Source organism: Xanthomonas arboricola pv. juglandis (assembly GCF_001013475.1).
Lineage (GTDB): Bacteria > Pseudomonadota > Gammaproteobacteria > Xanthomonadales > Xanthomonadaceae > Xanthomonas > Xanthomonas arboricola.
Map to the genome: position 1 here is coordinate 305,643 of NZ_JZEF01000005.1, position 57,671 is coordinate 363,313.

Below are 57,671 nucleotides of genomic sequence, written 5' to 3' on the forward strand. Positions count from 1 at the left end.
CAGCGTGGTGCTGCCCTTGCGCCAATCGCTGCGGCTGGCCGAGCGCATCAACGACGGCGACCTGCGCAGCCAGGACCTGCCCACCAGCAAGGACGAATCCGGCCAGCTGCTGCGCGCCATGCAACAGATGCAGCGCCGCCTGCAGGATGTGATCTCCGCCCAACGCAGCATGGCGGCCCGCCACGATGCCGGCGAGATCAGCTACCGCACCGACGCCCAGCAGTTCCCCGGCGAATACGGGCACATGGTGCAGGACACCAACGCACTGGTGCATGCGCACGTGCAGACCCAGCTGCGCATGACCGAGGTCATGGGCAGCTATGCCATCGGCGACCTGGCCCCCGAAATCGAGCAATACCCCGGCGAAAAGGCCGCCATCACCGCCACCATGCAGCAGGTCAAGCAGAACCTGCGCGCCATCAACGCGCAGATCCAGCAGCTCACCCAGGCTGCCTGCGCCGGCAACTTCGCGCTGCGCGGCCAGCCGGAAAAGTTCGAACACGACTTCCGCCTGATGGTCGAAAACCTCAACACCATGATGGCCACCTCCGACACCAACCTGGCCAGGTTTTCCGACCTGCTGCGGTGCATCGCCGATGGCGACCTGACCGTGCGCATGACCGGCAACTTCCACGGCGTGTTCGCCTCCATGCGCGACGATGCCAACAGCACCGTGCATCGCCTGACCGACATCGTCACGCATATCCAGACCACCTCCAACAGCATCGGCTTTGCCGCCGAAGACATCGCCAGCGGCAACCAGGAACTGTCCCGCCGCAGCGAACAGCAGGCCGCCAGCCTGGAAGAAACCGCCGCCTCGATGGAAGAGCTGACCTCCACCGTCAAGCAGAATGCCGAGCACGCCGGCCGTGCCAATCAGCTCGCGCTGGGCGCCGCCGCCATTGCCTCGGAGGGACGCGACGTGGTTGGCCAGGTCATCGAACAGATGTCCGGCATCGAAGCCTCGTCCAGGCGCATCGCCGACATCATCTCGGTCATCGACGGCATCGCCTTCCAGACCAACATCCTTGCGCTCAATGCCGCCGTCGAGGCCGCACGCGCCGATGAACAAGGCCGCGGTTTCGCCGTGGTGGCCTCGGAAGTGCGCACCCTCTCGCACCGCTCATCGGACGCCGCCAAGGAGATCAAACGCCTGATCGACGACTCCGTGCAACGCGTCGCCGACGGTGCAACGCTGGTGCACAAGGCCGGCACCACCATGGGCGAGGTCGTCACCAGCGTCCAGCATGTCACCGACATCATGGGCCACATCTCCGCCGCCTCGCAGGAACAGGCCGGCGGCATCGAACAGGTCAACCTGACCATCGCCCAGATGGACGAAACCACCCAGCAGAACGTCAGCCTGGTCGAAGCCGCGAGCACGGCGGCGCGTTCGCTGGAAGCGCATTCGACCCAGCTGACGCAGGCGGTCGAGGTGTTCAAGGTCAATGCCTCGGTGATCTGACTGGCCGGGTGGCGCGATCCTTAGTGACTGGCCGTGTTGCTGCCTGCGCTCGCGCAATGCTGAAACTTGCGCGAGCGCACCATGGCGAAATGACGCTGCATCGCAGTGATGTGGTCGCTACATCCGCACAGTGCACCGAGACATCAGTTTGCATCTCCTCAGCACACGGGCATGATTGCCGCCATGGAACGTCTCCGCCCCTTCCGCAGGCTGGTGCTTGCAACGCTTCTGGTCGCCTGGCTTGCCGCGTGCGCGGCAGCTGGGCCCATCACCAGCCAGCCCATCGAAGGCCCGGTACGGCTGGGAGAAATCGCGTCGGTCGATGGCCCCAAGGTTCGTCCCGACCGCGTCATCGAAGACAGCCGTTGCCCGGCCGGGGTGCAGTGCGTCGTGGCGGGCCGGCTGATCGTCAGGGCCACCGTGCTCGGCGGCGGCTGGTCCAAACAGATCGATCTCACCCTTGGCGTTCCGGTGCCTGTGGCCGATGGCCAGTTGACGTTGCTCGCCGCCACTGCCCCGCCAGCAGACTCGGCAACGGCCTCCACGTCGGACATGCGCTTCACCTTTCGCTTTCAGGGAGGCCGTTGATCAAAGTGCTTCAGGCCCGGGGCGATGCAGCACGAACGCGAGGCCCTGCAGGCGCCCACACGTCATCCAGCGCTGCTCGTAGCCGTTGAACCGAGGCATACGCTTGTTCTTGCGTTGCAAAGCCTGAGAATCCCATCAGCAAACCGCCGGACGATGAGGGCCGCATTCGCCACCTGCTCAATGCCTGGAGTGGCAGTCCGCGTGCTTGGGCGGCCTGCGCCAGCAGCGCATCGCTTTGCCCCGTCGCGGGATAGACCAGCACCTGGAGTCCTCCTGCCTGGGGCTGGATCGCCATGCGGGAGCCAAAGATATCGCTGAGCGCATCGACCAAATAGCTGCGCCGCTGACTGTAGAGCGTGCGCATCTTGCGCAAGTGACGGCAGAAGTGCCCTTGCTCCATGAACTCGGCGACCGTGGCCTGTGACACGAAAGATCCCACGCCGCCAAGCTGCCCGGCTGCATCGGTGAAACGTTCGGTCTGGGCCTTGGGGACGACCAGATAGGCCAGGCGTAGACCAGGGAAAAGCACCTTGCTGAAAGACCCCGTATAGAGCACGCGATCATTGTCATCCAGGCTACTGAGCGCCGGGAGGGGCCGGCCGTGGTAACGAAATTCGCTGTCGTAGTCGTCTTCTATCACCCATCCATTGGCCTGTCTGGCCCAGTCCAGCAGTTGCAGGCGGCGAGGCAATGACAGTGCCACGCCCGTCGGGCTTTGATGGGCAGGTGTGACCACGGCGAATCGAGCCCCGGGGCTTTGCTTCAGACCTTCGCCTACGTTCAAGCCCTCCTCGTCTACTGACACCGGCTGCAGCTGCATCCCGGAGCGCTGCAGGAACTGGCGGGCGAACAGATAGCCTGGATCTTCGTACCAGCCGACATCCCCTGTTTTCAGCAGGGTGCGACAGATCAAGTCCAGGGCACCCGGGTAGCCTGCGGTCACGAACACCTGTTCGTATGTGCAGGCAACGCCTCGAGCGCTGACCAGGTAGTTGGCAATCGCACGGCGTAGCGGCTCATAACCTGCCGCTTCGGGGTAGGCCATGGCTGCCGTATCCAGCGAGCGCAGGTGACGCCCCGCCAGGCGTTTCCACACCTTGCTGGGGAATGCATCGAACGCCGGCACGCCGAGTTGGAAGGGCTTGCTGAGCACGCCTGCAGACGACGTGTCCAGCGGAGGCGCCACGCGCGGCGGAGAGTGACGCTGACGCCGGCCAGCACCCACGCTGCCTGCCATGGGCGACACCACGGTTCCGGCTGGCCCCCTGGTCAGAAAGTAGCCCTCACTCACGAGCAACTCGTAAGCCTTCTCTACCGTTCCACGCGCAACCCCTACTTCGCTGGCGAGACTGCGCACCGAAGGCACCCGGTCACCCGGGCGCAGCCCGCCTTGCGCAATTGCGTTTCGGTAGCGCCAATACAACTGCAGAAACATCGGCAAGTCGCGCGCCGGCTCGCACTGCCCCTGTCACTCATGTCCCACTCGAATCTTCAATTCTTGCCCCATCCAGCTGGGACATCAGTCTCCTAAAGTAGGCGTGGTCGCACAAGATGCGGCTGAAGTTCCGCCGGGCACCCGAGCATTGCTCGCCGCTAATCCCTGTTCTGCGGCCTCATTGGCGCAACGGCAGCATCAGCGGGTTTGCCTCCTAAAAACGGCTGCTTGCTGCCACTGACTCAAGACTGGATTCTGCGTGAACACACCTCGTTTGCCTTACCAAACCCTATCTCCAGATGCCTATAAAGGATTTGGCATCACCAAGAAGGCACTGGAGAAAAGCAGCCTCGGCAAGCCCTTGATTGAACTTGTCTACCTGCGCGTTTCGCAACTCAATGGCTGCGCCTTCTGCCTGGAAATGCACGCTGCTGCATTACGGACCGGCGGCATGCCCGACGCCAAGTTGGACAGCCTGGCCGGGTGGCGGGTGAGTCCACATTTCAGCGAACGTGAGCGCGTGGCCCTGGGGTGGACCGAGTCACTGACAGAGATTGCAAACAGCCGAGCCCCTGATAATGACTTTGCTCTTCTGAAAGCCCATTTCAGTGACCCCGAGATCGCTGACCTGAGCTTTGCCATCGCGCTGATGGCCGCATTCAATCGTTTGGCGATTGGCATGCGTCAGTAAAGTCCAGCGCGTCAAGGCAGAGCGCCCGCCCTGTCACGCAACGCTGATAGCCGCCAAGGCTGAGGACAGGCGCTTGACGGCCGGCTTGAGTCCGGCGCCAGCACACTGCACTGCTGGCAACTGCTCATTGTTGCCTTCGCTGATCCAGGCGCGGCGTATGACTACGCTATGCACTGGATGGCCAGGTGCTGTGCGTCGAGCGGAATGGCAAGCGCTGCCTTGCAGTAGTCCGGGCTAGGATTGCCCTCTGACCTGGGGAAAACAGCGCTCCATTCGATCCGTCCACGCTGCCAACTGCTCAAGCGTATACGCCTCGATCGGCTTTGCCATTGTCGAGGAGGCCTTGTGTTGCGAAACGGTCGCAACCAAGGAGGAGGAAAGGCGATCCCAACAACGCATCAGCAGCACCGGGGATGGATGCGAAGCAACCAGGGCCTCAAGCACCGCGCCCTGAGCCACCCTTGCTGCCTGCAGGTCGCTCAAAGCATCCACAACCGCTGTCATCCATTGCTCGTTCAACTGCTCCATACCTTTCAACAACGCTGTGGGAAGCGCATAGCGTATCCGGATCCTCATGCCCTTGGTGGTGCGTTTTGCCGGTCGGCGCAAACACAGCTGAACAAGCAAGGTGATGCCGAGTTCAAGCAGAGCACTGCGTGACAGACGTCAGCGGTGACCACTAGCCAACGCAGTTTCTATAACGAAGAACCATCGCTTGAGATGATCGATACCAGCTGACGTTGAGCGCGGCAATCAATGCTCAAGCTGTGATCAGGCAAGCAGGGCCGCACGGCGAAGGCACCAGGGACGTCGTCACTTCGGAGCGATTTGCAGCCCAACCAGAAACGAATACCCGGCCACCACTCCACCAGAAACTTAAATGAGAACGTGGAGCAGCTGCCAACTGAAACGCTGTGCTGATGCAGACCTTGCTTGAACTCAGTGCAAACCCATCAGTGATGAATGTTGAAATCAGCTGCTACCAGCAGCATCTTCACCGCACACGGCGACATCGGCCGGCCCCACTTCAATGTGCGGATCACGGTCGAGCGCCTGAAACAGCGCATGTCTCTCCCTCTTCGTAGTCAGCAACCCATGCCCTCTGGCACAGGACGCTTGTCGCTCCCGTGGTTACCGTTCGAGGACCTACTCGATCCCTTCGTCCAGCATGTTTCAACAAGGCTCCTCAAGCGCACATCCCCACCCGGGCATTCCTGCACTGGGACATCCTCTGGCACGCATCGCAGCGATCGCAGTCATTCTCGCACTGGCGCACTACCGCTGGGTGCAGTTTCCCTGGCGGATGCCGCTTGTCGGCATTCTAGGGATTGCCCTGGTCTGGCTGGAAACGCGCTCGCTGAGTGCCTGCGGATTAAGGCCTCAGCCGTCTCGCGCCTGGTTAGGCTGGACGCTGCTGCTGCTCGCACTGGTCATCGGCGTCATCAATCCGTTCGTGCAACCGCTGATCGATGCGCTGACCGGGACCAAGGCCGACTACAGCGGCTACGGCGCACTGCTTGGCAACGTCAACGCGGCCGCCCACCTGGCAGGCGGCGCCTGGCTCAGCGCGGCGCTTGGCGAGGAACTGGCCTTCCGTGCGTTCCTGATGCATCACCTCGATCACCTGCTGGGCCACTATCGTGGCGGACGCGTGATGGCGGCAGTGGCAGGGGGAGCCCTGTTTGGCGCGATGCACCTGACCCAAGGCATCTCAGGGGTGCTGCTGACCGGGCTTGTCGGCGCCTTGTTCGGCTATGTCTATCTGGGATCACGACGCAACCTCAGGGCGATGATCCTGGCGCATGGCTTGATCGATACCTGGGGCATTGCGACGCTGTATCTGGGTTGGTACTAGCAAATACCTACCAGGACCCCGCTTGCTTCGGTGTGCCTCACTGCCAGCAAATCCTTGGCATGTCCTCCGTAGATGCTGGACGATAGCGCCTTGTCCTCCGCTGCATGAGCAGATTGTCCAGACATGACCACCGATAGCGTGCTCTCGATCGTTCAAGCGCAGCTTGATGCCTACAACGCCAAGGATATCGACGCCTTGCTGGCTACCTATGCTGACGATGCCGAGCATTACACCTTGCACGGACCACAGCTGGCCAAGGGGCATGCCATGCTTCGCGAGCGGTTTCTGGCCCGCTTTCAAGAGCCGGACCTGCATGCGCAGCTGTTGTCGCGGACCGTCGTCGGCAACATCGTCGCCGACGCGGAGCGCATCACCCGCAACTTTTCAGACGGGATCGGCCTTGTTGAGATGCTATGCCTCTACGAGGTGGTCGATGGAAAAATCCAGAGAGCCTCATTCGCGACCGGCGCACGCATCGACACCGCACCTGCTCGATGAAACATTTCAGGCGATCGGTCTAGACCGGGCGCCTTTTCAGGCCGAGCGTAGAAAAGCCATTGAACGCATTCTGGTTTCCAGTGCACCGCCCTGCTTCCCGGCATTACCAGGTCGCAGGGCGGCACTGGCTGCACGCGTTATGCGGCCAATGCGAGCTTCGCCTTGCCAGCGACGCTGCGTGAGCTGTTGGCAACACTCTCCACCAACGCAGTCGCCTGATCCTCAAGTGCGCGGGCCGACGATGCCATGGTGTCAACCAAAGCGGAATTCTGCTGGGTCGCTGCATCCATCTGCGAGATGGTTTGATTGATCTGCTCGATGCCAGCGCTCTGCTCGTGACTGGCCGCGGCAATGCCGCTCATGATGTCGTTGACCTGCCGCACCGAGGAAAGCAGTTCTTCCATGGCCTTGCCCGCCACGTTGACCTGCTCCGCGCCCTGCCCCACCTTCGCACCCGAATCGGCGATCAGGTCGCGGATCTCCTTGGCCGCCATGGTGCAGCGCTGCGCAAGGCTGCGCACCTCGGACGCGACGACCGCAAAGCCACGCCCCTGCTCGCCGGCCCGCGCCGCTTCCACGGCCGCGTTCAGGGCAAGGATATTCGTCTGGAACGCGATGCCATCGATGACGGTGATGATTTCGCCAATCTTCCGCGACGACGCCTGGATTGCCGCCATGGTGCTGACGACACCATTGACCAGCTCACCGCCATGCAACGCGGTCTCCGCGGCCTTGCTCGCCAGCGAATTGGCCTGACGCGCACCTTCGGCGTTCTTGCGAACGATGCTGGTCATCTCCTCCATGGAGCTTGCAGTCTCCTCGAGCGCCGCCGCCTGCTGCTCCGTGCGCCGCGACAGGTCATCGTTGCTGCGCACGATGTCGCCTGCCGCACTGCTGAGCGTGTTTGCCACCTCGCCCAGCTGACGCCCGGCTTCCACGTCCATCAATGCTCCAACCGCGCGCAACGGCGTGCCATCGGCAGCGCGCTTGGTCAGGCCGCGTGCGCGGAACCAGCGGTACTGGCCGTTCTTGAGCTGCAGGCGATACTCGATATCGAAGTTGGTGCGGCCACTGCGGTCGTTCAAATGCGCCGCGAACGCGTTCAAAGAACGCTCCTTGTCTTCCGGGTGCAGCCGTGACGCCCAGCTATCGAGCACGTTGGGGAAGTCCTGCTCGGACTCGAAGCCGAGCAGATGGCGGAACTGCTGCGACCACCAGAATTCGTTATTCGGATTGATCGGGTCACCTGCGATCACGCTCATGTCCCACAAGCCGTCGCTGAGCATCTGTGAGCCGAGCTCGAAGCGCGTCAGCGTGATGTCGAGGAACTGCTCGCGCTCGCGGCGCTCGGTGATATCGGTGAGCGAACCCGCCACACGGAGCGGCAAGCCTTGCGCATCGCGCTCGGTGGTGCCGAATGCGCGGAACCAGCGATATTCGCCGGATTTCAGACGCAGGCGGTTTTCGACGTCGTAGGGCGTTCGACCGCTGCGATCGGCAAGGTGCGCCGCAAAGGCATCCAGCGTCGGCTGCTTGTCATCCGGGTGCAGGCATGCAACCCAGCTGTCCAGGACATTGGGAAAATCCTGTTCAGAGGCAAAGCCCAGCAGCCGACGCATCTGCGGCGACCACCACACAGGGCTGTCGGGGTGGCTGGGATCGCCGGCAATGACGCCAATATCCCAGAGCCCGTCGGTCGTACCGCTGGCGACCAGCTCGAAACGGCCCTCCAGATGGCGCAATGCGGTGGCCGCGTCTTCCGCCTGGGCCTTGGCCAGGTCGCGCTCCTGCTGGGCCGCATACAAGCGTTCGGCCATCTTCTTGAGCAGCAGAGCCGATCCGTTGTTGGGCCACTGCGCACTGCCGCCTTTCAACGTGGCATCAACCGCCTTGGTCAGTGCGTCCACCTTGTGGCTGTCGGAGAAAAACATAGCGGCCTCTGCTGCTTGCGTTGGGGATGCGTCCCTAGCGGCAGCAATCGGCCGTTCTTGATGGTTCTTTCCCGATCCACCAACCTGGATGAGTCGAGCATTCAGCTAGGCAGAAGCACCAGTCAGTGGATCAAGCCGGCGCTCTGCTCCTCCTTGCCAAACGTGGCGGCGGTCACCCTGGCATGCCAAGCTGGTCGCCGCAGTCGCTCAACGACTTGTCAAAATCCTTGCCTGCCAGCTGCGATCCGGGGCACTCCGGCCCGCGGATGCAGAGAGACTGCATGACACGAGGCAAGCAGCGAGGACGGCTAGACGCCAGTCGGCTCGTGGATCGGGCAGCGATTGAACTCGGAGCGGAATCGGCGCGAGGCTGCCATCACGATACGGCGCGCCCGGTTGATGGCACCCAGCGGCCGGTGCGCGGCCAAGGCATGCCAAGGCGAGAAGGCGATGCGGTCTTCCAGCTGCTGCGAGTTCTCTCCGTCCCAACCGGCCTGGCGTTCGACCACCACGCGCGCGACCGCCACAAAGGGGCTGATGGATTGCGGCCACTCTATCGACGCATCCTCGACCGGCATCTTCTCCATGTCCCGGCACAGCTGCACGCGCAGCTCCCACTCGGCCGGGCTGTCCAGGGTGCTGATGGCGTGATGAACGGCCTCGCGCTGCGCGTCCTGGGAGTCGCCAACTTCCTGCCCATCGAGTTCAACGAGATTGCTGGACACCGGCGCCAGCGAGAACTTGGCGACGTAACGCCCGTAGAGGTACGGCACCTGCGAGAAAAACGTCTCGCCCAGCGGATGAACCTGCGGCTGTCCGCCCATCTGCTTGATGCGGCCGCTTCCCCCGCCGATCTTTTCAAGCGTGTGCTCGACACCCCGAAGCACTTTCGAAAGTGCCGCCTTGGCGCCCGGCGCCTTTTCCGTGGTCGTCGCCAGCACGCGGAAGTTACGCAAGAACCCGTCGGGACCCGGGGTGGTGAAAGAAGGGCCGTTGACCATCAAGAAATCCTGGCTGTGCTTCTCGTCTCCGCCCTCGACGCGCTCGCCGCTGACACCCAACACCTTCAACGCCAGGGCACGCGGAGTGGACACAGCATCGCTCAGTTGCTCTGCAGGTGGCGATGACAGGCGGATGTAAGCATCGTATTGCCCAGGCCCTGCGAACAGGCCTTGTCGCAGCTCTTCGGGCAGATCGTTGAATACGCTGAGCCTGGCGGTAAACAGGCCCTGCCCTTTCGCATGAACTGCGCGGTGCGCATGCCCTTCCTTTTCCGCCACGGTCGTTGCCATGTCAACGAACAGCGCTTCCAGGGAATGAATGGTTTCCTGCTCGCTGACGCTGGGCGTTTCCAGATCGGGGCGATATTCGACGGGCGCGTTCATGAGGTTCCTGGCTTTATGGCTGGTCAGGCCAATGTGCTACACCCGCTGTTTACGCTCCGTCGAAGCCAGGGACAGTCACTTGTCGAGGGCCGCACGCCTACTCTGTGCGGCCCTTGCAATGGCAATGGCAAATAGACGCGCGATCCAGCCTACGCCCGGCATTCCTTTCGTTTTTCTAGTCGAAGCTGCCGCTTCCTTGGAGAAAACCCACGGCAGTCCTTGCAGGCGGCTGATCTTGATCACTTCATGAACAATTTATAGCCAGGCCACGTCCTTGATGTTGTTCCTCGCTCGCTGCCGCAAGGATTAACTTCCATCAGCACGCCGACACACAGTAATCACTGTTTGAAAGACGGCGATGTTGTCGCGCTGGCAGCCTGCACCTGCATCGAGGTCAGGGCACCCGCTCAAACAACGCCATATCGCGTTGATCATTCAAGAGCAGCGAAAGCACGGCGCTGCCATCGGGACGCATCTGCATCCTGGCTTGGCTGTCGCTGAGCCGCCGGCAGTAGCCTCTATCGTTGGCACCGATCCAGGTAGTCAAAGCACCTGCCTGCGCGCGCTCTCAGAACGGCATAAACCGGCCCTGTGCCGCCGCTGGTGGATAGGATTCCGCACCAATCCCCGGGCGGAATACTGTCAGCCGCAACAGCCGATGCTGCAGGCAGCACTAAGCAAAGAGCGAGCGCCAATCATGCGAAAGACGCGACGAGGACGATGATGTCGACCGGACATTGGAAGCGCCCATGGCGAATTTGACCGCGTGGAAAGGCCGTCCCGGCGTTGCTCAGCATCGGCTGCAGCAATCGCGGGGACGGCAAGCAGATGATGGACATGAACCAGCTGCTGCGCAGAGACAGACGGCAGAGATTTGCAGACGCGTTGGCCAGATCGGTTGGCAGCTGCCCTGCGCACGGTCCGCTGCAAACGGCACGGCACTGCCTGCCATGACGAATCGGCGGGTCTCGAAAAAAGCGGGCGTCTTAGTGCTCTGCAGCGACATATGGCGGAGAGAGTGGGATTCGAACCCACGGAAGGTTTGACCCTTCGCCGGTTTTCAAGACCGGTGCCTTAAACCGCTCGGCCATCTCTCCGATGCTGCTTTGCGTGACCGCCGAAGCGTCGCGTGATCACGCTTGCGCCACGCGCGATGCGGGTGACGTATGTCGATGGACGCGGCATTGAGCGGCGCCATCTACCCGGGATTGCTCCCGGGCGCGCATTCTCGCATGCCCGGACGCGCTTTGCTAAGCGCCACGTGTTGTTGAGCTGCACAGCGCTGCCAAGCGGTTCCGCTTGCCGGGTTACGCAGCGTTCTCGATTACGCAGCGCTGCAAGGCGACAGCGCTGATGTGCCCACGTCGACAACCAGGCGCAGCGCCTGGCCGGCTTCAGCCACGAACAGGCACGGCACTCAGCCGGCTTCAGCCACGGCCAGACGCGGTGCAGTCGCGGCCGCACGCTTGAGCTTTTCGGCCAGCTCGGCGCAGTTGCCGCCGCAATCCAGGCGCGAGCGTTCGATTTCCTGCGGCAGGTGTTCGGCCAGGAAGTCGATAAACACCCGCACCGCCGGCAGCAGGCCGCGGCGCGAGGCGAATACCGCGTGGCAGATGCCTTGCGGCAGCGACCAGTGCGGCAGCACCACTTCCAGCTCGCCGCTGCGCACTGCCTGGGCGCACACGGTTTCCGGCAGCATGGTGATGCCGAAGCCATCGCGCGCCATCGACTGCAGCAGCGGGAAATCGAAGCCGGCCAGACGCGGCTGCAGGTCCACGCGGCGCATCTCGCCGTTGGGGCCGTGCAGTTCCCAGCGCTGGTGCGCTTCGTCTTCGCTGGTGCTCATGGTGGTGTGGTTGGCCAGCTCGCTCGGGTCCTTGGGACGCCCGGCGCGGTCCAGGTATTTGGGGCTGGCCACCAGCAACTCCTGCACCTGACCGAAGCTGCGCATCACCAGGCTGCCGTCATCATCCAGGCGCGATCGCACGCGCAGCGCGATGTCGTAGCCTTCGTTGATGACGTCGACGCGGCGATTGCTGATGTTGAGCTGCAGCCGCACCTTGGGGTACTTGGCCAGGAATTCCGGCAACAGCTTGGGCAGCTGGATCTGCGCCAGCGAGACCGGAACGCTCACACGTACGAGACCGCGCGGCTCGGCACTGAGACGATCCACCACCTCGCGTGCGGCCTGGGCTTCGGCCAGCATGGTCTGCGCGTGCCGATGCACGCTGGTGCCGACGTCGGTGACCGCAAAGCGGCGCGTGGAGCGCTGCAGCAGGCGCACGCCAAGATCCGTTTCGAGCTGGCTGATACGGCGGCTCAGCCGCGACTTGGGGATCCCGAGCGCACGCTCGGCCGCGGCAAAGCCGCCGTGGTCCACCACCATCGCGAAGTAATACAGGTCATTCAGGTCGTGCATGGCGCAGGCATCCATGGATAGAACGATAAGCGATATTTAATCACCTTTATTCCAACAGAGCAACGACCTGATACATCAGAAATGTAGTTCCTTGCAGCCAGACCATCGAACTCTTGCGCATGGAGCTTCATCTTTTTTACCAAGGCAACGCCCAGCACCCGGCACAGATGTCGGCAGGTAGCGCTCGCTAGATCCGCCGGGATCTTTCAGGCGACGCAACAGGCCGTGCGCCATGAAAATGCAAACGGGGCCAGTGATGGCCCCGTTCTTGATCAATATTTTCAACAGCTACCCCACCGCAACTTTGGCAGCTGAGCGGCCGCACCTACAACATGCTCAACAAGGCTGACGAGCGAGCCGGAGCTGGCAGTCGCCAGTAGAGGCTGCCTGCCTGCCCGGAATCGAACATGAAGACGCACGCCCATTCCAGGCATCGGCCGCGCCCGTCTGGACACCGCGCAGCCGGTGCCTCGGCCGCTCTTATCCGATCCGCTCGATCCCGCCCATATACGGACGCAGCACCTCGGGCACATCGATCGAGCCGTCGGCGTTCTGGTAGTTCTCCATCACCGCGATCATCGCGCGGCCAACGGCGGTGCCGGAGCCGTTGAGCGTGTGCAGCAGCTCCGGTTTGCCGCTGGCCGGGTTACGCCAGCGCGCCTGCATGCGCCGCGCCTGGAAATCGCCGCAGTTCGAGCACGACGAAATCTCGCGATAGGTGTCCTGCGAAGGCAGCCACACTTCCAAATCGTAGGTCTTGATTGCCGAGAAGCCCATGTCGCCGGTGCACAGCAGCACCTTGCGATACGGCAGGCCGAGTTTTTCCAGCACCACTTCGGCGCAGCGGGTCATGCGCTGATGCTCGGCATCGCTGTGTTCCGGTGCGCAGGCAGTGACCAGTTCGACCTTTTCGAACTGGTGCTGGCGGATCATGCCGCGCGTGTCGCGGCCACCGCTGCCGGCTTCGGCGCGGAAGCACATCGAGTGCGCGGTCATGCGCAACGGCAGACGCTCGGCATCGACGATTTCGTCGCGCACGATATTGGTCAGCGGCACTTCCGAGGTGGGGATCAGATAGCGGCGCGACTCGCCCACTTCGGTCTGAAACAGGTCGTCCTCGAACTTGGGCAGTTGCCCGGTGCCGCGCATCGATTCGGCATTGACCAGCAGCGGCACATTGGTTTCTTCATAGCCATGTTCGCCAACGTGCAGGTCGAGCATGAATTGCGCCAGCGCGCGATGCAGCCGCGCGACCGGCCCGCGCAGCACGGTGAAACGCGCACCCGACAGCTTGGCGGCAGTCTCGCCGTCCAGCCAGCCGTGCGGCGCACCGAGTTCCACATGGTCCTTGACCGGGAAGTCGAACTGGCGCGGCGTGCCCCAGCGCGACTGCTCGACATTCTCGCTCTCGTCCTTGCCCTGCGGCACGTCGTCGGCCGGCAGATTGGGCAGGCCCAGCGCGATGGTCTCCAGCTTGGCGCGAATCACCTCCAACGCGTCTTCGGAGGCCTTGAGCTCATCGCCGAAACCGGCCACTTCGGCCATCAGCGCAGTGACATCCTCGCCCTTGGCCTTGGCCTGCCCGATCGCCTTGGACTTGGAGTTGCGCTGACTCTGCAGTTCCTGCGTGCGCACCTGGATGCGCTTGCGCTCGCTTTCCAGCGACTCCAGTTCCGCGGTGTCCAGGGAGAAACTGCGCGTGCTGCGCAGGCGCTCGGCAAGGTCGGCGGGATGTTGGCGAAGCAGGGCCGGATCTAGCATCGGGAGTCTGTGTGTCGGTAGGAAGCGCGAGATTATCGCCTGTTCCGCCACCTGCTGCGATCGATTCACCGCCGCTATGCCAGAATTGGCCCGATCCTTACAGGTGAGCCCTATGCCCGCGCCCCGCCCTGCGTCCGATCGGCAGATTGTCCTGCGTCTGCCCCGCCACACCCTGAAAATTGCCGGTATCGCCTTCGTTGCCGGCCTGCTGCTGTTCCTGCTGGTATGGGCCACCGGCCGCAAGGACGACTTCTACAAGGCCTCGCCGGCGCAACCGGCTGCAGGTGCGCAGGCCGACGACAACATCCAGCCGCTGCCCGCGCCACTGCCGGCCCAGGACGGCGCCAGTGACATGCCGCAGGCCAAGCCAACGGAAGAAGCCCCGACACTGGTGGAAACTGCACCGCCAGCCCCGCCCGCGCCGACGCCCTTGCCGGAGGACGCGGTTCCCGGCGCGCCGGGCGCAGCACCGGCAAACGCCGCGGCGGCCGCAGGCGGAGATCGCCCGGTGCCGATGCAGGGCCAGATGCCGCCGCCACGCTATCCCTCGGCTGCCTTGCGTCGCGGCGACGCCGGCGATGTGGTGGTGCGGGTGGACGTAGACGCAGCGGGCAACCCAGGCGGGGTGACGCTGGTGCAACGCAGCGGCTCGCGCGATCTGGACCGCGCCGCGATGGAAGCGGTGCGTCACTGGCGCTTTCATCCGGCCCAGCGCAACGGCCAGCCGATTGCCGGCAGTCTGGATATCCCGTTCGAGTTCAAGCCGGCGCAGTAAGCCCCGCCGATACGCCGCGTCGTGCGCACCGCACACGACGCGGCCGGACTGCCGCAATCGACGAACACCACTGCGCGTTAACCGGACAAGGCGGGGCGAACCAGACGCTGACTCGGCTTGACCAAGCTGAATGTCTACCGCCGTTTAAACCTTCCTGAGCGCCCTGCCTTAGCTGGCCCTCAGGCAAGGCCGACCAGACTGGCCACGTCATCCCAAAGATGCGCCAGGAGGCCGGCCATGTCCTTCATCTCCAATCCTTCGTCACACCCTACCCAGGCACTGCCGCCCCGCCCCGTGCATGCGCAAGACAATGCGGGCGACGACACGGCCGACGGCGCCTCGCCATGGCTGTGGGCGACCCTGCTGGCGTTGCTGGTGGTGGTGCCGACCTGGTGGTGGGCCCGCAATAGCGATGAATCGTTTGCGACCGACACGCGCCCCGCGCCTGCGGCCAGTCGCCAGATCCTGCCGACCTCGGAGGGTCCGCGTGCGATGACCATGATCGCGCACCAACCCGCGCGCGCGGCGATCAGCACCCAAGAAGCGATTCCGCTGCCGGGCAATGCGGTGCCGAGCTACCCGTCGGACATCGCGCAGGCCGGGATCGCAGGCAGCCGCACCGCGCGACTGCAGCTGGACGTGCAAGGCCGGGTGAGCGATGTGAGCATCGTCGATCGCAGCGGCAGCAATGACCCGCGCCTGGATGCAGCGGTGATGGACAGCTTACGTCAGTGGCGTTTCAAGCCAGCCACCCGCGATGGCCACGCCGTCGTCAGCAGCGTGCAGGTGCCGGTGGAGTTCACCGCCGAGCACTGAGCGGGATCATCAACCAAGTCGGATCGCAGTGGCGCCGTGCTGGCTGTAATACGGTATCCAAGCGTTGACTGACAGGCGTTACAACGCCTTTGGTCGACCGCTCCTCATCCGAAGAGCAGTCCTCAACCAGCAAGACAACTGCCCGCCTTTCCTACTGAAGCCGTTTCACTACTCAGGCCGTTTCAAGCCCGAAACCGGCGCCCCGCGCCAGGCTGTCGAAGCCCGGGAACGAGGTTGCGACATTGGCCACGTCATTGACCCGCACGCTGCCGGTGGACAGCTGCCCGGCAATGGCAAACGCCATCGCGATGCGGTGATCGCCGTGGCTTTCGATCACGCCGCTGCCGATGCTGCCGCCGTGAATGGTGGCACCATCCGGGGTTTCGTCCACTCGCACGCCCAGCGCGCGCAGCCCGGTGGCCATGGCTGCAAGGCGGTCGGACTCCTTGACCCGCAGTTCGGCAGCGCCGGTGACCACCGTCTGCCCGGTTGCCGCAGCGGCGGCCACGAACAGCGCCGGGAATTCGTCGATCATGTCCGGCACCAGCGCTTCGGGAATCTGCGCGCCCTGCAGCGGCGCATAGCGCACGCGCAGATCCGCCACCGGCTCGCCGCCATGTTCGGCATGACGTTCTTCGGCGATATTTGCGCCCATCAGCCGCAGTGCCGCCAGCAACCCGGTGCGACGTGGATTCAGGCCCACTGCACGCAGCAGCACCTCCGAACCGGGAATGATGCTGGCTGCCACGATAAAGAACGCCGCCGACGAGAAATCGGCAGGCACCGCGATATCGGTGGCGCGCAGACGCTGACCACCGCGCAACCGCGCCTTGCCGGGCGAGAAATCGATCTCAACGCCAAACGCGGACAACATGCGCTCGGTGTAATCGCGGGTGGGATGCGGCTCGCTGACCGACGTCTCTCCCTGCGCATACAGGCCTGCCAGCAACACCGCGGATTTGACCTGCGCACTGGCCACCGGCGAGACGAAGTCGATGCCATGCAAGGTCTGGCCGCCGTGCACACGCAACGGCGGGGTGCCGTCGTCCTCGGTGTCGATGCGCGCGCCCATCTGTGCCAGCGGGCCGGTCACGCGCCGCATCGGGCGCTTGGACAGCGAGTCGTCACCCACTAGCACGCTGTCGAAGCGCTGCGCGGCCAGCAGGCCGGCGAGCAGACGCATGCCGGTGCCGGCATTGCCACAGTCCAGCGCCTGGCTAGGCGGCTGCAGGCCATCCACGCCGACGCCGTGCACGATGCGCTGCGATGCCGACGGCGTGTCGATACGCACACCGAGCTGGGCGAAAATGGCCGCGGTGGAGCGCGTGTCTTCGCCTTCGAGAAAGCCTTCGATCTGCGAGACGCCATCGGCGAGCGCGGCGAACATCACTGCGCGATGCGAGACCGACTTGTCGCCGGGGATTGCCAGGCTGCCCTGCAATGCGCTGCCCTGCCGGGCGATCCAGTGGTGTGTGCTGCTGCTCATGCGTGTGATCCGATTGCTGCGGCATCGCCCTGTGCGGCGATGCACGTTGAAGAGTGTCGTGGCGCTGCCGTCACCTCGGCCGGTGACGGCGCGCCCGTCAGGACGGCGCTGGCGTGACGCCCGGCGCTCACGGAATGGCGACCGGGTACGAGCCCAGCACCTTGATCTGCGCCGAGTGCGCTTCCAGTTCGGCCAGCGCCTGCTTCATCGCCTCGTCTTCCACATGGCCGGCCAGGTCGATGAAGAAGCCGTATTCCCACTTGGCCTGGTGCGAGGGACGCGACTCGATGCGGTTCATGCTGATGCCATGCCGCGCGAACGGGCTGAGCACGTCGAACAACGCACCCGGCTTGTCGTGGATGAACACCAGCACCGAGGTGCGGTCATGCCCGGAGGTGGGAAAGATCTGCCGGCCGATCACCAGAAAACGCGTGGTGTTGTCGTCGTCGTCTTCGATCGACTTCATGATGACTTTCTTCAAGCCATACACATGCGCGGCGCTCTCGCCGCCGATCGCCGCGGCATCCTCGGCATTGCGGGCGCGGCGTGCGCCTTCGGCATTGCTGGAGACGGCGATCTTCTCGACCTTGGGCAGGTGCGAACGCAGCCAACCGGCGGTCTGCGCAAACGACTGCGAATGCGCGTAGATACGCTCGATGTCTTCCAGCCGGCCGTTGCGCGAGAGCAGGTACTGGTGCACGCGCAGTTCGACTTCGCCGCAGATTTTCAGGTTGGAGGTCAGGAACATGTCCAGGGTGACCTGGATGGTGCCCTGGCCGGAATTTTCCACCGGCACCACGCCGAAATCGGCATTGCCCGCTTCCACTTCCTGGAACACTTCCTCGATGGTTGCCATCGGCAGGCCGACTGCCGAACGACCGAAGTGCTTGAGCACCGCCTGCTGGCTGAAGGTGCCTTCCGGGCCGAGATAGCCGATCTTCAACGGCTCCTGCTGGGCCAGGCACGCAGACATGATTTCGCGGTACACGTGCACCAGCACTTCATCGCTGAGCGGGCCTTCGTTGCGGTCCACCACCATGCGCAGTACCTGCGCCTCGCGCTCGGGCCGGTAGTAATCCACCGCTGCGGCGAGCTTGCCCTTGGCCTTGCCGACCTGGTGGGCAAAGTTGGCGCGTTCGGCGATCAATGCCTGGATGGTGCGGTCGATCTCGTCGATCTTGGCGCGCACATCGGCCAGCACCGGCGCAGCCGTGGCAGGCTTGATCGCGCGCTTGTCTGAGGCGTTGGCCGCGGACTTGGCGGCGGACTTGCCTGCCGGTTTGGTCTTGCCGCCGGTGGCGGCAGTGGGCTTGCTGGACTTGGGAGCCATCGCTCGGCATTCCTTGAAATTACGGCGCATGCGCCTGCGCGGCATGCGCCGCGGTCGAAGAGAAGACTCAGCCGTGACGCTGCTGGAAGTCGTGCATGAAGCTCGCCAGCGCCTGCGCGCCCGCCACCGGCATCGCGTTGTAGAGCGAGGCGCGAATGCCGCCGACCGCCTTGTGCCCCTTCAGCGCCAGCAGACCGGCCGCCTTGGATTCGCTGACGAACAACGCATCCAGCTGCTCGTCGGCCAGGAAGAACGGGATATTCATGCGCGAACGCACCGCCGGCTTGACCAGGTTGCGATAGAACCCGCCGGAGCCATCGATCGCGCCATACACCAGCGCGGCCTTTTCGGCGTTGCGGCGGGCGAACTCGTCCACCCCGCCCTGCTCCAGCATCCATTTCACGGTGAGTCCGAGCAGATACCAGTTCCAGGTCGGTGGCGTGTTGAGCATCGAATCGCGGGCGGCATGCGAGGCGTAGTTGAAGATGTCCGCACGCGGCTGGCCGGCGCGTTCGAGCAGGTCGCGCCGCACGATCAGTACCGAGATGCCGACCGGGCCCAGATTCTTCTGCGCGCCGGCATAGATCAGCCCGTAGCGCGAGACATCCAGCGGCTCGGAGGCGATCGACGAACTGAAATCGGCAAACAGCGGCAGCGTGCCCACTGCCGGCGTGTCGCGGAACTCGACGCCGTGGATAGTTTCGTTGGCAGTGATGTGCACGTAGGCCGAGTGCGGCGACAAGGTCCAGCCGGCCACTGGCGGAATGTCGGTGAAGCCGCCCGCCTGGCCGTCGGCGGCAATGCGCGCATCCACATAGGTGGCCGCCTGCTTGATCGCGGTCTTGCCCCAGTGGCCGGTGATCACGTAGTCGGCGGCCTGGCCGGGTGCGGCGAAATTCAGCGGCAGCAGCGCCTGGATGGTGGTGGCGCCACCGGCAGTGAACAGCACCGCGTAATCGTCGGGAATCGACAACAGGGTGCGCAGATCGGCTTCGGCCGCGGCCGCCACGGCCATGAAATCGGCGCTGCGGTGGCTGATTTCCACGATCGAGGCGCCGACGCCGTTCCACTCGACCATCTCTTCCTGCGCCTGGCGCAGGACCGATTCCGGCAATGTCGCAGGGCCGGCACTGAAATTGAACGCGCGTGTCATGGCACACCTTGTCGAGCTAGCCTTCTAGTATGCCGCAGCACACCGGCCTTGGCAGCGTTGCAGAAAAGTTGCATGTGCATCCTTCTCACCCATGGCGACGTATGGTTTGCGTAGGCCATCGGCAGCGTCATCACCATGGTCCGGTATTCTCATCAGCAGCCACTGTCAGGAGCGAGCCATGTCCCTTCGCGATGTCTTGAAGACGCCGTCCAGCGAGATCACCGATGAGGCCGTCTACCGCGACCGACGCCGGCTGCTGCAGCTGTTTGCGCTGACCCCGGCGCTGGGCGTGGCCGGCTGTGCCGAGGCCGATCCGCCGCCTCCGCCCAAGACCGTGGTGACCCCGGCGCAGGCACGCAGCGGCTTCCGTACCGCCGAGGAACTGACCCGGCTGGAAGACGTCACCAGCTACAACAACTTCTACGAGTTCGGCACCGACAAGACCGACCCGTCCAAGGCCGCCAAGACCCTGAAGCTGTCGCCGTGGTCGGTGAAGGTCAGCGGCGAATGCGAAAAGCCCGGCAGCCTGTCGCTGGACGAATTGCTCAAGGGCATCAGCGCGGAAGAGCGCATCTACCGGCTGCGCTGCGTGGAAGGCTGGTCGATGGTGATCCCGTGGACGGGCGTGCCGCTGGGCGAGGTGCTCAAGCGCTTCGCACCGACTTCCAAGGCCAAGTACGTGGCATTCACCACGCTGGCCGATCCGCAGCAGATGCCGGGCGTGCGCTACCGCTCGATCAACTGGCCGTACCGCGAGGGCCTGCGCATCGACGAAGCGATGCATCCGCTGACCCTGCTGGCCACCGGCCTGTACGGCAAGCCGCTGCCGCAGCAGAACGGCGCGCCGCTGCGGCTGGTGGTGCCGTGGAAGTACGGCTTCAAGAGCATCAAGTCGATCGTGGAAATCCGCTTTGTCGAAAAGATGCCCGAGACCGCGTGGCACGATCTGCAGCCGTCCGAGTACGGCTTCTTTTCCAACGTCAATCCGGCGGTGGATCACCCACGCTGGAGCCAGAAAACCGAGCGCCGTATCGCCGGCACCGCGAGCAAGTTGTTCGCCGAGCGCATCGCGACCAAGCCGTTCAACGGCTACGCGGACCAGGTCGCCTCGCTGTACGCGGGGATGGATCTGAAGAAGTGGTTCTAAGGCAGTGATGCCCACCGCGTAGGAGCGCACCCGGGCGCGACGGGCGTTACCAGGAATGCCCGTCGCGCCCGGGTGCGCTCCTACGATGCATGTTGATGCCCGCGCGGCATCGCTTCCTTCTTCGAGATCGTATGGCCAAGACCTCCGCATCCCTGATCGCCTCCAAGACCCTGGTGCACGTCGCCGCGCTGACGCCGATCGCCTTGCTCGGCTGGCAGTTCTGGCAGGTGTGGCAAACCGGCAGCGATGCGCTGGGCGCCGATCCGGTGGCCGAGATCGAGCACCGCACCGGGCTGTGGGCGCTGCGCTTCCTGTTGATCACCCTGGCGATCACGCCGCTGCGCCAGCTCACCGGCCAGGCGACGCTGATCCGTTTCCGGCGCATGCTCGGGCTGTACGCGTTCTTCTACGCCAGCGTGCATCTGGCGGCCTACCTGAGCCTGGATCTGCGCGGCTACTGGACGCAGATCTTCGAGGAGATCCTCAAGCGCCCCTACATCACCGTGGGCTTTGCGGCATGGCTGCTTCTGGTGCCGCTGGCGATCACCTCCACCCAGGGCTGGATGCGGCGGCTCAAGCGCAACTGGGGCCGCCTGCACATGCTGATCTACCCGATCGGGCTGCTGGCGGTGCTGCATTTCTGGTGGCTGGTGAAATCCGACATCCGCGAACCGGCGCTGTATGCCGGCATCCTGGCGGTGCTGCTGGGCTGGCGGATCTGGAAGAAACTCAGCGCGCGCCGAACCACAGCAAGGCGCTCAACGCTGCCGCCAGCAACACCGCGCTGAGCAGCAGCCATGGCCAGCGTGCGACCTTGACCGGCGCACGCGCCGGTTCGCCGGGCGCGCGTGGTGGCGGCAACGGCTCCGACTCGGGAAGGTCCCAGGTGGTGCCGTGATGGATCCGCGGCACCTCCACGACAAAGCGGTGGCGGGCATCGAACACGACCTGGTCGCCGGCCTGCAGCCAGCCGTCGCGCACCTGCACGCCATTGATCCAGCTGCCTTCTTCCGAACCCAGGTCGCGGATCAGCACGCGGTCGCCGTGGCGTTCCAGGCGCGCGTGCTGCGCGGCGAAGGCCGGGTCGTCGATGACGATATCCGCCGCCGGGTCGCTGCCGACCAGGCGTGAGCGGTCCAGCGTGAAGCTGCGCCCGTGATGGCGGCCGCCCAGCCCGCGTAACAGCAGGCAGACCTCGCTCAGGCCGGCATCGTCGTCTGCAACGTCGTTGGCCGGGGCGCTCGATGGCGCACTGCGCAACAGCATCTCCACGCCGTCGGCGTAGATCGCATCGCCGGGGCGCAACAATGCCATGCGCCGCACCGGACGTCCGTTGACGTGGATGCCGCGGATCCCGTTGGCCACCTGCAGCCACAGCCCGCGCTGGTCCAGGCAGAACTGCGCCAACAGCAACGCACCCTGCGCATCGGCAACCACCCGCACGCTGCCGGAGGCATGGCGGACGATCCGGTGGACGCCGGGCTTGAGGGAATGATCCGGCTGCTGCCGGTGGGTGAAATGAACTTGCAGATCGCGCACCCGCCGCAGCCTAGCAGGTTTGCCGCGCGCCGCGGCCAACAATGTGACCGGCGTCCGGCCGACGCAGGTACGGCACCGAGGTGCGTCGCTGCTCGGCCACACGCGCGCCGCACTTGGAGCCTGGCCCGCGCATGCGCACAATGCACGCTTCTTTCGTCTTCCCCATGGAACCCATGTCCAGCATCGATATCCGCCACGACCATGCCTTGTCGCCGGCCCAGGCCCGCGCAGCGATCGACGCGGCGGCGCGCAAGTTGACCGATCGCTATGGCGTCGCCTCGCATTGGGAAGGCGATACCTTGCGCATCGCGCGGGCCGGCGTGGATGGGGCAATCACCCTGCTGCCGCAGCAGGTACATGTCACCGCCGAGCTCGGCTTCCTGTTGTCGGCGATGCAGCCGATGGTGGAATCGGAGATCCGTCGCCTGCTGGCCGAAAAACTCGCCTGAGCATGCCGCGTCGTTGATCCGGCCTGATTGCCTGGCCAGGCCCTGACCGCGCCGGTGCTTCAGCGACAAGTCACCCGCGCGGCGCGTTGCAGGCGGATGCTCTGAGCGTGCTTCACCTGCTCGATGCAGTGCCGGGACTAGGGTGAAGGCAACGTCACTTTGGTAACCCACAGGAGCATTCCATGACGACCGGATACGATCAGAACGGCAAGCGCGACGATGCCGCGCACGGCTTCCAGGCGCAGGCAGAACAGATTTCGCGCCGGCTCGGCGAATCGGCGCAGACGGTGTGGCTAGCCGGGCTCGGTGCGCTGGGACGGGTGCAGAGCGAGGGTGGCAAGTTGTTCGATTCGCTGGTGCGCGAAGGCGCAGCCTACGAGCGCAGCGGCCAGCGCAAGGCGGCCGAAAGCGTCGATGAGCTGCGCGAAGAGGTGGAGACCCAGTTCGAGCAGGCACGCGACACTGCCGTACGCGGCTGGGACAAGCTGGGCAAGGCCTTCGACGAACGCGTCAAGGGCGTGCTGCGCACGCTCAACATCCCCGAGCAGGACGAACTGGAAAACCTGCGCCGCGAGGTGGAATCGCTCAAGGCCCAGGTGCGCGCCAATACCGCCGCGACCAAGCGCGCCAACCGCACCGCCAATCAAGCCGCACAGGCCGCCAGCAGCGACACCACCGGCGCAGGCTCGGCCAGCGGCAACTCCAGTCCTGGTAGCGCTGCGTTCGATGGTGAATAAGCCGGCTCGGCAATGTTGCAAAGCAACATGATTTTTTAGACAATCGGGAAGGACCCGCCAGTCCTGTAATACGAAGTCCGTTTGCTCCCCTCCCCTCACGGCTTCGGACTGGCGGGTCTTTCGCTATCTGGATCACGCTGCGTAGTATCGCCGCCCGCGATCCATTGACGAATCTACGGCGAAGGATTCTTCTAGGCGCACCGCTTCGTCATACGTTCCATACCTTCGCTTGATGCTCATGCCTTCCTGGACTGTGGCGCTTGTGGTTTCCCTGCTGCTGTGGGCGGTGGTGTGCGCCTATGTGTGGCTGGTGCGCCGCCGTGCCAACGAAACCAGCGAGGGCGTGCGTGCGTTGGCGTCGATGCACTGGCGCGACTTTTCCGCCGTGGTGCAGCGCGTGCTGCAGGATCAACGCGGCTGGCAACCCACTCAAGTGCCGCAGGATGGCCTGCCGACGGCCGACTTCATGATGCAGACCGAGCACGGCACGCGCCTGGTGGCCTGCAAGCACGGGCGCGGCTACCGCATCGGCGTGGCAGCGGTGAACGAGCTGGGTGCGATGGCGCGGCTGGCCGGCGCGGGCGGCGGCGTGATGGTGACCGAGGGCCGCATGGAACGCGAAGGCCTGGCGGCCGCCGAGAAGCAGTCCATCGAAGTGCTGGATGGCGTGCGTCTGTGGCCCTTGCTCAAACCGTATCTGCCGGGCGATGTGGAAACCGGCGTGGTCGGCATGGCGCGCCGTCGCGCGATCCGTCACAGCCTTATTGCCGGTGCAGCGCTGGCGACCCTGGCGCTGGTCGCGGTGCTGGCCTTGCAACCGGTGCAGCCACCTGCGCCTGCGCAGCAGGCAACGGTGGTGGCCGCCCCACGCACTACCGCAGCGGTCGCTGCAACACCTGCACCGCAGGGCACAAGCTCGCCGCAGGCAGCGCCGCCATCAGCCGCACCGCCTGCACTGACGCCACTGGCAGGCGATGCCGAACCGGATGCGGCAATCATGCAGGGCTATCAGCGCGAGGTGTCCAAGGCGCTGGCACAGACGCCCGGCCTGGTGCGCGGCATCTGGATCACCCAGGCAACGCTGGCGGTGGATCGCTCGGTTGACGATGCGGCGGCGTGGCCGTTGATCTGCCGCGAACTGCAGCGCTATCCCTACCTGCGCACCGTGCGCGTGCAACTCAATCCGCGCCCCGGCGTGGACGAGGCGGTGCGCTGGCGGCAGTGCACGACGATCTGATTCACGCATCGCCCCATGGCGTCTGAGGCTCAGCGCATTCCCGGGGCGAACCGCGCCACCAGGTCGTAGGATCCGCCCAGGAACAACTGACGCACATAGGTGACCGGCTGGTCGCCGCGCCAGGTGTGGCGGTCGATGACCAGGCAGGCCGCGCCATCGTCCACCTGCAGGCGTTCGGCTTGTGCGGCGTCCGCATTGACGGCGCTGATGCGGTGCTCGGCGCGCGTCCACGGCACGTTGCGCAACAACCAGCTGCCCGGCGCCACGTCGGTGAAAGGCTGCAGCAACGCCTCGGGCACGGTGGTGATGTCGATCACCCGCTGTTCCAGCGCGAACGGGCGGCCGTCTGCCAGGTGCACGCTTTCCAGCGCCAGCACCTTGCCGCTGCTGCCCAGGGCGCGCTCCTGCGGCACGCGCAGGCGCGGGCTGCGCAGTCGGCGCGACAACAGCGCGAACCGGTAGACGTGGCCGCGCGCGGTCATCTCCACTTCGATGTCGGGGATCGACAACGCGACCTGCTCCAGGTGCGGATGCGGGCGCGCCACGAACGAGCCGGTGCGGCGACGACGTTCGATCATGCCGGCATCGGCAAGCAGGCCGAGCACCTTGTTCACGGTCATGCGCGAGCAGCCGTATTGCGCCATCAGCTCGTGCTCGGACGGCACACGGTGACCGGGCGGCCAGTCGCCACTGTGGATGCGGCGTTCCAGATCCTGCCGGATGCGTTGATGCAGGGTGCCGGGCGCGGCGATGGGGGTGGCGGTCAAAACAGGTCTCCGGTCAGACCCGCATTGTGCGCGCATCCGCTCATTTGCTCAGCAGCGATCGCAGAACCCCGGCAAAACGCGCGGCAATCCGCGCGCGATCCACATGGCGCCCGTCGCGCACCACCGGTTGCCCGGCGCGCCAGACGGTGCGCACCGCACCGCCGCGCGCGGCGAACAGCCAACTGTCCAGCAGCGCATCGTCGTTGCGCGCCAGCAGCGCCGGATGGGTCGGGTCCAGTTCGAGCAGATCGGCCGATGCGCCGACCCGGATGCCGCTGCGCGCAATGCCCAGGGCCTGCGCCGCACCCTCGCCTGCCTGCTCGAACAACCAACGCCCGCTGGAGGCGCCCGCCTGCGCCAGCACATTGCGTGCCTGCAGCTGCAGACGCTGGCCGTATTCGAGTAGGCGCAGTTCTTCGGCCGCGTCAATCAACACATTCGAATCCGAGCCCACGCCAAAGCGCCCGCCCGCAGCGGCAAATGCCTGCATCGGGAACAAGCCGTCGCCCAGATTCGCCTCGGTGATCGGGCACAGCCCGACCACCGCGCCGCTGTCGACGATGCCCTGCAGCTCGCTCGCGTCCACATGCGTGGCATGCACCAGGCACCAGCGCGCATCCACCGGTGCGTTGGCCAGCAGCCACTGCAGCGGGCGCTGGCCGGACCAGGCCAGGCAGGCCTGGACCTCGCGCTGCTGCTCGGCGATATGGATGTGGATCGGCCCATCGGTGAGTGGCACCAGCGCAGCCAACTGCTCCGGCGTGACCGCGCGCAGGCTGTGTGGCGCCAGCCCGAGCACGGCATCCGGCAATACCTTGAGGCTGCCCTTGCAGTCGTCCAGCAACCGCGCGAAGCCGTCGATGTCGTGGATCAAACGACGCTGCGCTGCGCTGGGCGCCACGCCACCGAAATCCGCATGCGCATAGAACACCGGCAACAGCGTCAGCCCGATGCCGGTGTTGGCGGCGGCAGCGGCGATGCGCCCGGACATTTCGCCGGCCTGCGCATACGCCGCGCCGCCGGGGCTGTGGTGCAAATAATGGAATTCGCCAACGCGGGTGAAGCCGCTTTCAAGCATTTCCACATAGGCCTGTTCGGCGATCGCCTGCAGGCTGTCCGGATCGAGCCGGTCAACGAAGCGGTACATCAACTCACGCCAGCTCCAGAAACTGTCGCCGCTGCGCCCGCCCACTTCGGTCAGACCGGCCATGCCGCGCTGGAATGCGTGGCTATGCAGGTTGCCCAGCCCGGGCAGCAGCCGCTCGACCCGGTTGTCGTCGGCGGCAGGCGTGGCGCCGGGCTGCACCGAGGCGATGCGCCCCTGCGCCAGCGTGATCCGCACGTCGCCCGCCCAGCCATCGGGCAGGAGAGCCCGCGCCGCCCACAACGCCTGCACCTGTTGGTCTGCCACTGGACACCCTCGATTGCCGGTTCTATTGTATATACATATCAGACACCACGAGCCTGCGCCATGCATTGCGACGTCCTCTGGCACAACGCACAGCTGATGACCCTGGACGCAGCCGATGGTGGCCTGGGCATCGTGGACGATGGCGTTCTGGCCTGCCAGGACGGCCGCATCACCTATGCCGGCCCGGCCGCGCAGGCCCCGGCGCTGACACCGGACGTTGCGCACGATTGCCGGCGCCGCTGGATCAGCCCCGGCCTGATCGATTGCCATACCCATCTGGTGTATGCAGGCAATCGTGCCAACGAATTCGAGCAACGCCTGCGCGGTGCCAGTTATGCCGAGATTGCCGCAGCCGGCGGCGGCATCGTGGCCACGGTGCGCGCCACCCGCGCCGCCGACGACGCAGCGCTGCTGGCCGCCAGCCTGCCGCGCCTGGACGCCATGCTCGCCGAAGGCGTGACCACGCTGGAAATCAAATCCGGCTACGGGCTGACGCTGGAGGACGAGACCAAGCAGCTGCGCGTGGCACGTCAGCTCGCTGCGTTGCGCAAGGTCGAAGTGGTACCGACCTTCCTCGGTGCGCATGCGGTGCCACCGGGCGGCGATGCGCAGAGCTATATCGACGCCGTCTGCACGCAGATGATTCCGGCGATCGCCGCGCAAGGGCTTGCCGAGGCGGTGGACGTGTTCTGCGAGCATCTGGCGTTCTCGCCCGCGCAGGCCGAACAGGTCTTCCGCGCCGCGCAGGCACACGGCCTGGACATCAAGATCCATGCCGAGCAACTGAGCAATCAGCATGGTGCGCAACTGGCCGCACGCCATGGCGCGTTGTCGGCCGACCACATCGAATACCTGGATGACGCCGGCATTGCCGCAATGGCCGGCGCCGGCACCGTCGCGGTGCTGTTGCCGGGCGCGTTCTATTTCACCCGCGACACCCAGCTGCCGCCGATCGCGGCGTTGCGCGCCGCCGGCGTGCCGCTGGCCCTGGCCACCGACTGCAATCCGGGCACCTCGCCGCTGACCAGCCCGCTGCTGGCGATGAACATGGCCGCCACGCTGTTCCGCATGACCGTGGACGAATGCATCGCCGGGTTCACCCGCGAAGCCGCACGCGCGCTCGGGCGCGGCGAGCGACTCGGCCGGCTGCGCGCCGGCCTGCATTGCGACCTGGCGATCTGGGACATCGATGCGCCAGCCGACCTGGTCTACCGCATGGGCTTCAACCCTCTTCATGCCCGCGTCTGGCGCGGGCATTCCTGCTGAATCCGGAGTCGTCATGAGTGCTTCTATTGTCTTGCAGCCCGGCCAGGTCACGCTGGCGCAGTGGCGTGCGCTGTATCGCGGCGCCGACGTCGTGCTGGACGACGCCTGCGCGGCCGCGGTGCTGCGCAGCGCGCAGACGGTGGAGGCCATCGTGGCGCGCGGCGAGCCGGTGTATGGCGTCAATACCGGCTTCGGCAAGCTGGCCAGCGTGCGCATCGAACGCGAGGACCTGCAGACCCTGCAGCGCAATATCGTGCTCTCGCACGCCGCTGGCGTCGGCGAGCCCACCCCGGTGCCGGTGGTGCGGCTGATGATGGCGCTCAAGCTCACCAGCCTGGCCCAGGGTGCTTCCGGGGTGCAGCCGCAGACGCTGGCGTTGCTGGACGCGATGCTGCGCCTGGGCATCACGCCGGTGGTGCCGTGCCAGGGCTCGGTCGGTGCCTCGGGCGATCTGGCACCGCTGTCGCACCTGGCCGCGGTGATGATCGGCGTCGGCGAAGCCTTCGTCGGCGGGCAACGCCTGCCTGCCGCCGACGCGCTGGCGCAGGCGCAGCTGCAGCCGCGCGTGCTGGGCGCCAAGGAAGGCCTGGCGCTGCTCAACGGCACCCAGTTCTCCACCGCCTGCGCCTTGGCCGGCCTGTTCGAGATCGAAACCGTGTTGCAGGCCGCGTTGGTCACCGGCGCGCTGTCGGTGGAAGCGGCCAAGGGCTCGGACACGCCGTTCGATGCGCGCATCCATGCCTTGCGCGGCCAGCCGGGGCAGATCGCCACCGCTGCCGCGCTGCGCGCGCTGATGGCTGATTCGAGCATCCGCGAATCGCACCGGCTCGGCGATGTGCGCGTGCAGGATCCGTACTGCCTGCGCTGCCAGCCGCAGGTGATGGGCGCGGCGCTGGACATCATGCGTCAGGCCGCACGCACGCTGGAGATCGAGGCCAATGGTGTCTCGGATAACCCGCTGGTGTTCAGCGATACCGGCGAGGCCTTGTCCGGCGGCAACTTCCACGCCGAGCCGGTGGCCTTCGCCGCCGACATGCTGGCGATGGCGGTCTGCGAAATCGGCTCGATCAGCGAACGCCGCACCGCGATGCTGGTCGACCCGGCCTTGTCGGGCCTGCCGGCGTTCCTCACCCCGCGCCCGGGCCTGAATTCCGGTTTCATGATTCCGCAGGTCACCGCTGCGGCCCTGGTGTCGGAAAACAAGCAGCGCGCGTATCCGGCCAGTGTCGATTCGATCCCGACCTCGGCCAATCAGGAAGATCATGTGTCGATGGCCGCACATGGCGCGCGGCGTCTGCTGGCGATGGCCGAGAACGCCGCGCACGTGATCGGCATCGAACTGCTGGCGGCCGTACAAGGCTGCGACTTCCATGCGCCGCTGCGCTCCAGCGCCGCGCTGGAAGCGGCACGCGCCCTGCTGCGCGCGCAGGTGCCGACCCTGCAGGACGACCGCTATTTCCACCCCGACATGCTGGCGGCCAGTGCGTTGGTGCGTTCGGGCGCGCTCGCGCAGGCGGTCGCCATTGCCTTGCCAGGCGTGGAGCAGCACGCATGACGCGCCACTTCGCAGCTGCTGGAATGAGCTCGGCAGCGTGGTGTTCGCGCGTGCAAAGTCTCGCGTCACTGCCGAGCGCGCATCTGCGCGATGACCATGCACTGCGGGCGATACGCGCGCGCGGACTGCTTGCGCGTCAGGCCGTGCTGCGCGCTTGCGCGCCGCGTGCCGACCGGATGCAGGCGCGACATCGTCGCGTCTTGACGATCGCACCAGCACAAGGCGCACCGCGATGAGCGCCCTGCCCTGGCTCGAGATCCACCGCGGCGATGCGCCGTTGATCCTCAGCTTCCCGCATACCGGCACCGAGCTGCCCGAGGAGATGGTCGACCAGTTCGTCTCGCCCTGGCTGGCACGCCGCGATGCCGATTGGTGGGTGCATCAGCTGTACGACTTTGCGCAATCGCTCGGCGCCACCACCGTGCGCACCGCGATCTCGCGCTCGGTGATCGACGTCAACCGCGATCCAAGCGGAGCGTCCCTGTACCCGGGCCAGAACACCACCGGCCTGTGTCCGCTGACCACCTTCGACAACCAGCCGCTGTATGCCGACGGCGCCGAGCCCGACCAAGCGCAGATCGCCTGGCGCCGCACGCAGTGGTTCGACCCCTATCACGCTGCGCTCGCAGCCGAGATCGCGCGCCTGCGCACGCAGCACGCCAGCATCGTGGTCTACGACGCGCATTCGATCCGCTCGCATATTCCGCATCTGTTCGATGGCGAGCTGCCGCAGTTCAACATCGGCAGCAACGACGACCGCAGTTGCGATCCGGCCCTGGCCGATGCCGTGGAGCAGCTGTGCCGCAGCAGCGGCTCGAGCACCGTGCGCAACGGGCGCTTCAAGGGCGGCTGGATCACCCGCCATTACGCGCAGCCCGGGCATGGCGTGCATACGCTGCAGATGGAGCTGGCGTGCCGCGGCTATATGCGCGAGCCGGACGCCATCACCCCGCAGAACTGGCCCACGCCCTGGCTCCCCGCACATGCGGTCGCACTGCGCGCGGTGCTGCGCCACGTGCTGCTGGCCTGCCTGCAGTTTGCCAATACCACCGCTCACTCCTCCGCCACCACGCCGCCTGCGGCGCACCGTTGATTGCAAGGAAACCGGCATGACCCGTCACGATGCAACCCGCGTCATCCGCGCCGCCACCGGCACCACGCTCACCGCAAAAAGCTGGCTCACCGAAGCGCCACTGCGCATGCTGATGAACAACCTGGACCCGGACGTGGCCGAACGCCCGCAGGAACTGGTGGTCTATGGCGGCATCGGCCGCGCCGCGCGCGACTGGGAATCCTTCGATGCGATCGTCGCCGCGCTGACCCGCCTGGACGACGACCAGACCCTGCTGGTGCAGTCCGGCAAGCCGGTGGGCGTGTTCCGCACGCATGCCGATGCGCCGCGCGTGCTGATCGCCAACTCCAACCTGGTGCCGCGCTGGGCCAGCTGGGAGCATTTCAACGAACTCGATCGCAAGGGTCTGGCGATGTACGGCCAGATGACCGCCGGCAGTTGGATCTACATCGGCGCGCAAGGCATCGTGCAAGGCACCTACGAAACCTTCGTGGAAATGGGCCGCCAGCATTATGGCGGCAGCCTGGCCGGCAAGTGGCTGTTTACCGGTGGCCTGGGCGGCATGGGCGGCGCGCAGCCGCTGGCCGCAGTGATGGCCGGCGCCTCGTGCCTGGCGGTGGAATGCCGCCGTTCCAGCATCGACATGCGCCTGCGCACCGGCTACCTGGACACCTGGACCGACGACCTGGACGAAGCGCTGCGCCTGATCGAGGAATCGTGCACGGCGAAGAAACCGCTGTCGGTCGGTCTGCTCGGCAATGTCGCAGACGTGCTGGACGAGCTGCTGCTACGTGGAGTCAAGCCGGACCTGCTGACCGACCAGACCTCCGCGCACGACCCGATCAACGGCTACCTGCCGCAGGGCTGGACGGTGGAGGAATGGGACGCGAAACGCGTGAGCGCGCCGAAGGAGGTGGAAGCGGCCGCGCGCGACTCGATGGCCAACCACATCCGCGCCATGCTCACCTTCCACGCACTCGGCGTGCCCACCGTCGATTACGGCAACAACCTGCGCCAGATGGCGCTGGAGGCCGGCGTCGACAATGCGTTCGATTTCCCCGGCTTCGTGCCCGCCTACATCCGGCCGCTGTTCTGCCGCGGTATCGGCCCGTTCCGCTGGGTCGCGCTCAGTGGCGATCCCGACGACATCGCCAAGACCGATGCCAAGGTCAAGGAGCTCATTCCCGACGATGCGCATCTGCATCGCTGGCTGGACATGGCTGCCGAAAAGATCGCCTTCCAGGGCCTGCCTGCGCGGATCTGCTGGGTCGGTCTGGGCGACCGCCATCGGCTCGGCCTGGCCTTCAATGCGATGGTGCGCAGTGGTGAACTGAAGGCGCCGGTGGTGATCGGCCGCGATCATCTGGATTCGGGCAGCGTCGCCTCGCCCAACCGCGAGACCGAGGCCATGGCCGATGGCTCGGATGCGGTCTCCGACTGGCCGCTGCTCAATGCCCTGCTCAACACCGCGTCCGGTGCGACCTGGGTGTCGCTGCATCATGGCGGCGGCGTCGGCATGGGCTTCTCGCAGCACGCCGGCATGGTCATCGTCTGCGATGGCAGCGAGGCGGCCGACAGACGCCTGGAGCGCGTGCTCTGGAACGACCCGGCCACCGGCGTGATGCGCCACGCCGATGCCGGCTACGCCATCGCCACCGACTGCGCTAAGGAAAAAGGCCTGGATTTGCCGGGCATTCTCGGCTGAGGATTCTCGGCCTCAGCTGTTTCGCCGACCGCGTGCACGCCGTACGCGGTCGGCATGCGGCACGCGGACATCACCGGTTGTGGGCGCAGCGTCCGCAGCAGGTGACGACTATCGGCTGCCCGCGATTGGCCGCTCTCAGCTCCACGACGGTCTACTTGCAGGCCGATGCAGCAGCGGCCAGCAATGCGTTGTCATCGAGCACCGGTGCCGCACCGCTTGCTGGGTAGGCCGCTGCGATCGCCTTCGCCGCGCGATCGGCGTCCGCCTGGATATACCACTGCGACGACGGCGGCAGCGTACGCCCGCGCACCGTCTGCTCGAATCGATACTGTCCCCAGTAGATCGCCAACGGCTCTTCCAGCGCGTTGAGCGGGTTACGCAAGGTGGCCGCACCCGGACACAGCCGCACGAAGTTGGCTGCGAGCATGCGTTTGCGCGCCGAGGGCTGCCCCGCAGACAGGTAGTGACTCAACTCATGCAACACGATCGGCGCCCAGTCCATCGAGGCCGTGCCGGCACGCGCATCATGCTGCGAATACAGCAGCATGGTGCGTCCGCGCACCTTGGCCTGGGTGGTGTCCGGCTCCGGCCACCAGACGAATCTTGCCTGGAACACCGCAGGCTCCGGCACCGCAAAGAACGCCCGCATCTGCGCTGCCAACCGCGAAACGGCGGGGTTGGACAGTTCCTCGCCCAGCTCGCGTGCCTGTTGCTCGAAACGCGGTGCAACGGCGACCAGGCGCCTGGCGCGCGGAACGAAGCGGGCAAAATACGCGCGCAGCATCGCCTGGTCGTCTGCCGACTGCTCGGCAATGGCGGCGTCCGCTGACGCCTCGAATCCGGCATTCCCGAGGAAATGCCGGGAGAAAGGATCCACCTCACGGGTGGCATCTGGCGCAAACACGCGGTCGAGCACCTCCAGATCGTCGTCCTTTGCCAGCCCAGAGGTGCGCCGACGGAAAGCTGCGTAGGCCACAAGCGCTGCACGATCGGCCGGGTCCAGCCCGCCGTGGGTTTCGAAATAGCTGCGATAGACGGGCGCCGTATAGCCCGGCAACCAGTCCGACAGGTTATCCAGCAGGTTGAACAGGTCCGTGGCCTCGCTGTAACCCACCTGCACGGGTGACGATGACGACACGGCTGGCGCGGCATGCGCGGTGGCACACATCACGACCCAGATCAGTCCGGCTGAGCGGATGCGCCGCAGCATTGGAGGCCAGCGATCGATCCATCTACGCATGCAAGGCTCCGGGCTGGCGAGTGCGCTGATTCGAGCATGCCGGGATACCGCCCGCCACGTGCCTTTGGTCAGGGGGCGCGAGAGCTTCCGGCTTCGGGTTGCAAGCGAGGACATCGTTGCCCATCACATTCTCGACGATTGCCCTCAAGTCCGCCGCGTGCGGGCCGACAAGGTATGCAACGTTTCGAGGGATCTCCATGGGCATCTTGATCTACCTGGTGCCTGCATTCGCGCTCTGGGCGCTGATTGCCACCGTGCTGGCGTTCGTGCGTGGCCGGCAGCTGCGCGCCGAATCCGGCCAGCTCGCCAGCACCCAGGACAGCCTTGCCCGCTACCAGGCTGCGCTCTCGCAGGCGAAGGCGCGCGCGGCCGCCAGCGTGCTGGAGCTGGAATCGTTGCAGCGCAGCTACACCGTCCTCAAGCAATCGCTGGAGCAGCAGGAACAGACGGCCGCCGAACAGGCGCCGGCTGCCGACAGCCAGGTGATTCCGATGGTGATGGTGCAACGGCTGGATATCGCCAACGAGATCGGCACGTTGTTCGCGCACGTCGCGCGGGTGGCACGCAGCCTGCGCCGCTACAGCGCTTACAGCCGCGGCCACACTGCGCCGGAACCGGCCACCGCCCGCTACGATCTGCATTGGCTGGCCGATTGCCTGCACAGCTTCGACCAGATCGGCTATGCCCTGTTGCGCGGCAACGTCGCGGCGCTGATCACCGCCTGCCAGGATCTGCTGTCGATGTACGACCATTATCTGAAGGACGGGTCCGGCTACAACAGCCGCGACACCTTCCAGCGCCTGAGCAGCGATGTGCCGCTGTCGGATGCCACCGATGCCATCCGCTCGATCATCGTCAAGGCGACGCTGGCGCAGGATGTGCGCGATGCGGTGATGGAGGATGCGGTTGCGGCTAACGTTGGGTGAGTCGGGAATCGGGAATCGGGAATCGGGAATCGGGAATCGTAAGAGCGTGGGTGCGGGGTTCTGTTGGGTCAACAGGTAGATGCATGCTGTTTGACCGCTTCCCGATGCAGCGACTGCTGTGATGCGATTGCAGATAAAAAAAGCGCACCGCTTGCGGTGCGCTTTTTCGTTTCAGGCCTTGGGAATGGCCGGCTTGCCTTGATTGGCGGGTTTGGTCGCTGCCTGCGTCATGGTGCCTGCTGCGGCAGCGCGTAGGCCACCACGGCATCGCCTGCGGGCGTTTCCATGAAGTGGTGGCCGCCGGCCATGATCACCAGATACTCGCGGCCGTTGTAGGCGTAGACCATCGGGTTGGCCTGGCCGCCGGCCGGCAGCTTGGCGTGCCACAGCTCCTTGCCGGTGGCCAGATCGACGGCGCGGATCAGGTCGTCGGTGGCTGCGGCAATGAAGATCAAGCCACTGGCCGTCACCACCGAGCCGCCGTTGTTGGGCGTGCCGATCTCGATCGGCAGACCCGAGCGGATGCCGAACGGACCATTGCCGCGCGCGCTGCCGAACGGGCGGTCCCACAGCGTCTTGCCGCTGGCCAGATCGATCGCACGGATGCCGCCGTACGGCGGCTGCTTGCACAGCAGCTTGGTGAACGGCAGACGCCAGCCGGCGTTGACGTTGATCGCATACGGCGTGCCGGCCTGCGGATCGCCCGCACCTTCCGCGCCACCAGCATCGCCGCGCACTTCATCGCGCGGTGCCCAGCCCAGTTTGTCGGCCTTGGCGCGCGGCACCAGCAGGTTGTAGTTGGGCATGTCGTTGTAGTTGGCCACGATCACGCCGCGCTGCGGATCCACCGACACGCTGCCCCAGTCCGAACCGCCGTTGTAGCCGGGGTATTCGATCGAATGGCGGTCGGCTTCCGGCGGCGTGTAGATGCCCTTGTAGCTGGCCTTGCGGAACTGGATGCGGCAGACCAGCTGATCGATCGGCGTCATCCCCCACATGTCGCGCTCGGTCAGATCCGGCTTGCGTAGCGTGTGGTACAGCGAAAATGGCTGCGTCTTGGCACGCATCTGCGGCTCCACGCCACCGCCTGGCACTGCGCGTTCTTCCACGCCCACCAGCGGCTTGCCGGTACGCCGATCCAGCACGTACAACTCGCCCTGCTTGCTCGGCAACAACACCGCCGGCACGTTGACGCCGTCCTTGGGGAAGTCGATCAGGCTCGGCTGCGAGCCCAGGTCGTAATCCCACGCATCGATATGCGTGGTCTGGAAATTCCACACCGGCTTGCCGGTGGTGACATCCAGCGCCACCAGCGAGGTCGCATAGCGATTCTCCTGCGGCGTGCGCGAGCTGCTCCAGTAATCGGCGGTGGAGTTGCCCATCGGCAGATACACATAGCCCAGCTGTTCGTCGGCCGCGGCGGTGGTCCACATGTTCGGCGTGCCACGCGTCCAGGTCTGGCCCGGCGGCGGTGCGCCGTTCCAGTCCGGATGGGTCATGTCCCAGGCCCAGCGCAATTGGCCGGTCACCGCATCGAAGCCCTCGATCACTCCGGACGGCTCGTAACGCTTCTGTCCGTCCAGCACCTGATGGCCGGTGACCACCACCCCGCGCACGATGGCGGGCGGCGAATTGATCGACACATAGCCCGGCGGCGTCTGCCCCATACCGAGGGTGATATCGACCTGACCGTTGTTGCCGAAATCCGTGCACGGCTGGCCGCTACGCGCATCCAGCGCGATCAGGCGGCCATCCAGCGTGCCTTCGATGATGCGCGTGCGGCACAGCGGCGCCCCATCCGTTGCCATCGTTGCGGCGGCCTCGTTGGCTGCCGCCGGCACCTGGTAGTACGACACGCCACGGCAGGCGGCGGTATACGGAATCGCCTCGTCCTTGACCTTGGGATCGTAGCGCCAACGCTCCTTGCCACTGGCGGCATCCAGCGCGATCACCTGATTGCGCGCAGTGCACAGATACAGGCTGTCGCCCACCTTCAGCGGCGTGGTTTCCGCACCCCAGCGCTTGCTCGGCAGGTCGCCGGTGTGGAAGACCCAGGCCTGCTTCAATTGCGCAACGTTGTCGCGGTTGATCTGCTGCAGCGGCGAATAGCGCTGCCCGGCCTGGCTGCGTCCATACGCGGCCCAGTCGTCGTCGGCAGGCGCATTGCCCGGCTGCCCGTCGGCGGCGGCCGGCGCTGCGGACGCGCTGCGCTTGACCAGACTAGCGGCCATGCCGGCGGCGTGTGCCAGCGCGCCATCGGCCTCGGTCACCCCAAACGGCACGAACGCCAGCGCGAAGGCCACCACGAACACCGCCGCCAGAACGCCGGCCACGCTGCGCGATACCGCACGCGATACCGGGCGCTCCAGTTTCGGCAGCAGCAGCGCCAGCACGAATGCCAGGCCGACGATCAAGCCCAGCCGCGTTACCCAACGCCAGTAGTCGCTGCCCGATTCCCACCACGTCCACGGCAACGTCGCCGCCACCACTGCGGCAAACCACCACGCGCCCGCATTGCGACCGCGAAACAGCAATACGCCGGCGATCAGCAAGGCCACGCCCACAGGCGCGTAATACCAGGAGCCGCCCAGCGCGGCCAGCCACACGCCGCCTGCCAGCAGCACGGCGCCCAGCACTCCAATCACGCCTCCCAACGTCGCCAGCGCCCAGTGGCCGCGACGGGAAGGACGATGCAATGTCGTCATCAGTTGTTCCTCTTCGATCTGCGGCGACGCAACGCCGCCACACCGCCCCCAACCTTCGACCCGCCGCGGTGAAAAAACCGCGTTCTTTGCGAACGCCGCCGAAAAACACTGCGTTGCAGATGTCACCGCGTGCAATAAAAGACGCCGGCTGTGCGCCGGCGTTTTTCTTCAGCTGCGTTGCTCGCCAGGTGCGATCACGCTTCGGTCGGTGGCAGGTCGCCTGGACTTGCTGCCGGTGCAACCGCTGCATCGTCCAGCACATCCTCGGCCTCATCCAGCGATGCATCCAGGCGTTCGACCGCCTGCAGCTTTTCGCCCTTGGACAAGCGGATCAAGGTCACGCCCTGGGTATTGCGACCCACGCGCGAGATCTCCGAACCGCGGGTGCGCACCAGCGTACCGCCATCGGAAATCAGCAGCACTTCGTCGGTGGCGCCCAGCAGCACCGCACGCACCAGCTTGCCGTTTCGCTCGGTGGTCTGGATGCCGATCACGCCCTGCGTACCGCGGCCCTTGCGCGGGTACTCGGTCAGCGGGGTGCGCTTGCCGTAGCCGTTCTCGGTGGCGGTGAGGATGTAGGCCATGTCGTCGCTCTCGGCGACGTCGATCACCTCTGCCTCGACACCGTCCGTGCTCTCCACCACATCCTCGACACCCTCGTCCTCGACATCGCCTTCGATGCCGCCGGCACGCTCGGCCACGATCAGGCTGACCACCTCTTCGCCCTTGGTCAGACGGATGCCGCGCACGCCGGTGGCGGTACGGCCCATCGAACGCACGGTGGATTCGCCAAAGCGCACGGTCTTGCCGTTGGAGGCGAACAACAACACGTCGCGATCGCCATCGGTCAAGGCCACACCGACCAGCGCATCGCCCTCGTCGAGGTTGATCGCGATCTTGCCGCGTGCCAGGCGGAACGCGAATTCGCTCAGCGGGGTCTTCTTGACCGTGCCGTTGCGCGTGGCAAAGAACACATAGCGGTTGTCGGCGTATTCGCGCACCGGCAGCACCGCCTGCACACGCTCGCCGGGTTCCAGCGGAATCCAGTTGATGATCGGACGGCCACGCGCATTGGATCCGGCCTCCGGCAACTGGTACACCGGCAGCCAGAACACCTTGCCGCTGCTGGTGAAGGTCAGCAGCGTGTCGTGCGTGTTGACCAGCCACAGCTGGTCGATGAAATCCTCTTCCTTGGTCGCCGCCGCAGACCGGCCACGGCCACCACGGCGCTGCGCACGATACGCGCTGACCGGCTGGCGCTTGGCATAGCCGGCATGCGAGAGCGTCACCACCACGTCTTCCGGCGAAATCAGGTCCAGGATGTCCAGATCTTCTTCGCTGTGACGGATCTCGGTGCGGCGTTCGTCGCCGTACTCCTCGCGGATGTTGATCAGCTCGTCGCGGATCACCTGCAGCAGCACGTCGGGGTTTTCCAGGATGCGGATCAGGCCCTGGATGACCTCGAGCAACTGCTTGTACTCGTCAGTCAGCTTTTCCTGCTCCAACCCGGTCAGGCGATGCAGGCGCATTTCCAGGATCTGCGAGGCCTGCACTTCACTGAGCTGATAGAAGCCGTTGGCCAGGCCCACGCCCGGGGCCAGATCTTCCGGCTTGGAGGCTTCGGCACCGGCGGCGCCCAGCAGTGCGCCGACCAGACCCGGTTCCCAGGTCTTGGCCAGCGTGCGCTCGCGCGCTTCCTGTGGGTTGGCCGAGGTCTTGATCAGCTCGATCATCTCGTCGATGTTGGCCAACGCGACGGTCAGGCCTTCCAGCACGTGCGCACGCGCACGCGCCTTGCGCAGTTCAAAGATGGTGCGGCGGGTCACCACTTCGCGGCGGTGGCGGATGAACGCCTGCAGCATCTGCTTGAGGTTCATCAACTGCGGGCGGCCGTCGATCAGCGCCACCATGTTGATGCCGAACACCGACTCCATCTGGGTCTGCTGATACAGGTTGTTGAGCACAACCTCGGCCGACTCGCCGCGCTTGACCTCGATGTAGATGCGCATGCCGTCCTTGTCGGACTCGTCGCGCAGCTCGCTGATGCCTTCGAGCTTCTTTTCCTTGACCAGCTCGGCGATCTTCTCGATCAGCCGCGCCTTGTTCACCTGATACGGAATCTCGGTGACGATGATCGCTTCGCGGCCGTTGTCGGCCACTTCCACATCGGCCTTGGCGCGCATGCGCACGCGGCCACGGCCGGTGCGGTAACCGGCAGCGATGCCGGCGGTGCCGTTGATGATGCCGGCGGTGGGGAAATCCGGGCCGGGGATGTATTCCATCAGGCCTTCGACATCCAGCTCCGGCGTGTCGATCAAGGCGATGCAGGCGTTGATCGCCTCGGTCAGGTTGTGCGGCGGGATATTGGTGGCCATGCCCACCGCGATACCGGCCGAGCCGTTGACCAGCAGGCTCGGGAACCGGGTCGGCATGACCGTCGGTTCCTGTTCCTTCTCGTCGTAATTGGGCTGGAAATCGACGGTTTCCTTGTCGATGTCGGCCATCAGCTCATGCGCCAGCCGCGACATGCGCGACTCGGTGTAACGCATTGCCGCGGCGGAATCGCCATCGACCGAACCGAAGTTACCCTGGCCGTCCACCATCATGTAGCGCAGCGAGAACGGCTGCGCCATGCGCACCAGCGTGTCGTACACCGACTGGTCGCCGTGCGGGTGGTATTTACCGATGACGTCGCCGACGATACGCGCCGACTTGAAGTAGGCCTTGTTGCTGTGTGCGCCCAGCTCATGCATGGCGTACAGGACGCGGCGGTGCACGGGTTTGAGGCCATCACGGGCATCGGGGAGTGCGCGGCCCACGATCACGCTCATCGCGTAATCGAGATAGCTCTTGCGCATCTCGTCTTCCAGATTGACCTGGATGATTTCCTTGGCGGTTTCTGCCATTCGGGTTCCGTAAGTGAGGTGGCGGGCGAGCCGGAAAGCCGCGTCGGGGGCGCCCTGACAACAGGCTGCCGACCCCACGCTCCCGCCGATCGATTCAAGCCCCGGATTGTATCACGAAGGGGCACCACGATGCCGCCGGTTTACCGGCCAGAAACAAGCACTTGCAGGATTTTGACGGGACGATGCGGCGATAGTGCGCCGCACTGGCCTCAGCCGCCGAACGCCGCCTGCATGCGCGCCAGGTCCGGCTGCGCGATCACCCCGCGTTCGGTGACGATCGCATCGATCAGGCTGCCGGGGGTGACATCGAACACCGGGTTCCAGGCATTGATGCCATCGGCCACCGTGCGCACACCGCCGACCCCGAACAATTCGCCCGGGTCGCGCTGCTCGATCTCGATCTGATCGCCGCTGGCGGTGTCCATGTCCACCGTGGACGACGGTGCCACCACCATGAACTTGACGCCGTGGTGGCGCGCGGCGATCGCCAGCTGATAGGTGCCGATCTTGTTGGCGGTATCGCCGTTGGCGCAGATGCGGTCGGCGCCGACGATGACCCACTGCACCAGCCCGGACTTCATCAGATGCGCGGCGGCCGAATCGGCGATCAGGGTCGCGTCGATGCCATCCTGCTGCAGCTCCCACACGGTCAGGCGCGCGCCCTGCAACCACGGCCGGGTCTCGCCGGCAAACACCTTGGCGATGCGCTGCTGCGCCATGCCGGCGCGGATCACGCCCAGCGCGGTACCGAAGCCGGCGGTGGCCAACGAACCGGTATTGCAATGGGTCAGCACGCCGCTGCCGGTCTCGATCAACGACGCACCGAGCGCGCCCATATGCCGGTTGGCCGCCAGGTCTTCATCGGCGATGGCCTGCGCCTCGCGCGCGATCACCTCGCGCCAGTCGGCGCCGGCAGCGCCCAGCACGCGACGCATGCGCATCAGCGCCCAGGCCAGGTTGACCGCGGTCGGACGCGCGGCATTGAGCCGCAATAGCGCCGGCTCGAGCTTCTGCAAGGCCGCACTGCCGTCGTCGGCAGCGATGTCGCGCGCCGCCAGCACCACGCCCCACCCGGCCGCAATGCCGATCGCCGGCGCGCCGCGTACGGCCAGCGAATGGATCGCCTCGGCCACGGCATCGCTGGTGTCGCAACGCACATGCTCGACCACGAAGGGCAGCTTGCGCTGGTCGAGCAGTTCCAGGGCATCGCCCGTCCACAGCAGCGGGCGGATATGGTCGTAGCGGGCGTAATCGATATGGGCGCTGTCGTTCATCCGGACATTGTAAGGCGCGCGGGCAGCCCAGTCAGTGGCCGCATCGCTCAGCCCGCTGGCGATGTCGCAAACCGAGCTGGTCGAGTGCGCGACGCCCTCACCGCTTGCGGGACACGCCGTGAATCCGTCCGTGGAGGCTCCTTGGCGGCATCCATGCCGCCAAGGGTCCTGCAACCGGCGAGGACACCGCACCAGAGAGTTGGCCGGCCGCTTCTTGAAAGCCTGTTGCGCAGCCTGCGCGAGGCGGATGAGAAGTTGGCAGGTGGCGTGTTGAACGCCTTTCTGTTGCTAGGCTTGCAATGGCAAGGCAAAGAGAAGCTGGCCGACGCACAGTGCTCCAACCAGCGCACGTCACGCCCTGCCTGCACCACGCACACCGACCATCCCGACGGGTCCTTGTCCGCCTACCGTCGCGGGACCTGACGCGGCATGGATGCCGCGTAAGAGCCTACAGGGACGTACTTGCGGCGTGTCCCGCGATGGTGGGCGGGCAAGGGCCCCGCAGCCACGCCGCAGCTCGCCCGCTCCACACCCGACGCATACGCACCCCGTCCAATCACATCTCAAGACAACTGAGAGTTTGAGCTTCAGCGTGGTCTGGATGTTCCAAGCAGAGCTGGTTGAGGGCTAGACACCCTCACCAACCTGGTCGCGTGCTGACGGGGGCCACGGCACCGGCTACGCCCACCTATGCGATGGAGAGCAGCGGTTTCGTCAGTCCATCAGTCGACGATGAACTCGGCGCGGCAGCCGTCGTTGACCCACACGCCGTCGCGACTCCAGCCCCAGGTCTGGCCTTCCACGCATTCCTTCTTGGAGATCTGCCGGCCCACACGCACCTGGCGCTCCACCGAGATCCCGCAGGTGCGGCGCGCGCCCTTCTTCGATTCGCAGGTCACCATGCGTGGCATGGCCACGAAGCCGGAACCGTCCTCGGCAGCGACCTCGAATTCGCCATCGCAGCCGCGCGAGACCCAGATTTCGTTACGGCGCGCGCCCCAGCTGCGGCCTTCCTTGCACGGCCACACCGAGCGCTGGCGCAGCAGGCGCACCGGCGCACCACGCAGCACCACCGGGCACACCACCTTGCCGCCGTTGGAATCGCAGCGCACCACGCGGCGCATCTGCGGAGCGCTCAGCACCCGCGCGGCCGCGAACTCCGCACGGCAGCCCTGTTCGACCCAGACGCCATTGCGTTCGATGTCCCACTCGCTGCCACGGATGCAACTGGTCTCGGACAGCTGGCGTACCAGCTGGACGCCGTGCTCGGTGTCCATCGCACAATGCACGCGCGCCATGTCCTTGGACTCGCAGCGCACCACGCCGGCGGCGCGATCCGCCGCACGCGCATCGGCCAGCATCAGCAGCGGCAAGCACCACAAACCGCATAAGCTGATCAGCCACTTCATGCCGACAATCCTCACCCAAACACACTCTGCGCCGCGCCCCCGTGGACGCCACGATGAGAGCATCATCGATGTGAAGATAGCAATACGGTGGCGATGACAGCGGGATGGCAACCGGCGCGCGCCCGGTGCCGCGCAGACACTGCGCACCGCCGTGGGTCAGGCGCGGGCGAACGCGAACGCCAGCACATCGGCAATCTGCGTGGTGTCGCGCATGGCCATCAACAGCCGGTCCACGCCGACCGCCACCCCGGCGCAATCGGGCAGTTGCGACAGCACTGCCAGCAGCCGCTCATCCACCGGCAGCTGCGGCAATCCGCGCGCCGCACGCACTGCGTTGTCGCGCATGAAACGCGCACGCTGCTCCTGCGCATCGTTGAGCTCGTGATATCCGTTGGCCACCTCGTAGGCGCCCAGATACAGCTCGAAGCGTTCGGCCACCGGCGGGTCGTCGTGGCGGATGCGCGCCAATGCGCATTGGCTGGCCGGCCAGTCGTGCACCACGGTCAGCGTGTCGCTGGCAAAGCCCGGCTGGAGCCGATGGGTCATCAGCAGATCCAGCCAATCGTCGCGGGTCAGGCCCTCCGGATCGATCGCGACATCGTGCAGCGGTGCGCGCAGCGTTTCGATCGAATCGCGCAACGGGTCGATGCCCAGCGCCTGCACGAACAGCGCGCGATAGCTCAGCACCTGCACCTGCGCCTGGCGCCCGACCAGCGCAAGCGCGCGGCGCACCAACTCAACGGTCTCCTGCGCCAGGGCGCGATCGTCCCAGCCCACCCGGTACCACTCGAGCATGCTGAACTCGGGGTTGTGGCGGCCGCCGGCCTCGCCATTGCGGAACACCCGCCCCAGCTCGTAGCAGTCGCCCACCCCGGCCGCCAGCAGCCGCTTGAGCGGATATTCCGGCGAGGTGCGCAACCAGCGCACCGGCGCGCCGGCATCGACATGGCCGCTGAAGCGCGTGCTGAAACTGTCGATATTCGGCTCGGTATTGCCGGCCTCCGACAGCACCGGCGTCTCCACTTCCAGCACGCCGCGCTCGGCGAAGAAATCGCGGATCAGCGCGTTGAGCCGCGCGCGCAACCGCAACGCGTCCAGATCGACCTGCGTCGCGGTCATGGTTGCTGGCCGTGCTCGCCGAGGAAGGCCAGCAAGCGCGCCTCGTCCCAGATCTCCACGCCCAGCGACTGCGCCTTGTCCAGCTTGGACCCGGCTTCTTCGCCGGCCACCAGAAACGCGGTTTTCTTGGAGACGCTGCCGGCGACCTTGGCGCCCAGCGCTTCCAGCCGTTGCTTGGCCGCATCGCGGGTGAGCGCAGCCAGGGTCCCGGTGATCACCACGGTCTGGCCGTCGAGCGGGCCGGTTTGCAGCGCGTCGGCGTCGGGCAGACGCGACAGCACCTTTTCCATCGCCTGCTGCGCAGCGCTTGCCAAGGCCGCATTTTCCGGCCGCTCCAGCCATTGCAGCAGCGACGCCACCACCGGCGCGGGAACACCGGCCTGCAACAAGGCATCGGACCCCGCGCTGCGCAGCGCATCGAAGGAGGCCACCGCGGCAGCCAGCTGCTGCGCACGCACGGGCGTCACCTTGGGGATATCCATGTCCTGCAGCACGCTGGCAAAGCTCAGCGCCTCGCGCAGTTTAGGTGATGGCGGATGCGCATCGCCGATGCGCACGCCACGCTGCAGCAGGTCGTCGATGGCCTGCTGATTGCCGGGCTGGTCGAAGAAGTGCCCGAGCGAGCGCGCCACCTCGCCACCGATGTCGGGCACGCGCTTGAACAGCGGCCACGGCAGATGGCGGATCAACGCCAGATCACCGAACCACGCCGACAAGGCCTTGGCGGTGCTCTCGCCAACATGCTCGATGCCGAGCGCGAACAGAAAACGCTCCAGCGTGGTATCGCGCGATTGCTCGATCGCCTCGATCAGGTTTTCCGCCCACTTGGTGGCGATCTTCTTGCGGTTCCAGTCGAACGCCGGCAGCCCGGCGCGCAACAGATCGGCCTGCCAGGTTTGCGGCGCCTCGCGCTCGCCGGCCAGGTCCACACCGATGCCGACCACGGTGTTTTCCAGCTGGCCGTACGCACCGCTGGCCAGATGCTCGCGCGCCTCGCGCAGGAACGCGTGCGGGCTTTCGGCAGTGCTGATCATGCGCAATTGCAGCAGCTGGTCCACGTTGAGCAGATACAGATCGGCCACGCCCTGCACCACGCCGCTGTCGACCAGCACCTCGATGAATTTTTCGCCCAGGCCATCGACATCCATCGCGCGGCGCGAGACGAAATGCCGGAACGCTTCCTTGCGCTGTGCCGGGCAGGTCAGCTCGCCGGAGCAGCGCCACACCGCCTCGCCTTCCTCGCGCACGATCTCCGACCCGCAGACCGGGCATTGCGTGGGCATCTGCCATGACTGGGTGCCGGGCGGCCGTTGCTCGGCAACCACGCCAGCCACTTCGGGAATCACATCGCCGGCACGCCGCACGATCACCGTATCGCCCACGCGCACATCCAGCCGCGCGATCTGGTCGGCGTTGTGCAGCGTGGCGTTGGTGACGACCACCCTGGCCACGTGCACTGGCTTCAGCCGCGCCACCGGCGTGGCCGCACCGGTACGGCCGATCTGGATCTCGATCGCCTCCACCGTGGTGGACTGCTCCTGTGCCGGGAACTTGTGCGCGATCGCCCAGCGCGGCGCGCGCGAGACAAAGCCCATCTCGCGCTGCCCGGCCAGATCGTCGAGCTTGTAGACCACGCCGTCGATATCGAAGGGCAAGCCGTCGCGCGCCTCGCCGATGCGTTGGTAGTACGCCAACAGGCCGTCGCAGCCCTGCACCACCTCGACCAGGGCGCTGACCGGGAAACCCCATGCGCGCAACTGCGCGAGCATTGCTGAATGGGTTGACGCGACACTTTGCGGAATCTCTTCAAAGAGGTCTTGCTCCACCTGAATGAGCCCTACCCCATATGCAAAAAAAGAAAGAGGGCGTTGAGCTGCAATACGGCTATCTAGCTGACGTAAAGAACCTGCCGCTCCATTTCTCGGATTAGCGAGAAGTTTTTCACCCCGAGCCATAGCCCGCTTATTAAATTCAGCAAATCCAGTCCGTGGCATGTAAACCTCGCCGCGGACCTCCAAAACGGCTGGAACGTTACTGCCCCTCAACCTCAATGGAACTGATCGTATTGTTCGAATGTTCTCACTGACATCTTCACCAACAACGCCGTCACCACGGGTCACACCTTGAACAAACTCACCTAATTCATAACGCAAGCTGATTGCTAGACCGTCGAACTTTGGTTCGACAGAAAATTTGAGTGGGCTCGAACCATCTATACGACGCAAAATCCGATCGACAAAATTTCTTACCTCAATCTCATCAAATGCGTTCGCTAGAGAAAGCATAGGGATTGAGTGTCTAACTTTTACAAATGATTTTCGAACAGCGCCACCGACTCTCATGGATGGCGAGTCAGCCGTGATCAGCTCTGGATACTCCTGTTCCAGTTCTTGTAACTCTCTAAAGAGCTGGTCGTACTGAGCGTCTGTAATTTCAGGATCTGCAAGCTCGTAATACCGGTGATCAGCATTCTCGATACGCCGCCGAAGCTCTCGTGCCCGTTCGATCACACTTTTTTCCATCGTCTTAACCAATCACCTCTTCAAGATCTCTAATTCTATCGCTCCGCACGGCGTGGGCGTGTACTAAGGACGCTGATAGACGCATTAGTTGGCGACACCAGTGCACTTCTTGCCTAAGTCTCGGACACTGCTTCGCCGTTTCTGATGCCTCGAGCACCATCTTTACAAGACGAACACCCACCGGAGATCAGTCTCGCACCCTGGTCGTTCAGCAAAGACAATGAGCCCGGCAGCGATTTCCCGATAGGCAGACAGGCACAAACCCGCTAGCGTGGCGCCCTCTTTGCCTGCTCGCCTGGAGCTCACCGTGCCGTTGCCCGTTTCGCGCCGTTCGTTTCTCAGCCTTGCCAGCGTTGGCGTGGCGATCTCCGCACTGGGACTGGCACCCGCGGCCGAGGCAGCCCGCAAGCGTGCCGCTGCGCCGGCCAAGCCAGGCGTGGCGCCGGCAGCGGGCGCGGTGTTTCTCAATCTCAACGAACATCCGCTCGGCCCCTCGCCCGCCGCAGTGGACGCGGCAACGCGTTCGCTGGCACGCGCAGGCCGCTATCAGCTCGAGATGGAGCAGGACCTGCGCAACCTGATGACCGGCGAGCTGCAACTGCCCGGCGACCATCTGGCGTTCTTTCCCGGCTCCAGGGACGCGCTGCTTCGTGCCGGCAGCCTGTTCACCTCGGCACGTGCCGGGCTGGTGGTGGCCGACCCGAGCTTCGACCCGATCATCGACAGCGCCACCGCCCGCGGCGTGCCGGTGCGCAAGGTGCCGCTGCGGGCCGATGGCGCGCACGACGTCAAGGCGATGGCCAAGGCCGACCCGTCCGCCGGCCTGATCTACCTGTGCAACCCCGGCAACGCCAGCGGCGCCATCACCCCGCGCGCCGATATCGAGTGGCTGCTGGCCAACAAGCCGGCCAGCGCGGTGCTGGTGGTCGACGAAGCGTATATCCACTACAGCAACGAGCCGTCCATGGCGGACCTGGTGCGTCAGCGCCAGGACCTGATCGTGCTGCGCAGCTTCTCCAAGCTCTACGGCATGGCCGGCCTACGCCTGGGCGCCGCGCTGGCGCCGCCGGGGCTGCAGACCAAGCTCGCCAGCCTGGGCAGCAACCCGTTGTCGGTACCGGCAATGGCCGCCGGCATCGCCAGCCTGCGCGACCCCCAGCTGGTGCAGACCCGCCGCGCGGAGAACGCCCGCGTGCGCGACGACACCATCGCCTGGCTCAAGAGCAAGGGCTACACCTGCCTGCCCACACAGGCCAATTGCTTCCTGCTCGACGTCAAGCGCGAGGCCGGCGTGTTCGCCGACTCGATGCAGAAACAGGGCGTGATCGTCGGCCGCAGCTGGCCGATCTGGCCCAAGCGGGTGCGCGTGAGCGTCGGCACCGAAGCGGAGATGCTGCACTTTCGCGAGGCCTTTACCAAGGCCAAGCGCTGATCGCCAAGCACAGAGTGGTCATCCCTTCTCCCCTCGGGAGAAGGTACCCCGAAGGGGCGGATGAGGGTGCGCCTCGGAGATCTGCCAACACCTGATAATGACAAACGCGTCGCCACGCGCCGGCAGACCTGGATCACCGACTGCTCCACTGCTTCGCCTCCGTACCCTCAGCCCAACCCCCGTTCCGCGCACCGGCCCGCGCAAGCAGCGCGGGCGCTCCAAGGCACGCGCGCCGGTGGCGCGCAAGCGGTGCGTTCTCGCCCAGGAGAGAGGGGCTTTGATTTCCTATTGCGTGGGCGTTGGAAGCGGCGCGGCAGCATTCGGACGCAGCACGCGCCGGAGCCACACATAGCTGAGCGCAAACGTCAGCGCCATCGACACCGCAATCCACACCAGGAGCTGGCGCATCATCGGCGGGCCCTGAAAGATGCGCGCGTAGTAGCTGGCATCCAACAGCGCGATCACGTGCGGCAGGAAGACGCTGATGATGGGCGTTGGCACTGGCGCAACCAGCAGCGTCACAGCAGCGGCAAACCCGATCGAGCTCCATTGCGCGCGATGTGGGCTTGTCGACGCGCCTTTGCGCAAACGCAGCGCAATCCGCGACGCCATCCATAGCAGCGGTGCGGCCAGGATGGCCCACACCGCCAGCAACATCAGCACCGCCAGCGCGCCCTGCAAGCTCCACATCGTTCACCTCTACGCTAGGACGCGCCCTGCGGCAGGTCGCGACTCAGACCGCGTCTGGATGACTCACGGTCAATGGCTCGCAATCACTGACTCAGCGATGCTCGATCACCAGCGGTGCGCAATCACCACTGACGCACATCACTAGCAGCGCGCACTTAAAAGCAATACGCACTCACCAGCGCGGCGACTTGGTCAGCGGCGGTGCCTGGTGCTGGCGATCGTAGGCGCGCAGTTCGTCGCGGATATGCGCCACGCGCTGGCGGCCCAGCGCATTGCGGCTGTCGTCCAGCACCACGCCGTCGAGCAGTTCGGCCATGCGCTGCACGGTCGGCAGCATCTTTTCCCAGGCATCCAGCGCGGTCATCGGCGCCGGCAAGGTGAGGAAGAACGCAATCGCCGGGGTCTGCATCTCGCGGATGTTGGCCATGTCGAAGCTGCCGGGCTTGAGGATGCTGGCCATGCTGAAGATCGGCCCGCGCTCCGGGTGCCCCTCCACCAAACGGTGGAAGACATTCATGTGACCGAACACCAGCCCGGTCTTCTCCGCAGCGACCACCACGTCTTCGCCGCGCAGCACCTGGCCGGCCTTGGCAGCCACGAACAGCGAGACGATCTTGTCGAAATCCTGGTTGGGCCGCTTGCCGACATCGTTGCCGCCGGCCGCATCGGCACCATCCAGGTTCAGTTCGCTTTGCTCGGCGCCTTCATTGCGCTCGAACGGGTCGCCGTCCACGCCAGGCTCGCTGGAGATCACCGGCTCGCGGCGCTCGCGCGGTTGCCCGTCGTCCTTGTCGACCCGGCGCCCTTGCGGCGATTTTTTCGGGCGACCAAACAGGAAGATGGCCGCGACCAGCAGCAGTCCAGCGATCAGGATCCCGATCCGGATCATGGCCATGTCGGACATTCAGCGTGCCTCCGCATAAGAGTGACAGGTGTCGATATTCCGACAAGCATGGCACGTCATGCCGCACCCGCCAAACGTGCGGCCTCTTCCAGGTCCACGCTGACCAGGCGACTGACGCCCGGCTCACGCATGGTCACGCCGGAGAGCTGGCGCGCGGCCTCCATCGTCGCCTTGTTATGGCTGACGAACAGGAACTGCACCTTCTCGCTCATTTCCCGCACCATGTTGGCCAAGCGGCCGACATTGGCTTCGTCCAGCGGCGCGTCCACCTCGTCGAGCAGGCAGAACGGCGCGGGATTTAGCTGGAAGATCGCAAACACCAGCGCCACCGCGGTCATCGCCTTCTCGCCACCGGACAGCAGCGAGATGCTGGACACGCGCTTGCCCGGCGGGCGCGCCATGATGGTCACGCCGGTGTCGAGTAGGTCTTCGCCGGTGAGCTCCAGATACGCATGACCACCGCCGAACAGGCGCGGATACAGCGCCTGGACGCCGGAATTGACCCGGTCGAAGGTGTCCTTGAAGCGGCCGCGGGTTTCGCGATCGATCTTGCGGATCGCCTCTTCCAGCGTCTCCAGTGCGGTGTTGAGATCCAGATTCTGCGCGTCCAGATATTCCGAGCGCTGCGCCGCTTCGCCGTACTCCTGGATCGCGGCCAGGTTGACCGGTTCCAGCCGCCGCATGCGGCCGTCGATCTGGCCAACTGCGGCTTCCCACTCGGCCACGTTCGCGGCTTCCGGCAATCCATTGACGACGTCCTCGAGCACGAAGCCGGCTTTCACCACGGCGGCCTCCAATTGCTCTGCGCTGAGCACCAGCGCCTGCTGATCCAGCTTGCGCTGGGAGATGCGCTCGCGTTGGGCTAGCGCCTGTTCGTCGCGCTGCTGACGGGTCTGCTCGTAGCTGCGCAGCTCGCCATCGATGCTCTCCAGCATGGTGCGCGCTTCGCTCAGCACGCGCTCGGTGCGCACACGCTCGCTCAACGCGGCCTGGTGCTCGTGCTCCAGCGTTTCCACCGGCGAGTCGCCGTCGCTGAGCTGGGCGACCAGATCCTCCAGACGCGTGTCGAGCTGGCCGCGCTGGCTGTCCATGCGCTCCAGCGTCTGGCTCAGGGAGGTGATCTGGGTGCGCTGCGATTCCAGCGTGAGCGCCAATGCATGCATCGCATCGCGCACGCCACGTGCGGCATCGCGGGCCTGATCGCGCGCATCGGTGAGCTGACGGCGTTCGTTCTCCAGCACCTGCCGGGTGCCTTGCAGATCGCCCATCAGGGTCACCGCGTCTTCGAGCTTGGCGCGCGCCTCACGTGCCTGTTCGCGGCTGGTGTCCAGCGTTTCCAACAGCTGCGACAATTCGTTTTCGATGCGCTCGATGCGCGTGCGCGCGGCATCGACCTTGCCCTGCTGACTCTGCAGCTGACCGGCTAGTTCGGACACGCTGCGGTGCGCCATGTACAACTGGCGCTGCGCATCTTCGCGCTGCTGTTCGGCCGCCAGCAGTTGTTCGCGGAAGCTGCCCAGGCGCTGCTCGAGGTCGGCCTCGCGCTCCTGCAGCGTTTCGATCTGCGCGCGCAGCTCCTGAATTTCGCGCTCGCGCAGCAAGGCGCCCTGCTTGGCAGCGCCGGAGCGCGACACCCGCACCCAGCCCTCGCCCAGCCGCTCGCCGCTGCGGGTGATGACCGAATCGCCCTCGGGCAGGCCGCGCTGCAGCGTGCGCGCGGCGTCCAGATCCTCGGCCGCGTGCAGGCGCGCGAGCAGGCGACGGATCGCGATCGGCCCCTGCACCTTGGCCGCCAGCGAAGTCGGCGCAAAGCTCGCGTTGTCGCTGGCACCGGAGACCAGCGCGATGCGGCCCTCGCCCAACTCGCCCAACGCATCGACCAGTTGCTCCGGCGCATCCACCAGCACGCCTTCGATCAACTGCCCCAACGCGCCTTCCACTGCGTTTTCCCAGCCGCTTTCGACCGTGATGCGCTCGCCGACACGTGCGGCAGAGTCCAGCCCGCGCGACTTCAGCCACGCCACTGCCGCGCCCTGCTCCTGGCCGAGTGCGGCCTGCTGCAGGGTTTCCAGCGACGACAGCCGGCCACGCGCGGCCTGCGCCTGCTTGCGCACGTCGGCCAGTTCGCCCTGGCTGGCGCGCTGTTGTTCCTGCAGCCCGCCGAGTGCGTGCTTGCGCGCTTCGACCTGCTCGGTCAGCCCGTCCAGCGAGGTCTTCTGGGTTTCATGGCGCAGCTCGATCTGCTCGAACGCCTCGGCCAGCGCATCCAGGTCCAGTCCGGCGCGCTCGTTGACCAGCGCTTCGCGGCGGCGCTCGGCTTCCAGCGACTGACGATCGAGATAATCGACGCGCGTGCGTTCCACTTCGCCGGCACGCGAGGCTTCGCCGGTGTCGCGGTTATGGGTTTCCCAGCGCTGCTGCCAGTCGGCCAGACGCGCTTCGGCCTCGCGTAGCGCCTCCTGGCGGAATTCGTGGTCTTCGCGCAGCTGCTCCAGTTGCGGTTCGGCAGCGTCCACCGCCTCGCGCAATACCGCCAGCCTGGCCGAATCGCCGCTGATATGCTGGGTCAGCTCCTGCAACTGGCTCTGCGCCTCGTCACGCGCCTTGTGCAGGCGATGCGAGAGTTCGCGCTGATGCTGGATCTGCTGCTCGATGCGCGCCAGCGCACCACCGACCTGATAGACATCGGCCTGCGCCTTGGCCACCGCTTCGGCGGCTTCCTCGCGACGCGCGCGCCCGGTTTCGATCCGTGCCTCGGCATCGCGCTGTTCGGCGATCAATTGCTGCAGCCGGGTCTCTTCCTGATTCAGTTTTTCGCGCAGCCCCTGCAGCCGGCCATCCAGGCCGCGGTACTCCAGCGCCTTCCACTCGGCGTCCTTGATCCGGCGCTCTTCCTGCAGGGCCTGATACTGCTCGGCCTGGCGCGCCTGGCGCTGCAGATGCGCCAGCTGCTTGGTGATCTCTTCGCGCAGGTCGCCCAGGCGATCCAGGTTCTCGCGGGTATGCCGGATGCGCGTTTCGGTTTCTTTGCGGCGCTCCTTGTACTTGGAAATGCCGGCGGCTTCTTCCAGGTACACGCGCAGGTCTTCCGGGCGCGCCTCGATGATCTGGCTGATCATGCCCTGCTCGATGATCGAGTAGCTGCGCGGCCCCAGGCCGGTGCCCAGGAACAGGTCGGTGATGTCGCGGCGCCGGCACTTGGTGCCGTTGAGATAGTAGGCGCTGTTGCCGTCGCGGCTGACCAGGCGCTTTACCGAGATCTCGTTGAACGAGGCGAACTCGCCGCTGATGGTGTGATCGGAATTGTCGAAGATCAGCTCCACCGTCGCCTGCGACACCGGCTTGCGCGCCGAGGAGCCGGAGAAGATCACGTCGGTCAGCGAGTCGCCACGCAGGCGGCTGGCCGAACTTTCGCCCATCACCCAGCGCACCGCGTCGATGATGTTGGACTTGCCGCAGCCGTTGGGACCGACGATGCCGGTCATGTTGGTGGGCAGGTGCAATGTGGTCGGGTCGACGAACGACTTGAAACCGGACAGTTTGATCGTGGACAGGCGCATGGGACTGAAGGTTCCGGGCACCGCACGGGCGGGGCCGGCAGGCGCTTTTTCCTGTGAAGCCGCCCCTAAGCCCTTGATCCACAAGATCTATGGGCCGTGGAACCGGCAATGGAGCATGAGTATAGCGGGCCTGGCATCGCTGGCGTGGCCGCAGAAAGACGAAGGGCGCCTAACCAGGCGCCCTTCGGGTACAGCGTACAGCGTGGATCAGGCGTCGGATTCGACGATGACCTTGACCGAGGTTTCCACATCGGCGTGCAGGTGCAGCACAACGTCGTACTCGCCGACATTGCGGAATGCGCCTTCGCCCAGGATCACTTCGCTCTTTTCCAGCGGCAGGCCGGCGGCGGTGAACGCCTCGGCGATGTCGCGCGGGCCGACCGAGCCGTACAGCTTGCCTTCGGTCGACGCATGCGCGCCGATGGTGACGCTGGCGCCTTCGAACTTGCCGGCGCGGCTCTGTGCGTCGGCCAGGATGGTGTTGGCCTTGGCTTCGTAATCGGCACGTTTGGCTTCAAACGCTTCGACGTTGGCAGCGGTGGCCGGAACGGCCTTGCCCTGCGGCACGAGGAAGTTGCGGCCGTAACCCGGCTTGACGCTGACCTTGTCGCCCAGGCCGCCGAGATTGGTCACTTTCTGCAGAAGAATCAGATCCATGGTGGTGCTCCGTTATTCGTTAGCGCCGGCGCTTTGGCAGACGCAACGTTTGCTGTCCGAAAAGACGGGATTCGGGAATCGGGATTTGGGAATCGCAAGAGCACGATCAACACCGCATCTCGAATGACCGGCCTCTATATTTTTTAGTGACCCGCACATGGATGTGCGGGCATTTGTGAGGGACTCACATACAACCGTGCGGGCTCTTGTGAGGAACTCACATCAACGACTCGGATTAAACGTCGTGATTGTCCGTGTACGGGATCAGCGCCAGGAAACGCGAGCGCTTGACGGCCGTGGCCAGCTGACGCTGGTACTTGGACTTGGTACCGGTCACGCGGCTCGGCACGATCTTGCCGTTCTCGGTGAGGTACTGACGCAGGGTGTTGAGATCCTTGTAATCGATCTCCTTGACGCCCTCGGCGGTGAACTTGCAGAACTTGCGACGACGGAAGAACTTGGACATGACAGCGCTCCTTAAGCGGCTTCGGCGTTGTCGCCGTCGGTATCGGTGGCGGCAGGTGCAGCATCGCCCTCATCGTCATCGCGACGACGACGCTCGCTACGCTCGGGCTTGTCGCCCTTCTCGTCCTTGCTCTTCATGATCAGCGACTGCTCGGTGTCCGGGCCATCGCGCTTGACGACCAGGTGACGCAGCACCGCATCGTTGAAGCGGAAGCTTTCCACCAGCTCGCTCAGCACAGCCTGGTCGACTTCGATGTTGAGCAGCACGTAGTGCGCCTTCACCAGGTTCTGGATCGGGTAGGCCAGCTGACGGCGGCCCCAGTCTTCCAGACGGTGGATGGTGCCGTTACCGCCCTCGATCAGCGACTTGTAGCGCTCGATCATGGCCGGGACCTGCTCGCTCTGATCCGGGTGGACCAGGAACACGACTTCGTAATGACGACTCATGTTGTATTACCTTTCGGATGTGGCCACGTGGGCCGGACAGCTCCCCGGTGACCCGCGCAAGGCGGCCGGTGGAGCAAGGATTCCCACCCGGAACCGGGCAGGAAGCAGGAAAGTATCGCAGTTCAGGCGTTTAGCCGCAACCAAGCCGAGCCCACGAACAGGACATCTGCGCGGCGACTGCTTGAGCCCGTCTCCCGCCGGGGCGATAAGGCACCGCTTGCGCGCCACTGGCGCGCGTGCCTTGGAGCGCCCGTGCCGCAAGCGCGGGCCGGGGCGCGGAGATTGGGGTGAGGGTCCGGGGCAAAGCCACTCGTGACGCCTAACCGCGCGAGGCTTCGCCCCGTACCCTCGTCCGCCCTTCGGGCAGCTTCTCCCGCAGGGAGAAGGGATAGCGCTCGCTGGCGAGCTCAGCGATGCTCGGCTTCGGTCGTGAAGCTTTCCCCGCAGCCGCACTCGGCGGTCGCGTTGGGATTGCGGAAAGTGAAGGTCTCGCTGAGGCCGTGCTTGCCGAAATCGATGCAGGTGCCGTCGACCAACGGCAGGCTGACCGGATCGACGAAGATGCGCACGCCTTCCTGCTCGAACACCGCGTCGTCGTCGCGCTTCTCGCGCGCCAGGTCGGTGACATGGCCCCAGCCCGAACAACCGGTCTTGGTCACGCCAAAGCGCAGGCCCAGCGTCCCCGGGGTCTGCTGCACGAAACGCTGCACGCGCTCCAGCGCGGCAGGGGTGAGGCTGATGGCCATGGAGGTGCTCCGGAAACGATGGTGGCAAGTATAGCGAGGCTGCAGTAACCGGGGGCTGGACCCGCCGCTACGACGTGTTCCCCAGATGGGGCCATATCCGGCCTTGGACAAGCGCAACCATCCGCAAGCGGTTCAGATGCTCGCGCCGGCGCGCCCGCAGCCAGTAAACTCGCAGACCATTCAAGGTCGCTACGGCGAGGACAAGTCATGACGGTGGTCAGCGTTGAACATGCGCTTGCGGGAAAACTCCCGGAAGGCGGCGAAGTTACGGTACGGGGGTGGGTGCGCACGCTGCGCGGATCTGCCGGACTGGCCTTCATCAACGTGACCGATGGCTCGTGCTTCGCTCCGATCCAGGTGGTGGCCAACGACACCCTGCCCAACTTCGACGAAATCAAGCGCCTGACCAGCGGCTGCTCGCTGGTCGCCAAGGGCGTGCTGGTGAAGTCGCAGGGCAAGGGCCAGTCGTTCGAGATCCAGGCCAGCGGCGTGGAGATCGTCGGCTGGGTCGAGGACCCGCTGACCTACCCGATCCAGCCCAAGCCGATGTCGCCGGAGTTCCTGCGCGAAGTGGCGCACCTGCGCCCGCGCACCAACCTGTTCGGCGCGGTCACCCGCATCCGCAACTGCCTGGCGCAGGCGGTACATCGCTTCTTCCACCAGAACGGCTTCAACTGGATCAGCACCCCGATCATCACCACCTCCGACGCCGAAGGCGCCGGGCAGATGTTTCGCGTCTCCACGCTGGACATGGTCAACCTGCCGCGCGATGCCAGCGGCGCGGTGGATTTCAGCCGCGACTTCTTCGGCAAAGAGACCTTCCTGACCGTGTCCGGCCAGCTCAACGTGGAGGCCTACTGCCTGGCGCTGAGCAAGGTCTACACCTTCGGCCCGACCTTCCGCGCCGAGAACAGCCATACCACGCGCCATCTGGCCGAATTCTGGATGATCGAGCCGGAAATCGCCTTTGCCGATCTGGCCGAAGACGCGCGCCTGGCCGAGCAGTTCCTCAAGTACCTGTTCCGCGCGGTGCTCGATGAGCGTGGCGACGATCTGGCATTCCTGGCCGAGCGCGTGGACAAGAACGCGATCGCCAAACTCGAAGCCTTCATCAATGCCCCGTTCGAGCAGATCGACTACACCGAGGCGGTGAAGCTGCTGCAGAACTCGGGCAAGAAATTCGACTTCCCGGTCGAGTGGGGTCTGGACCTGCAGACCGAGCACGAGCGCTGGCTGACCGAGGAACATATCGGCCGCCCGGTGGTGGTGACCAACTACCCCGAGCACATCAAGGCCTTCTACATGCGCCTGAACGACGACGGCAAGACCGTCGCGGCAATGGACGTGCTGGCGCCGGGCATCGGTGAGATCATCGGCGGCAGCCAGCGCGAAGAGCGTCTGGATGTACTGGATGCACGCATGGCGCAGTTCGGCCTGGACCAGGAGCACTACAGCTGGTACCGCGATTTCCGCCGCTACGGCTCGGTGCCGCATGCCGGCTTCGGCCTGGGCTTCGAGCGCCTGGTGGTCTACGTGTGCGGGCTGAGCAACATCCGCGACGCCATCCCCTACCCGCGCGCGCCGGGCAGCGCCGAGTTCTGATGTGAGCCTGCTGGCCGTCGCCACGCTGCAGTTGCTGGCCTTCGCGGCGGCGTTGCTGGGCGTCGGCATCGCCAGGGTGCGCGGCGTCCGGCTGGCGCAGCTGGCAGCCGCACATCCGGGTGCCAGCGCGTGGTGGCAGGGTGACACGGCACGCAGGGCGATCATCCACGCCGTGCGTCCGTTATGGTGGACCATCACTGCGCTGGTGATCGGCGCAGCACTTCCCCAACTCGCACTGATGCTGGCGGGCACATGACCCTGTTCTTCGCATTGTGTTTTGTCGGTGTGGCGGTTGCCGGCCTCACCGCCTTGCTGATCTTCTGGCCGCTGACGCTGGTGCACCTGCGCGACCGTCATCCAGAGGCGCTGGCCGGCTTCGGCGAGCCGGCCTTCATCAGTCCTGCAGCGCTGCGCTGGTTGCTGGCGCGGCGCTACCGCAGCCATCGCGACAGTGCGCTGTCCGGCCTGGCCACGCCGGCCTGGCTGTCGCTGCTGACTATCTTCTTCGGCCTGGGCATGGCAGCCCTGCTCGGCCTGCTTTCCAAGGTAATGCCATGAATACACCGCAAGACACCGCACACGACGACCACGATT

48 protein-coding genes and 1 tRNA gene (2 of these 49 cut by a window edge) are annotated in these 57,671 nt (G+C 65.5%); 22 read left to right on the forward strand and 27 right to left on the reverse strand.

Going from position 1 to position 57,671, the window contains the following annotated elements:
- Positions 1-1,465 carry the 3' portion of a methyl-accepting chemotaxis protein gene (locus XARJCFBP2528_RS18505; protein ID WP_016903382.1) on the forward strand. 647 nt of this gene lie to the left of the window's left edge, so the window shows 1,465 of its 2,112 coding nt (coding positions 648-2,112); its start codon lies off the left edge, out of view; it ends in the stop codon at positions 1,463-1,465.
- A 171-nt stretch (positions 1,466-1,636) separates the two neighbouring features.
- Entirely contained in the window at positions 1,637-2,053 is a 417-nt protein-coding gene (locus XARJCFBP2528_RS22895) for a hypothetical protein (RefSeq protein WP_016903383.1), read from the forward strand.
- A gap of 10 nt (positions 2,054-2,063) precedes the next feature.
- Here the strand turns inward: XARJCFBP2528_RS22895 and pdxR are convergent, their stop codons facing one another.
- Positions 2,064-3,488, reverse strand: a complete 1,425-nt coding sequence (gene pdxR, locus XARJCFBP2528_RS18515) for a MocR-like pyridoxine biosynthesis transcription factor PdxR (RefSeq protein WP_016903384.1) — start codon at positions 3,486-3,488, stop codon at positions 2,064-2,066.
- A gap of 259 nt (positions 3,489-3,747) precedes the next feature.
- Between pdxR and XARJCFBP2528_RS18520 the strand changes: the two genes are divergently transcribed.
- Positions 3,748-4,179: a carboxymuconolactone decarboxylase family protein gene (locus XARJCFBP2528_RS18520; protein ID WP_039812582.1), complete on the forward strand. Its 432-nt coding sequence runs from the start codon at positions 3,748-3,750 to the stop codon at positions 4,177-4,179.
- Between the two features lie 234 nt (positions 4,180-4,413).
- Here XARJCFBP2528_RS18520 and XARJCFBP2528_RS18525 read toward each other — a convergent pair whose 3' ends face one another.
- Complete coding sequence (locus XARJCFBP2528_RS18525; RefSeq protein ID WP_308633148.1) at positions 4,414-4,806, reverse strand: hypothetical protein; 393 nt, start codon at positions 4,804-4,806, stop codon at positions 4,414-4,416.
- A gap of 676 nt (positions 4,807-5,482) precedes the next feature.
- Here XARJCFBP2528_RS18525 and XARJCFBP2528_RS18530 point away from each other — a divergent pair.
- Together XARJCFBP2528_RS18530 and XARJCFBP2528_RS18535 are read left to right on the forward strand one after the other, a co-directional pair.
- Positions 5,483-6,034: a CPBP family intramembrane glutamic endopeptidase gene (locus XARJCFBP2528_RS18530; RefSeq protein WP_016903387.1), complete on the forward strand. Its 552-nt coding sequence runs from the start codon at positions 5,483-5,485 to the stop codon at positions 6,032-6,034.
- 123 nt (positions 6,035-6,157) lie between these two features.
- On the forward strand, positions 6,158-6,532 hold the full coding sequence (locus XARJCFBP2528_RS18535; protein ID WP_016903388.1) for a nuclear transport factor 2 family protein: 375 nt from the start codon (positions 6,158-6,160) through the stop codon (positions 6,530-6,532).
- A gap of 137 nt (positions 6,533-6,669) precedes the next feature.
- Here XARJCFBP2528_RS18535 and XARJCFBP2528_RS18540 read toward each other — a convergent pair whose 3' ends face one another.
- From XARJCFBP2528_RS18540 to serS, 5 genes are all read right to left on the reverse strand, one after another.
- Positions 6,670-8,463, reverse strand: coding sequence for a methyl-accepting chemotaxis protein (locus XARJCFBP2528_RS18540; protein ID WP_016903389.1), 1,794 nt, complete (start codon positions 8,461-8,463; stop codon positions 6,670-6,672).
- A 308-nt stretch (positions 8,464-8,771) separates the two neighbouring features.
- Complete coding sequence (locus XARJCFBP2528_RS18545; RefSeq protein ID WP_016903390.1) at positions 8,772-9,848, reverse strand: catalase family protein; 1,077 nt, start codon at positions 9,846-9,848, stop codon at positions 8,772-8,774.
- 1,007 nt (positions 9,849-10,855) lie between these two features.
- Positions 10,856-10,945, reverse strand: a tRNA-Ser gene (locus XARJCFBP2528_RS18550).
- A 320-nt stretch (positions 10,946-11,265) separates the two neighbouring features.
- On the reverse strand, positions 11,266-12,282 hold the full coding sequence (locus XARJCFBP2528_RS18555) for a LysR family transcriptional regulator (protein ID WP_016903391.1): 1,017 nt from the start codon (positions 12,280-12,282) through the stop codon (positions 11,266-11,268).
- A gap of 465 nt (positions 12,283-12,747) precedes the next feature.
- Complete coding sequence (serS, locus tag XARJCFBP2528_RS18560; protein ID WP_039812592.1) at positions 12,748-14,028, reverse strand: serine--tRNA ligase; 1,281 nt, start codon at positions 14,026-14,028, stop codon at positions 12,748-12,750.
- A 112-nt stretch (positions 14,029-14,140) separates the two neighbouring features.
- Here serS and XARJCFBP2528_RS18565 point away from each other — a divergent pair, with 112 nt between their 5' ends.
- Together XARJCFBP2528_RS18565 and XARJCFBP2528_RS18570 are read left to right on the forward strand one after the other, a co-directional pair.
- Positions 14,141-14,803 (forward strand): energy transducer TonB, encoded by a 663-nt coding sequence (locus XARJCFBP2528_RS18565; RefSeq protein WP_016904703.1) that lies wholly within the window; start codon positions 14,141-14,143, stop codon positions 14,801-14,803.
- Between the two features lie 348 nt (positions 14,804-15,151).
- Positions 15,152-15,619 carry an energy transducer TonB gene (locus XARJCFBP2528_RS18570; protein ID WP_026064861.1) on the forward strand — a complete coding sequence of 156 codons (468 nt, stop codon included), beginning with the start codon at positions 15,152-15,154 and terminating at the stop codon, positions 15,617-15,619.
- 172 nt (positions 15,620-15,791) lie between these two features.
- Here XARJCFBP2528_RS18570 and aroA read toward each other — a convergent pair whose 3' ends face one another.
- The 3 genes from aroA to serC all read right to left on the reverse strand — a co-directional run bounded on the left by aroA (position 15,792) and on the right by serC (position 19,588).
- The gene (aroA, locus tag XARJCFBP2528_RS18575) at positions 15,792-17,105 is read right to left on the reverse strand and encodes a 3-phosphoshikimate 1-carboxyvinyltransferase (protein WP_016904701.1); all 1,314 of its coding nucleotides are present in this window, start codon (positions 17,103-17,105) and stop codon (positions 15,792-15,794) included.
- A 127-nt stretch (positions 17,106-17,232) separates the two neighbouring features.
- Positions 17,233-18,435 carry a prephenate dehydratase gene (gene pheA / locus XARJCFBP2528_RS18580; RefSeq protein WP_016904700.1) on the reverse strand — a complete coding sequence of 401 codons (1,203 nt, stop codon included), beginning with the start codon at positions 18,433-18,435 and terminating at the stop codon, positions 17,233-17,235.
- A gap of 67 nt (positions 18,436-18,502) precedes the next feature.
- The gene (serC, locus tag XARJCFBP2528_RS18585) at positions 18,503-19,588 is read right to left on the reverse strand and encodes a 3-phosphoserine/phosphohydroxythreonine transaminase (RefSeq protein ID WP_016904699.1); all 1,086 of its coding nucleotides are present in this window, start codon (positions 19,586-19,588) and stop codon (positions 18,503-18,505) included.
- A gap of 178 nt (positions 19,589-19,766) precedes the next feature.
- On the opposite strand from serC, the gene msrP reads away from it, so the two are divergent.
- Complete coding sequence (msrP, locus tag XARJCFBP2528_RS18590) at positions 19,767-20,735, forward strand: protein-methionine-sulfoxide reductase catalytic subunit MsrP (protein ID WP_024940184.1); 969 nt, start codon at positions 19,767-19,769, stop codon at positions 20,733-20,735.
- A gap of 131 nt (positions 20,736-20,866) precedes the next feature.
- A complete protein-coding gene (msrQ, locus tag XARJCFBP2528_RS18595) occupies positions 20,867-21,523 on the forward strand; it encodes a protein-methionine-sulfoxide reductase heme-binding subunit MsrQ (RefSeq protein ID WP_016904652.1) in 657 nt (218 codons plus the stop codon).
- On the opposite strand, the gene XARJCFBP2528_RS18600 is transcribed toward msrQ, so the two are convergent.
- A complete protein-coding gene (locus XARJCFBP2528_RS18600) occupies positions 21,465-22,274 on the reverse strand; it encodes an FHA domain-containing protein (protein WP_016904651.1) in 810 nt (269 codons plus the stop codon). The two genes, msrQ and XARJCFBP2528_RS18600, sit on opposite strands and share 59 nt — an antisense overlap.
- A gap of 173 nt (positions 22,275-22,447) precedes the next feature.
- On the opposite strand from XARJCFBP2528_RS18600, the gene XARJCFBP2528_RS18605 reads away from it, so the two are divergent.
- From XARJCFBP2528_RS18605 to XARJCFBP2528_RS18615, 3 genes are all read left to right on the forward strand, one after another.
- Entirely contained in the window at positions 22,448-22,723 is a 276-nt protein-coding gene (locus tag XARJCFBP2528_RS18605; RefSeq protein WP_026064847.1) for a polyhydroxyalkanoic acid system family protein, read from the forward strand.
- Between the two features lie 182 nt (positions 22,724-22,905).
- Positions 22,906-23,460, forward strand: coding sequence for a phasin family protein (locus XARJCFBP2528_RS18610; RefSeq protein ID WP_016904649.1), 555 nt, complete (start codon positions 22,906-22,908; stop codon positions 23,458-23,460).
- Positions 23,461-23,692: 232 nt separating this feature from the next.
- On the forward strand, positions 23,693-24,697 hold the full coding sequence (locus XARJCFBP2528_RS18615) for a restriction endonuclease (protein WP_016904648.1): 1,005 nt from the start codon (positions 23,693-23,695) through the stop codon (positions 24,695-24,697).
- A gap of 29 nt (positions 24,698-24,726) precedes the next feature.
- On the opposite strand, the gene hutC is transcribed toward XARJCFBP2528_RS18615, so the two are convergent.
- On the reverse strand, positions 24,727-25,464 hold the full coding sequence (gene hutC, locus XARJCFBP2528_RS18620; protein ID WP_016904647.1) for a histidine utilization transcriptional repressor HutC: 738 nt from the start codon (positions 25,462-25,464) through the stop codon (positions 24,727-24,729).
- 40 nt (positions 25,465-25,504) lie between these two features.
- Positions 25,505-26,875, reverse strand: coding sequence for a formimidoylglutamate deiminase (locus tag XARJCFBP2528_RS18625; protein ID WP_016904646.1), 1,371 nt, complete (start codon positions 26,873-26,875; stop codon positions 25,505-25,507).
- Between the two features lie 60 nt (positions 26,876-26,935).
- On the opposite strand from XARJCFBP2528_RS18625, the gene hutI reads away from it, so the two are divergent.
- The 4 genes from hutI to hutU all read left to right on the forward strand — a co-directional run bounded on the left by hutI (position 26,936) and on the right by hutU (position 32,473).
- Positions 26,936-28,141 (forward strand): imidazolonepropionase, encoded by a 1,206-nt coding sequence (gene hutI, locus XARJCFBP2528_RS18630; RefSeq protein ID WP_016904645.1) that lies wholly within the window; start codon positions 26,936-26,938, stop codon positions 28,139-28,141.
- Between the two features lie 13 nt (positions 28,142-28,154).
- Entirely contained in the window at positions 28,155-29,696 is a 1,542-nt protein-coding gene (hutH, locus tag XARJCFBP2528_RS18635) for a histidine ammonia-lyase (RefSeq protein ID WP_047124979.1), read from the forward strand.
- A gap of 232 nt (positions 29,697-29,928) precedes the next feature.
- Positions 29,929-30,789, forward strand: a complete 861-nt coding sequence (hutG, locus tag XARJCFBP2528_RS18640; RefSeq protein WP_016905044.1) for an N-formylglutamate deformylase — start codon at positions 29,929-29,931, stop codon at positions 30,787-30,789.
- Positions 30,790-30,805: 16 nt separating this feature from the next.
- Positions 30,806-32,473, forward strand: coding sequence for a urocanate hydratase (hutU, locus tag XARJCFBP2528_RS18645; RefSeq protein WP_047124980.1), 1,668 nt, complete (start codon positions 30,806-30,808; stop codon positions 32,471-32,473).
- 151 nt (positions 32,474-32,624) lie between these two features.
- Here hutU and XARJCFBP2528_RS18650 read toward each other — a convergent pair whose 3' ends face one another.
- Positions 32,625-33,611: a hypothetical protein gene (locus XARJCFBP2528_RS18650; protein ID WP_232618403.1), complete on the reverse strand. Its 987-nt coding sequence runs from the start codon at positions 33,609-33,611 to the stop codon at positions 32,625-32,627.
- Positions 33,612-33,910: 299 nt separating this feature from the next.
- Between XARJCFBP2528_RS18650 and XARJCFBP2528_RS18660 the strand changes: the two genes are divergently transcribed.
- Positions 33,911-34,639 carry a hypothetical protein gene (locus XARJCFBP2528_RS18660; RefSeq protein ID WP_039514302.1) on the forward strand — a complete coding sequence of 243 codons (729 nt, stop codon included), beginning with the start codon at positions 33,911-33,913 and terminating at the stop codon, positions 34,637-34,639.
- Between the two features lie 227 nt (positions 34,640-34,866).
- Here XARJCFBP2528_RS18660 and XARJCFBP2528_RS18665 read toward each other — a convergent pair whose 3' ends face one another.
- The 6 genes from XARJCFBP2528_RS18665 to ligA all read right to left on the reverse strand — a co-directional run bounded on the left by XARJCFBP2528_RS18665 (position 34,867) and on the right by ligA (position 46,574).
- On the reverse strand, positions 34,867-37,344 hold the full coding sequence (locus tag XARJCFBP2528_RS18665; RefSeq protein WP_047124981.1) for a membrane-bound PQQ-dependent dehydrogenase, glucose/quinate/shikimate family: 2,478 nt from the start codon (positions 37,342-37,344) through the stop codon (positions 34,867-34,869).
- Between the two features lie 194 nt (positions 37,345-37,538).
- Entirely contained in the window at positions 37,539-40,250 is a 2,712-nt protein-coding gene (gene gyrA / locus XARJCFBP2528_RS18670) for a DNA gyrase subunit A (protein WP_016903850.1), read from the reverse strand.
- Between the two features lie 209 nt (positions 40,251-40,459).
- A complete protein-coding gene (gene mtnA / locus XARJCFBP2528_RS18675; RefSeq protein ID WP_016903849.1) occupies positions 40,460-41,524 on the reverse strand; it encodes an S-methyl-5-thioribose-1-phosphate isomerase in 1,065 nt (354 codons plus the stop codon).
- A gap of 722 nt (positions 41,525-42,246) precedes the next feature.
- Positions 42,247-42,933, reverse strand: coding sequence for a DUF3011 domain-containing protein (locus tag XARJCFBP2528_RS18685; RefSeq protein ID WP_016903847.1), 687 nt, complete (start codon positions 42,931-42,933; stop codon positions 42,247-42,249).
- A 156-nt stretch (positions 42,934-43,089) separates the two neighbouring features.
- Entirely contained in the window at positions 43,090-44,052 is a 963-nt protein-coding gene (gene epmA / locus XARJCFBP2528_RS18690; protein ID WP_016903846.1) for an EF-P lysine aminoacylase EpmA, read from the reverse strand.
- Complete coding sequence (ligA, locus tag XARJCFBP2528_RS18695; protein ID WP_047124982.1) at positions 44,049-46,574, reverse strand: NAD-dependent DNA ligase LigA; 2,526 nt, start codon at positions 46,572-46,574, stop codon at positions 44,049-44,051. Before ligA ends, epmA begins: the two co-directional genes overlap by 4 nt.
- A 307-nt stretch (positions 46,575-46,881) precedes the next feature.
- On the opposite strand from ligA, the gene XARJCFBP2528_RS18700 reads away from it, so the two are divergent.
- The gene (locus XARJCFBP2528_RS18700) at positions 46,882-48,006 is read left to right on the forward strand and encodes a pyridoxal phosphate-dependent aminotransferase (RefSeq protein WP_026064654.1); all 1,125 of its coding nucleotides are present in this window, start codon (positions 46,882-46,884) and stop codon (positions 48,004-48,006) included.
- A gap of 285 nt (positions 48,007-48,291) precedes the next feature.
- Here XARJCFBP2528_RS18700 and XARJCFBP2528_RS18705 read toward each other — a convergent pair whose 3' ends face one another.
- The 7 genes from XARJCFBP2528_RS18705 to XARJCFBP2528_RS18735 form a co-directional block, all read right to left on the reverse strand.
- Positions 48,292-48,696, reverse strand: coding sequence for a hypothetical protein (locus XARJCFBP2528_RS18705; RefSeq protein WP_016903842.1), 405 nt, complete (start codon positions 48,694-48,696; stop codon positions 48,292-48,294).
- Between the two features lie 172 nt (positions 48,697-48,868).
- Positions 48,869-49,600, reverse strand: coding sequence for a cell division protein ZipA (zipA, locus tag XARJCFBP2528_RS18710; protein WP_016903841.1), 732 nt, complete (start codon positions 49,598-49,600; stop codon positions 48,869-48,871).
- Between the two features lie 56 nt (positions 49,601-49,656).
- On the reverse strand, positions 49,657-53,160 hold the full coding sequence (gene smc, locus XARJCFBP2528_RS18715; protein WP_047124983.1) for a chromosome segregation protein SMC: 3,504 nt from the start codon (positions 53,158-53,160) through the stop codon (positions 49,657-49,659).
- 207 nt (positions 53,161-53,367) lie between these two features.
- Complete coding sequence (gene rplI, locus XARJCFBP2528_RS18720) at positions 53,368-53,817, reverse strand: 50S ribosomal protein L9 (RefSeq protein WP_016904199.1); 450 nt, start codon at positions 53,815-53,817, stop codon at positions 53,368-53,370.
- A 235-nt stretch (positions 53,818-54,052) separates the two neighbouring features.
- Positions 54,053-54,283 (reverse strand): 30S ribosomal protein S18, encoded by a 231-nt coding sequence (gene rpsR / locus XARJCFBP2528_RS18725; RefSeq protein WP_005991243.1) that lies wholly within the window; start codon positions 54,281-54,283, stop codon positions 54,053-54,055.
- Positions 54,284-54,294: 11 nt separating this feature from the next.
- Positions 54,295-54,729: a 30S ribosomal protein S6 gene (rpsF, locus tag XARJCFBP2528_RS18730; protein ID WP_006451585.1), complete on the reverse strand. Its 435-nt coding sequence runs from the start codon at positions 54,727-54,729 to the stop codon at positions 54,295-54,297.
- A gap of 407 nt (positions 54,730-55,136) precedes the next feature.
- A complete protein-coding gene (locus tag XARJCFBP2528_RS18735; protein WP_016904198.1) occupies positions 55,137-55,475 on the reverse strand; it encodes a HesB/IscA family protein in 339 nt (112 codons plus the stop codon).
- 207 nt (positions 55,476-55,682) lie between these two features.
- On the opposite strand from XARJCFBP2528_RS18735, the gene asnS reads away from it, so the two are divergent.
- The 4 genes in view from asnS to XARJCFBP2528_RS18755 are tightly spaced (at most 1 nt apart) and all read left to right on the forward strand, a layout consistent with a single transcriptional unit that may run on beyond the window.
- The gene (gene asnS, locus XARJCFBP2528_RS18740; RefSeq protein ID WP_026064746.1) at positions 55,683-57,077 is read left to right on the forward strand and encodes an asparagine--tRNA ligase; all 1,395 of its coding nucleotides are present in this window, start codon (positions 55,683-55,685) and stop codon (positions 57,075-57,077) included.
- A 1-nt stretch (position 57,078) separates the two neighbouring features.
- Positions 57,079-57,333: a hypothetical protein gene (locus XARJCFBP2528_RS18745; protein ID WP_016904196.1), complete on the forward strand. Its 255-nt coding sequence runs from the start codon at positions 57,079-57,081 to the stop codon at positions 57,331-57,333.
- Positions 57,330-57,635 carry a hypothetical protein gene (locus tag XARJCFBP2528_RS18750; RefSeq protein WP_016904195.1) on the forward strand — a complete coding sequence of 102 codons (306 nt, stop codon included), beginning with the start codon at positions 57,330-57,332 and terminating at the stop codon, positions 57,633-57,635. Before XARJCFBP2528_RS18745 ends, XARJCFBP2528_RS18750 begins: the two co-directional genes overlap by 4 nt.
- On the forward strand, positions 57,632-57,671 hold the start of the coding sequence (locus tag XARJCFBP2528_RS18755) for a hypothetical protein (protein WP_016904194.1). The gene runs 287 nt beyond the window's last position; only the first 40 of its 327 coding nucleotides appear in the window; it begins with the start codon at positions 57,632-57,634; its stop codon lies off the right edge, out of view. The genes XARJCFBP2528_RS18750 and XARJCFBP2528_RS18755 overlap by 4 nt, the downstream gene beginning before the upstream one ends.

Excerpts from the sequence above, each read along its gene's own strand:
- XARJCFBP2528_RS22895 (WP_016903383.1), top strand. The coding sequence starts at position 1,637 with ATGATTGCCGCCATGGAACGTCTCCGCCCCTTCCGCAGGCTGGTGCTT.
- pdxR (WP_016903384.1), bottom strand. The coding sequence starts at position 3,488 with ATGTTTCTGCAGTTGTATTGGCGCTACCGAAACGCAATTGCGCAAGGC.
- XARJCFBP2528_RS18530 (WP_016903387.1), top strand. The coding sequence starts at position 5,483 with ATGCCGCTTGTCGGCATTCTAGGGATTGCCCTGGTCTGGCTGGAAACG.
- XARJCFBP2528_RS18535 (WP_016903388.1), top strand. The coding sequence starts at position 6,158 with ATGACCACCGATAGCGTGCTCTCGATCGTTCAAGCGCAGCTTGATGCC.
- XARJCFBP2528_RS18540 (WP_016903389.1), bottom strand. The coding sequence starts at position 8,463 with ATGTTTTTCTCCGACAGCCACAAGGTGGACGCACTGACCAAGGCGGTT.
- XARJCFBP2528_RS18545 (WP_016903390.1), bottom strand. The coding sequence starts at position 9,848 with ATGAACGCGCCCGTCGAATATCGCCCCGATCTGGAAACGCCCAGCGTC.
- XARJCFBP2528_RS18555 (WP_016903391.1), bottom strand. The coding sequence starts at position 12,282 with ATGGATGCCTGCGCCATGCACGACCTGAATGACCTGTATTACTTCGCG.
- serS (WP_039812592.1), bottom strand. The coding sequence starts at position 14,028 with ATGCTAGATCCGGCCCTGCTTCGCCAACATCCCGCCGACCTTGCCGAG.
- XARJCFBP2528_RS18565 (WP_016904703.1), top strand. The coding sequence starts at position 14,141 with ATGCCCGCGCCCCGCCCTGCGTCCGATCGGCAGATTGTCCTGCGTCTG.
- aroA (WP_016904701.1), bottom strand. The coding sequence starts at position 17,105 with ATGAGCAGCAGCACACACCACTGGATCGCCCGGCAGGGCAGCGCATTG.
- pheA (WP_016904700.1), bottom strand. The coding sequence starts at position 18,435 with ATGGCTCCCAAGTCCAGCAAGCCCACTGCCGCCACCGGCGGCAAGACC.
- serC (WP_016904699.1), bottom strand. The coding sequence starts at position 19,588 with ATGACACGCGCGTTCAATTTCAGTGCCGGCCCTGCGACATTGCCGGAA.
- msrP (WP_024940184.1), top strand. The coding sequence starts at position 19,767 with ATGTCCCTTCGCGATGTCTTGAAGACGCCGTCCAGCGAGATCACCGAT.
- msrQ (WP_016904652.1), top strand. The coding sequence starts at position 20,867 with ATGGCCAAGACCTCCGCATCCCTGATCGCCTCCAAGACCCTGGTGCAC.
- XARJCFBP2528_RS18605 (WP_026064847.1), top strand. The coding sequence starts at position 22,448 with ATGTCCAGCATCGATATCCGCCACGACCATGCCTTGTCGCCGGCCCAG.
- XARJCFBP2528_RS18610 (WP_016904649.1), top strand. The coding sequence starts at position 22,906 with ATGACGACCGGATACGATCAGAACGGCAAGCGCGACGATGCCGCGCAC.
- XARJCFBP2528_RS18615 (WP_016904648.1), top strand. The coding sequence starts at position 23,693 with ATGCTCATGCCTTCCTGGACTGTGGCGCTTGTGGTTTCCCTGCTGCTG.
- hutI (WP_016904645.1), top strand. The coding sequence starts at position 26,936 with ATGCATTGCGACGTCCTCTGGCACAACGCACAGCTGATGACCCTGGAC.
- hutH (WP_047124979.1), top strand. The coding sequence starts at position 28,155 with ATGAGTGCTTCTATTGTCTTGCAGCCCGGCCAGGTCACGCTGGCGCAG.
- hutG (WP_016905044.1), top strand. The coding sequence starts at position 29,929 with ATGAGCGCCCTGCCCTGGCTCGAGATCCACCGCGGCGATGCGCCGTTG.
- hutU (WP_047124980.1), top strand. The coding sequence starts at position 30,806 with ATGACCCGTCACGATGCAACCCGCGTCATCCGCGCCGCCACCGGCACC.
- XARJCFBP2528_RS18660 (WP_039514302.1), top strand. The coding sequence starts at position 33,911 with ATGGGCATCTTGATCTACCTGGTGCCTGCATTCGCGCTCTGGGCGCTG.
- XARJCFBP2528_RS18665 (WP_047124981.1), bottom strand. The coding sequence starts at position 37,344 with ATGACGACATTGCATCGTCCTTCCCGTCGCGGCCACTGGGCGCTGGCG.
- gyrA (WP_016903850.1), bottom strand. The coding sequence starts at position 40,250 with ATGGCAGAAACCGCCAAGGAAATCATCCAGGTCAATCTGGAAGACGAG.
- mtnA (WP_016903849.1), bottom strand. The coding sequence starts at position 41,524 with ATGAACGACAGCGCCCATATCGATTACGCCCGCTACGACCATATCCGC.
- XARJCFBP2528_RS18685 (WP_016903847.1), bottom strand. The coding sequence starts at position 42,933 with ATGAAGTGGCTGATCAGCTTATGCGGTTTGTGGTGCTTGCCGCTGCTG.
- epmA (WP_016903846.1), bottom strand. The coding sequence starts at position 44,052 with ATGACCGCGACGCAGGTCGATCTGGACGCGTTGCGGTTGCGCGCGCGG.
- ligA (WP_047124982.1), bottom strand. The coding sequence starts at position 46,574 with ATGGAAAAAAGTGTGATCGAACGGGCACGAGAGCTTCGGCGGCGTATC.
- XARJCFBP2528_RS18705 (WP_016903842.1), bottom strand. The coding sequence starts at position 48,696 with ATGTGGAGCTTGCAGGGCGCGCTGGCGGTGCTGATGTTGCTGGCGGTG.
- zipA (WP_016903841.1), bottom strand. The coding sequence starts at position 49,600 with ATGTCCGACATGGCCATGATCCGGATCGGGATCCTGATCGCTGGACTG.
- smc (WP_047124983.1), bottom strand. The coding sequence starts at position 53,160 with ATGCGCCTGTCCACGATCAAACTGTCCGGTTTCAAGTCGTTCGTCGAC.
- rplI (WP_016904199.1), bottom strand. The coding sequence starts at position 53,817 with ATGGATCTGATTCTTCTGCAGAAAGTGACCAATCTCGGCGGCCTGGGC.
- rpsR (WP_005991243.1), bottom strand. The coding sequence starts at position 54,283 with ATGTCCAAGTTCTTCCGTCGTCGCAAGTTCTGCAAGTTCACCGCCGAG.
- rpsF (WP_006451585.1), bottom strand. The coding sequence starts at position 54,729 with ATGAGTCGTCATTACGAAGTCGTGTTCCTGGTCCACCCGGATCAGAGC.
- XARJCFBP2528_RS18735 (WP_016904198.1), bottom strand. The coding sequence starts at position 55,475 with ATGGCCATCAGCCTCACCCCTGCCGCGCTGGAGCGCGTGCAGCGTTTC.
- asnS (WP_026064746.1), top strand. The coding sequence starts at position 55,683 with ATGACGGTGGTCAGCGTTGAACATGCGCTTGCGGGAAAACTCCCGGAA.
- XARJCFBP2528_RS18750 (WP_016904195.1), top strand. The coding sequence starts at position 57,330 with ATGACCCTGTTCTTCGCATTGTGTTTTGTCGGTGTGGCGGTTGCCGGC.